The organism is Massilia sp. Root335 (assembly GCF_001425685.1).
Taxonomy (GTDB): Bacteria; Pseudomonadota; Gammaproteobacteria; order Burkholderiales; family Burkholderiaceae_D; genus Telluria; species Telluria luteola.
The window spans coordinates 35,927-93,597 of sequence record NZ_LMCY01000062.1 but is presented as its reverse complement, the minus strand read 5'-3'; the positions used below and the strand labels follow the sequence as shown (position 1 = coordinate 93,597).

Annotated in this window: 30 protein-coding genes (1 of these 30 cut by a window edge); 16 read left to right on the top strand and 14 right to left on the bottom strand. The window is 69.0% G+C overall.

From position 1 onward, the window contains the following. Both ASC93_RS27635 and ASC93_RS27630 read left to right on the top strand, forming a co-directional pair. Positions 1-89, top strand: partial view of an ABC transporter ATP-binding protein gene (locus ASC93_RS27635; protein WP_056450312.1) — the end only. The gene continues 553 nt to the left of window position 1, outside the view; the window shows 89 of its 642 coding nt (coding positions 554-642); its start codon lies beyond the left edge, outside the window; the stop codon is at positions 87-89. A gap of 222 nt (positions 90-311) precedes the next feature. Then, positions 312-623, top strand: a complete 312-nt coding sequence (locus ASC93_RS27630; RefSeq protein WP_056450309.1) for a hypothetical protein — start codon at positions 312-314, stop codon at positions 621-623. Between the two features lie 29 nt (positions 624-652). Here the strand turns inward: ASC93_RS27630 and ASC93_RS27625 are convergent, their stop codons facing one another. From ASC93_RS27625 to ASC93_RS27595, 7 genes are all read right to left on the bottom strand, one after another. Next, positions 653-1,201 carry a hypothetical protein gene (locus tag ASC93_RS27625; protein WP_056450308.1) on the bottom strand — a complete coding sequence of 183 codons (549 nt, stop codon included), beginning with the start codon at positions 1,199-1,201 and terminating at the stop codon, positions 653-655. 72 nt (positions 1,202-1,273) lie between these two features. After that, positions 1,274-2,407: a two-component system response regulator gene (locus ASC93_RS27620; protein ID WP_056450307.1), complete on the bottom strand. Its 1,134-nt coding sequence runs from the start codon at positions 2,405-2,407 to the stop codon at positions 1,274-1,276. Next, positions 2,407-5,916, bottom strand: coding sequence for a response regulator (locus ASC93_RS27615; RefSeq protein ID WP_056450306.1), 3,510 nt, complete (start codon positions 5,914-5,916; stop codon positions 2,407-2,409). Before ASC93_RS27615 ends, ASC93_RS27620 begins: the two co-directional genes overlap by 1 nt. 40 nt (positions 5,917-5,956) lie before the next feature. Further along, positions 5,957-6,763, bottom strand: a complete 807-nt coding sequence (locus ASC93_RS27610) for an ABC transporter substrate-binding protein (protein WP_056450305.1) — start codon at positions 6,761-6,763, stop codon at positions 5,957-5,959. Between the two features lie 80 nt (positions 6,764-6,843). Further along, positions 6,844-7,776, bottom strand: coding sequence for a hypothetical protein (locus tag ASC93_RS27605; RefSeq protein ID WP_056450304.1), 933 nt, complete (start codon positions 7,774-7,776; stop codon positions 6,844-6,846). Positions 7,777-7,927: 151 nt separating this feature from the next. Then, complete coding sequence (locus tag ASC93_RS27600; RefSeq protein ID WP_056450394.1) at positions 7,928-9,097, bottom strand: GGDEF domain-containing protein; 1,170 nt, start codon at positions 9,095-9,097, stop codon at positions 7,928-7,930. Between the two features lie 7 nt (positions 9,098-9,104). After that, positions 9,105-9,380, bottom strand: a complete 276-nt coding sequence (locus ASC93_RS27595; protein WP_056450302.1) for a hypothetical protein — start codon at positions 9,378-9,380, stop codon at positions 9,105-9,107. 109 nt (positions 9,381-9,489) lie between these two features. On the opposite strand from ASC93_RS27595, the gene ASC93_RS27590 reads away from it, so the two are divergent. From ASC93_RS27590 to ASC93_RS27580, 3 genes are all read left to right on the top strand, one after another. After that, entirely contained in the window at positions 9,490-10,290 is an 801-nt protein-coding gene (locus ASC93_RS27590) for a fused MFS/spermidine synthase (protein WP_056450300.1), read from the top strand. A gap of 96 nt (positions 10,291-10,386) precedes the next feature. Continuing rightward, the gene (locus ASC93_RS27585) at positions 10,387-13,227 is read left to right on the top strand and encodes an EAL domain-containing protein (protein ID WP_056450295.1); all 2,841 of its coding nucleotides are present in this window, start codon (positions 10,387-10,389) and stop codon (positions 13,225-13,227) included. A gap of 132 nt (positions 13,228-13,359) precedes the next feature. Further along, complete coding sequence (locus ASC93_RS27580; protein WP_229412892.1) at positions 13,360-13,563, top strand: hypothetical protein; 204 nt, start codon at positions 13,360-13,362, stop codon at positions 13,561-13,563. A 164-nt stretch (positions 13,564-13,727) separates the two neighbouring features. On the opposite strand, the gene ASC93_RS27575 is transcribed toward ASC93_RS27580, so the two are convergent. Beyond that, complete coding sequence (locus ASC93_RS27575) at positions 13,728-14,090, bottom strand: hypothetical protein (protein WP_056450293.1); 363 nt, start codon at positions 14,088-14,090, stop codon at positions 13,728-13,730. A gap of 69 nt (positions 14,091-14,159) precedes the next feature. Then, a complete protein-coding gene (locus ASC93_RS31815) occupies positions 14,160-14,297 on the bottom strand; it encodes a hypothetical protein (protein WP_200958414.1) in 138 nt (45 codons plus the stop codon). A gap of 197 nt (positions 14,298-14,494) precedes the next feature. Here ASC93_RS31815 and ASC93_RS27570 point away from each other — a divergent pair, with 197 nt between their 5' ends. After that, positions 14,495-14,701 (top strand): hypothetical protein, encoded by a 207-nt coding sequence (locus tag ASC93_RS27570; RefSeq protein ID WP_056450292.1) that lies wholly within the window; start codon positions 14,495-14,497, stop codon positions 14,699-14,701. A 127-nt stretch (positions 14,702-14,828) separates the two neighbouring features. Here ASC93_RS27570 and ASC93_RS27565 read toward each other — a convergent pair whose 3' ends face one another. Continuing rightward, the gene (locus tag ASC93_RS27565) at positions 14,829-15,011 is read right to left on the bottom strand and encodes a hypothetical protein (protein ID WP_056450290.1); all 183 of its coding nucleotides are present in this window, start codon (positions 15,009-15,011) and stop codon (positions 14,829-14,831) included. A gap of 20 nt (positions 15,012-15,031) precedes the next feature. Continuing rightward, complete coding sequence (locus ASC93_RS27560) at positions 15,032-15,211, bottom strand: hypothetical protein (RefSeq protein ID WP_056450288.1); 180 nt, start codon at positions 15,209-15,211, stop codon at positions 15,032-15,034. A gap of 128 nt (positions 15,212-15,339) precedes the next feature. Between ASC93_RS27560 and ASC93_RS27555 the strand changes: the two genes are divergently transcribed. Next, positions 15,340-16,233 carry an alpha/beta hydrolase gene (locus tag ASC93_RS27555; protein WP_056450286.1) on the top strand — a complete coding sequence of 298 codons (894 nt, stop codon included), beginning with the start codon at positions 15,340-15,342 and terminating at the stop codon, positions 16,231-16,233. Positions 16,234-16,248: 15 nt separating this feature from the next. Here ASC93_RS27555 and ASC93_RS27550 read toward each other — a convergent pair whose 3' ends face one another. Continuing rightward, a complete protein-coding gene (locus tag ASC93_RS27550; RefSeq protein ID WP_200958413.1) occupies positions 16,249-16,548 on the bottom strand; it encodes a 2Fe-2S iron-sulfur cluster-binding protein in 300 nt (99 codons plus the stop codon). 120 nt (positions 16,549-16,668) lie between these two features. Here ASC93_RS27550 and ASC93_RS27545 point away from each other — a divergent pair, with 120 nt between their 5' ends. From ASC93_RS27545 to ASC93_RS27535, 3 genes are all read left to right on the top strand, one after another. Further along, positions 16,669-17,646 (top strand): L,D-transpeptidase, encoded by a 978-nt coding sequence (locus tag ASC93_RS27545; protein ID WP_229412891.1) that lies wholly within the window; start codon positions 16,669-16,671, stop codon positions 17,644-17,646. A 35-nt stretch (positions 17,647-17,681) separates the two neighbouring features. Beyond that, a complete protein-coding gene (locus ASC93_RS27540; RefSeq protein ID WP_229412890.1) occupies positions 17,682-18,371 on the top strand; it encodes a M23 family metallopeptidase in 690 nt (229 codons plus the stop codon). 567 nt (positions 18,372-18,938) lie between these two features. Further along, positions 18,939-19,733, top strand: a complete 795-nt coding sequence (locus ASC93_RS27535; protein ID WP_157202150.1) for a hypothetical protein — start codon at positions 18,939-18,941, stop codon at positions 19,731-19,733. Positions 19,734-20,492: 759 nt separating this feature from the next. Here the strand turns inward: ASC93_RS27535 and ASC93_RS27530 are convergent. After that, the gene (locus tag ASC93_RS27530; RefSeq protein ID WP_056450276.1) at positions 20,493-23,723 is read right to left on the bottom strand and encodes a lantibiotic dehydratase; all 3,231 of its coding nucleotides are present in this window, start codon (positions 23,721-23,723) and stop codon (positions 20,493-20,495) included. Between the two features lie 43 nt (positions 23,724-23,766). Beyond that, positions 23,767-25,905, bottom strand: a complete 2,139-nt coding sequence (locus tag ASC93_RS27525) for a TonB-dependent siderophore receptor (RefSeq protein WP_082548389.1) — start codon at positions 25,903-25,905, stop codon at positions 23,767-23,769. Positions 25,906-27,005: 1,100 nt separating this feature from the next. Here ASC93_RS27525 and ASC93_RS27515 point away from each other — a divergent pair. The 6 genes from ASC93_RS27515 to ASC93_RS31555 all read left to right on the top strand — a co-directional run. Further along, on the top strand, positions 27,006-29,339 hold the full coding sequence (locus tag ASC93_RS27515; RefSeq protein WP_229412889.1) for a penicillin acylase family protein: 2,334 nt from the start codon (positions 27,006-27,008) through the stop codon (positions 29,337-29,339). A 105-nt stretch (positions 29,340-29,444) separates the two neighbouring features. After that, a complete protein-coding gene (locus ASC93_RS27510; protein ID WP_082548387.1) occupies positions 29,445-35,810 on the top strand; it encodes a non-ribosomal peptide synthetase in 6,366 nt (2,121 codons plus the stop codon). Positions 35,811-35,819: 9 nt separating this feature from the next. Further along, on the top strand, positions 35,820-36,782 hold the full coding sequence (locus tag ASC93_RS27505; RefSeq protein WP_056450266.1) for a TauD/TfdA family dioxygenase: 963 nt from the start codon (positions 35,820-35,822) through the stop codon (positions 36,780-36,782). Positions 36,783-36,819: 37 nt separating this feature from the next. Continuing rightward, positions 36,820-49,578: a non-ribosomal peptide synthetase gene (locus tag ASC93_RS27500; RefSeq protein ID WP_056450264.1), complete on the top strand. Its 12,759-nt coding sequence runs from the start codon at positions 36,820-36,822 to the stop codon at positions 49,576-49,578. Continuing rightward, entirely contained in the window at positions 49,575-57,449 is a 7,875-nt protein-coding gene (locus ASC93_RS27495; RefSeq protein WP_056450262.1) for a type I polyketide synthase, read from the top strand. Before ASC93_RS27500 ends, ASC93_RS27495 begins: the two co-directional genes overlap by 4 nt. Positions 57,450-57,469: 20 nt before the next feature. Further along, the coding region (locus tag ASC93_RS31555) for a hypothetical protein (protein WP_162251957.1) at positions 57,470-57,671 on the top strand (202 nt) is incomplete at its 3' end.

Here is a 57,671-nt window from a genome sequence, read left to right as displayed (position 1 = left end):
GCGCGGGCGCGATCATGGTCACCCATTCACACGCGGCGGCCGCCATGGCCGACCGCACCTTCGTTCTGACGCGTTCCGGCTTGAAATAACGTAAGTTCCCGCAAGAAAGATGCGTGTTATAGCGTTTTAGTCATGAACAGTGCGTCGGATTTGTCAACTCCGTAGTAGCATTCCAACAAACCCACCAGGCATAAGTCAGCAAAACGAAACGGTCGGGCTGGATTCCATTCGGACGGGGCAAGAGCCGAGCGGAACCGCAACTCTCCAAAACAGTCGATCTGTCTTGAACAATTTCCCATGCGGAGGAGTTCATGAGCGTACGGCAGAAAAAACAAGAGTTGCTCGAGGCGATGCATCGCGCCCGGGCCATGGAGCCGTCGAGTTTTGTTCCGAACAAATTACTCGACACCTTGATCCAACGAATGCAGCTGAAGAACGACGCGGAACTGTGCCGCGTCCTGGAGGTCCAGCCGCCCATCATCAGCAAGATCCGGCACCGCAAGCTGAACGTCGGGGCGACGATCCTGCTGCGGATGCACGAGAAGTCGAATATCCCGATCCGCGAGCTGAAGGAATTGACGGCCGAAGCCCGCACCGAGACGCCGCCGCCGACCCATCACTGAGCGCCGCGCGGCGCCCCGCCACGGGCGGGTCACTCGCCCGGCGGGCGTCCGGTCTTGAGCTGCGGCAGGCTGGCGAGCACGGCGCGCACGGCCGCCATGTCGAGCCGGCCGAGCAGCGCCACGCCGATGCGCAGCAGTTCGCTCTTCTTGACGTCGAGGCCGGCCTTGAGGCAGGCCTGCTTGACGGCGCCGAGCACGGCGTATTCCTGCTCGGGCATCGTGAAGCTGTCGCGCACGAGGCGCGGGCGCGCGGCCGGCGTCGCCGCTGCCGCCGCGGGTGCACGCTTCGTGCGCGCGCCGTTCGCGGGCGCGGGCACGGCGATGGCGCGTGCGGCCTGCCGGGCCACCGTGGCCGGATCGGCTGCCTTCGCGCGCGTCGTCTTCGCCGGCGCCGCCTTCGTTTTCGTTTTCGCCGCGGCCGTTTTCACGGGCGTCTTTGCCGGCCCCGTCTTCGCGGCGGCCGTTTTCGCGACTGCGGCCTTCTTCGCGGCCGGCTTCACGGCGGTTTTTACTGCAGCCTTCACGGCGGACTTCACCGCGGTCTTCGCGGCCGTCCTGGCCGTCGTCGTCCTCGCCATCGGGACCTCCTTCCTCAAACAAGCCAAACAATATATATCATTCGGCCCGTGCGCGGAAGGGCGCGGCCCGGATTACGCGTCGGCATCACGGAATTCGGCGGCGATGGCGGCGAACCGGTCCTCGATCTCGAAGAACGCGTCGAGCACGTCCGGATCGAAATGCGTGCCGCGGCCCTTGCGCATCACGTCCAGCGCCTGCCGGTGCGTGAACGCGGGCTTGTACGCGCGGCGCGAGATCAGCGCGTCGTACACGTCGGCCACGGCCATCAGGCGCGCCGACAGCGGGATCTGCTCGCCGGCCAGGCGGTCGGGGTAGCCGGAGCCGTCCCACTTTTCCTGGTGCGAATGGGCGATCTCGCGCGCGAACATCAAAAAGCCGTTGGTGCCGCCGACGTGCTTCTCGACGAGCATGATGGTGTCGCGGCCGTACACGGCGTGCAGCTTCATGACCTCGAATTCCTCGCGGTCGAGCAGGCCGGGCTTGAGCAGGATGCGGTCCGGGATGCCGACCTTGCCGATGTCGTGCAGCGGCGCCGAGCGGTACAGCAGTTCGATGTTCTCGTCGCTGAGTTCGGCCGCGAAGCGCGGATGGCGCTGCAGGTGCTGCGCCAGCGCGCGCACATAGTTCTGCGTGCGGCGGATGTGATTGTCGCCCTTCGCCACCGCCGTGTTGTCGCGCGTCTCCGCCAGCGTCCCCATCGCCATGATGATCGCCTCCTGCATCAGCGCGAGCTGCGCGGTGCGGTCCTGCACGAGCTTTTCCAGGTTCTCGTTGTGCGCCTGCAGCTGGCGGCGCGCATCGAGCAGCGTCAACTGGGTGGCCACGCGGGCAAACAGGATCGGCGGACTGACCGGCTTGGCGATGTAGTCGACGGCGCCCAGCGACAGGCCCATCGCCTCGTCCTCGACCTGGTTCTTCGCCGTCAGGAAGATGACCGGGATGCCGGCCGTGACGGGATTGGCTTTCAGCTGGCGGCACGTTTCGTAGCCGTCCAGGCCGGGCATCATGACGTCGAGCAGGATCAGGTCCAGGCCCGGCGTGGACTGGGCGATCTGCAGCGCCAGGGTGCCGTTGTTGGCGACCTTCGTGTTGTACCTGTCCTTGAGGAGGCGCGACAGCAGCATGATGTTGTCGGGCGTGTCGTCGACGATCAGGATGGTCGGCTTGTCGTTGTTGCCGGGGTGTCCGGTGGCTGCAATATTCATCAGGTTTCCGCGGTATCGGGGCGGGTTGCGGCGGCCGCCTGCGGCAGCAGCCGGCGCGCCTCTTCGAATTCGTAACGGGACAGGTGCTGCGCCAGGCGTGCCATCCGCTCGCCGTCGAGGACGCCCGCGAGCAGGGCGCGCACCGTCTCGAAGTAATCGATGGCGTCGCCCGAGTATTCGGCCAGCAGCTGGTCGAGCTGGGCGGCGGCGTCGAGCGCGTCGGCGCCGGCAGCGCCGTCCGCCGCGGACGCCTCAGGCGCCGCGGGCTCGGGCGGCACGGCCGCGTGGGCGAAGTAGCGGTCGAGCGATTCCATCGTCGCTTCCACGGCGGCTTCCAGCGCGCGCACGCCGGACGCCGCGCGGGCGCGGTCGGGCGACGACAACGCCAGGCCCTCTTCCACCGCCTGCGCGAGCGTCTGCAGCTCGCGCGCGCCGATGTTGCCGGCCACGCCGCGCAACAGGTGCGCACGCGCGGCCGCCTGGCGCAACCGACCCGCCTCGTAGTCGGCGCGGATCTCCGCGCCGGCGTCGCGCTGGGCGGCGCGGAAGCGGTCCAGCAGCTGCACGTACAGCGCGACGTTGCCGGCCACGTGGCGCAGGCCGTACGCGGAGTCGATGCCGGACGCGTTCGACAGCCCCGGCAGCGTTGGGCCGTCCGGCGCGACGGCGTCCCCGGCCGGCAGCGGCGGCGGCACGGCCTGGCCGATCCAGCGCGCCAGGGTGGCGTACAGCTTCTCCGGCTCGACCGGCTTGGTGATGTAGTCCTGCATCCCTTCGCGCAGGCAGCGTTCGCGGATCTCGGCCAGCGCATGCGCCGTCATGGCCACGATCGGCAACGCATCGAAGCGCGCATCCTTGCGCAGTTCGACGGTGGCCGCGTGGCCGTCCAGCTGCGGCATCTCCAGGTCCATCAGCACGAGGTCGTAGGCCTGCGGGCCACCTTCGCGCAGCATGGTGAGCGCCTCGATGCCGTTGGCGGCGACGTCCACGACGAAGCCCTGCCCCTGCAGCAGTTCGAGCGCGATCTGCTGGTTGACCTGGTTGTCCTCGACGAGCAGCACGCGCGCCGCGCGATCGGCGGGCGGGCCGAATTTGCCGCTCCTGCGGCTGTGGGCATGCGGCGCGCGCGGCGGCGCGAACAGGGCGACGAGCGTGTCGACGAGCGCCGACTGTCCGATCGGCTTGCACAGGAAGCCGCGGATGCCCGCCGCCTCGGCCTCTTTCTGCACTTCCTCGCGGCCGAACGCCGTCACGAGCACGGTCGACGGCGGCTGGCGCAGCGCCGGATTGCCGGCGATGCGGCGCGCCAGCTCGATGCCGTTCATGCCCGGCATCTGCCAGTCGGTCAGCACGACGCTGTACGGGTCGCCGGCCGCGTCGGCCGCGAGCAAGGCGCTTTCCGCCTCGGCGCCGCTGGCGGCCAGGTCGACGCGCAGCGGCAGCGCCTGCAGGGCTTCGCTCATGATCTCGCGCGCGACCTCGCTGTCGTCGACGAGCAGCAGGCGCGCGCCGTCCAGTTCCGGCGGCGCGACGGCCACGCGTTCCGGTTCGCCGGACAGCGGGAACTCGAGGTCGAAGTGGAACGTCGAGCCTTTTCCGGGGCTGCTGTCGACGACGATGCGACCGCCCATCAGGCCCACCAGCTGCTGCGAGATCGACAGGCCCAGGCCCGTGCCGCCGTATTCGCGCGTCGTGCTGCCGTTGGCCTGGCTGAACGCGCGGAACAGCTTGCCCTGCTGCTGCTCGTTCATGCCGATGCCCGTGTCGCGCACGGCGAAGCGCAGGGTCGCGTAATCGCTGCGGAACCGGTCGGCCGGATCGTCGAGCCGCATGCACGACAATTCCAGCTCGCCCGCCGGCGTGAACTTGACGGCATTGTTGACGAGGTTGATGAGGACCTGCCCCAGGCGCAGCGGGTCGCCCACGAGCATGCGCGGGATCGCGTGCGGGACGTGGAACAGGTATTCGAGGTGCTTGTCGGCCGCCTTCTGGCTCGTCACGCTGGCCACGTTCGCGAGCACGTCGTCCAGGCAGAACGGGATGTGCTCGACGTCCAGCTTGCCCGCCTCGATCTTGGAAAAGTCGAGGATGTCGTTGATGATCCCCAGCAGCGACAGCGCGGCGCGGTGGATCTTGCCGACGTAATCCTGCTGCTTGGGCGAGAGTTCCGTGCGCAGCGCCAGATAGGCCATGCCGATGATCGCGCTCATCGGCGTGCGGATCTCGTGGCTCATATTGGCCAGGAACTCGGACTTGGCGACGTTCGCCGCTTCCGCCCGCACGTTGGCGGCGACGAGCGACTGCTCGCGCTCGCGCCGCTCCGAGATGTCGCGGATGAACGAGCAGAACTCATGGTCGTCGCTGGTGGCCAGCTGCACGCGCGTGATGGCCAGCTCGATCGGGAATTCGCCGCCGTCGCGGCGCAGCGCATACGTCTCGATGCGGCTGTCCAGCACCCCGCCCACGCCGCTGCGTTCATAGCGCGCGAGGCCGTTGCGGTGGGCGGCGCGGTGGCGTTCGGGGACGATGCATTCGTCGAGGTCGCGGCCGAGCACTTCCTCGCCTTTCCAGCCGAAGATCTTTTCGGCCTGCGCGTTCCAGCCGACGATGCGGCCCTGGCGGTCCATGCGCACGACGGCGTCCAGCGCCGTGTCGACGATGGCCTGCAGCTTGGCCTGGCTGCCCTGGGCCACGCGCATGGAGTCGACGAGCTCGCGCGTGCGCACGGCGATCTTCTGCTCGAGGTCTTCGTTCAGGTCGCGCAGCTGCTGCTCGATGATGCTCTTTTCGCGCAGCAGGCCATTGGTCACCTGCTCGGCGCGCCGCAGCCGGGTCAACGTGTCGCGGAAGCTGCGCACGGCGGACGACAGGCGGCCGATCTGGTCGCGCCGGCCGATGCCGGACAGGTGGATGTCGGTCTCGCCGCGCGCCAGCTTTTCCAGCGCTTCCTGGATGTCGGCGAACGGCTGCGTCATGCGCCGCCCGATCAGCAGCACGCAGCCGACGATGGCCAGCGTGAGCACGAAATTGGCCATCACCGTGTGCATGATCTGCTGGCGCAGGTCGTCGTCGACCTGGCGCCGCGAGAACGCCAGCTCGATGCTGCCGACCTGGTAGTCGCGGTTGCCGTCGTGGTAGGCGATCTTGCGGCCGACGTGGATGGCCCCGATCTCGTCGTCGCCGGCGCCCAGCGCGGCCAGCACCGTGCCGTTCGGCGCCAGCACGCGCAGCATCGTCACTTCCGGCGTGGCGCCCAGCGAATCGACGACGGACGCCACGGCCGCGCTGTTGATGTCGAACAGCGGCCGCGCCAGCGCATGCGACAGCACCGATGCCTGGCGGTCCACGCGCTCGTGCAGGTGCTGGTCGGCCTCGATCTGCAGTGTATGCATCACGTAGGTCGTATAGACGCCGGTGGACAGCACGACCGCCAGCACGATGCCGGCGCCGAGCCGGAACACGATGTTCTGGCGCCAGCTGTCGGCCAGGCCGCGCACGAGGTCGCGCAAGCGCGCGCGCGGACGCCCGGTGCCGGCGGTCGGCGCGGGATTAATGGGCGGCTCCCTGCTGGCCGGCCAGCTCGCGCTCGCGGCGGCGGTAGGCGGGGCTCGTGCGCACCTGTTCGATCGTGTTCCAGATGCGCGCGGCCAGGCCGGGATGCTGCGCGACGAACGCGTGCGACAGGATCAGGTAGTACGGCTTTTCGACCAGCGGCACGGGCAGCACTTCGATGTCTTGCGCGTACGGCGTGTGCATCAGGCGCACGGCGTCGCCGCCGCCGAGGGCCGCCGCCACGAGGCGGCCGGCGAGCAGCTTCTGCAACAGTTCGTCGGCCTGCTGGCTGCCCTCGTCCACCGGCACGTTCTGGGCGCGCAGGAAGTCGCCGACGGAGTAGCCGAGCTGGAATCCGATGCGGCCGTCGACGTTGGCGAAGCGCCTGCCGTCCCAGTCGACGCGGCCGCCCTTGCGCCGCACGAGCACGTAGCGGTCGACGTGCATGCGCTTGTCCGGATCGGCCTGGCCGGCGGCGCCGCCCGCCTGCCCGTGCGGGCCGGGATACACGCCCAGCGCCTCGCGCTCGCGGCTGAAGCTGACGGCGAACGCGCCGCTGACCTGGTTCGCCTTGACCTGCGCGAGGCAGCGCTTCCACGGCATGCTCTGGTAATCGAACGCGATGCCGAGGCGCCGCGCCACCTCGCCCAGCAGTTCGAAGTTGAGGCCGCCGCCGTCCAGGGTGCGCCACGGCAGCACCTCCTGGCGTTCGAAGCACAGCGGTACGGTCGGCCCCGCCGCGAACAACGGCGCGCCGGCGGCGACACAGCAGGCGATCAATCCGTAGCGAACAAAACGCGGCATGGGAAGCAAGGGCGGCGGCAACAATGATTAAAAACAGACAACAGTATGCCAGACCTTGCCGGACACCGGCATGCCGTCCGTCACGCCGCCAGCGCCGCGCGGCCGTGGCGCAATTCGGCCAGCACGCCGGCCCGCAGCCCCGTCTTGGGCACGTCCAGTTCCTCGATCTCCAGCTCTTCCATGAGGCCCAGCAGGATCGCCAGCGCCGCCGTCACGTCGCGCAGGCGCAGGTGGCCGAGACCCGCCAGCGGCGCCCCGCCGCCGCCCTGGTCGAGCGCGCGCGCGGCGAGCGTTTCCAGCCGGCCGCGCGTGATGGGGCCGGCCAGTCCGTTGTCGACGAGCAGCCGGGCCAGCGTGTGGATCGTGCCGGACGCGCCGCACGCGCGGTCGCGCCGCCCCGGTCCGAACGCGGGCGCCTCGTCGCCCAGCTTGGCGCGGGTGGATGCGATCGCGGCCGCGAACGACACCGCGTCGATGCGCCCGCCGCCGAAGAACGTCAGCGCCAGGCGCGACGTGCCCAGGCCCAGCGACGCGACCTTCTGCACGCGGCGCCCGCTGCCGAGCGCCAGCTGGGTCGAGCCGCCGCCGATGCCCAGCACCAGCGTGCGCGCGGCATCGCCGTCGGCAGCCGCGCCGTCGGCCACGCCGAGATAGGTCAGGACCGCCTCTTCCTCGCCGGACAGCACCTGGACGGGATGCCCGAGCAGTTGCTGCGCGGCCGGCAGGAACAGGTGGCTGTTGCGGGCCATGCGCAGGGTCGACGTGGCGACGACGCGCACGGCGGCCAGCGCATGGTCGTTCAGCCGCGCGCGGATCGCGCGCAGGCAATCGAACGCGGCGTGCATCGCCTCGGGACTCAGGCAGCCCTGCGCGTCCAGCGCGGCGGCCAGGCGCAGCGGTGCATGAAAACTGTCGAGGGGACGCAGGGTGCCGTCCTCGACGGCGCCGACGAGCAGGCGGAAGCTGTCGGAGCCAAGGACGAGTGCGGCGTGGATGGGAGATGTGGTGCTCATGCAGACTCCGAAGTCGAAAACGGCGCCACGATAGCGGGGCTGGATGACGGATCGATGACAGGAGCATCGTTGATCGTATCATCATAAGGCATGCGGGACGACGGCGCCATGGCGGACACGTCCGTGTGTGCGCGCACTGGCCCGGCGGTGTTCATTCCTCGACCGGCGCCAACGCGGACGCCGCCACTTCGACCCGGTCGCGCCCCGCCTTCTTGGCCACACGCAACGCCTCGTCGGCGCGGGCCAGCAGGGTGACGGTACTGTCGTCCGGGCGGATCGTCGTGACGCCGAAGCTGGCCGTCAGGGAAATCATCGCGCGTTCGGTCTTGACGCGCTCGCCTGCGATCGCGGCGCGCATGCGCTCGGCGACCATGGTGGCGTCGTCGAGGCTGGTGCGCGGCAGCAGGATCGCGAATTCGACGCCCACCAGGCGGCCCAGCTGGTCGCTGTCGCGCAGGTGGCGCTTGCAGATCGCGGCCAGGTGGGCCAGGACGACGTCGCCGGCCGGGTGGCCGTAGCTGTCGTTGATGCGCTTGAACTGGTCGAGGTCGAACACGACGAGGGCCGTCGGCTGGCCCGGACGGCGCGCCAGCGCCATCCACGGCGACAGCAGGCGGAAGAAGCCGCGCCGGTTGGGCACGTCCGTGAGCGGATCGACCACTTCCAGCCGCGCCAGCTCGGCCTGTTCGCGCTCGCGGCCCAGCAGCAGCCAGCCGAAACCGCCCAGCAGCGCCAGCAGGTACAGCGCGCCCGAGTGGAACTGGCGCAACATATCGTTCGTCATCCAGCCCCAGCCCGCCGGCGCCAGCAGTACGAGGGCGCCGCGCGCGCCGACGACGATGGCCAGCAGGCCTGTGGCCAGCGCGAGGAAGCGTTGCAGCATCGACGCTTGCACCCAGCCGCGCGCCAGCGCCGCGGCCACGGACAGGTAGCCGGCCGCCAGGATCAGCGACGCGGCCACGGCGCGCAGGCCGATCGGGTCGATCAGCCAGCACAGCAGGAAGGCGAGGACGGCCAGCGCCAGCACGGGCGCGGTGGCGCGGCGCCAGCGCAACCGGCCGGCGCGCTCCCACGCCGCGCCCGATTCCCAGGCGACGCCGGCGAACACGAGCGCGTAGCCGATGGGCAGCGCGAGCCCTTCCGGCATGACGCCGGTGGCGCCGATCGCCAGCAGCAGCCAGCCGCCGGCCTGGTACAGGCGCGACCAGCCCCAGGTCGGCAGCGTGGGCCGCTTGTGGCTGGATTGCTCGAAGAAAAACAGGGTCGCGCACAGCGTGAGATTGCCGAGTGCCAGCGCCAGTACCATCGTGGTGGAATCCATCGGCACCTCAGAATTCGTGCACGACCGCGGTCGTGCCGTCGCCGACGCGGCTGGCCCAGGCGCGCGCCCAGTAGTCGCGTTCGGCCTCGGTGGGCGGCTCGTGCCAGAACACGATCAGGGTGCCCTTGTGGTCGTGGATCTGGGTCAGTTTTTCGACGAAAGCCGGGTTGCCGTCCACGTCCGCCAACGCCATCGCGTAGCCGTAGACACGGTCCAGGCGCTCGATGCGGTCCGGCTCGGTCTGGCTGTTGGTGGCGGTAATGGTCGGGTGGTCCAGGAACATGAGGTCTCCGCTTGGGCTGCAACGGCCAGCTTATCAGAAACCCATCGTACGCAACAAGTTACGCCGTGGAGAGGCGGGGCCGATATCGATTTCACGTATACTCGGCACGATGCCGCACCGCGACGACCCGTCCCATCCGTTCCCGCCCGCCCCGCCGCTCGTACGTACGCGCCGCGGCCGGCGCACGCTGGAATTCGCCCCCGGCGACATCCAGAGCGAGATGCTGCTGGCGCGCCCCGACGCCCTCGCGCTGGCCTACCAGCGCGCGATGATGGGCTTCGTGCTGTTCCGGCCGCGGCCGCGCCATATCGTGATGGTCGGTCTGGGCGGCGGATCGCTGGCCAAGTTCTGCCACCGCCACTTCCCCGGCGCGCGCATCACCGTCATCGAATTGCGCGCCGACGTGATCGCCCTGCGCGACGCCTTCCACGTGCCGCCCGACAGCGACCGCTTCACGGTCGTCCACGCCGACGCTTGCGACTGGCTGGCCGCGCATCCCGCCACGGCCGACGTGCTGCTCGCGGACGGCTTCGACGCGCGCGGACTGCCGCCGTGCCTGGCCAACGCGCCCTTCTACACCGACTGCCGGCGTGCGTTGCGGCCCGGCGGCGTGCTGGTGGCCAATGTGTTCACGTACGACCCGCGCTACCCCGACGTGATGGATGCGCTGGACACCGTATTCGACGGCCACACCTGCTGGTTCGACAAGGTCGCGGGCAATAACCGCATCGTGTACGCCGTGCACGCCCCGGACGCCGCGGTCGCGCGGCGCGTTGCCCGGTATGCGCGCCGGCGCGGCCTGGGCCCCGGATTATTGAACCGGCTAGCCATAAGATTCATCCTTGCCCGGATCGCATCGCGATCTGTTTTGGCCCCGCCACATCTTCGGCCGGTACGCATCCGTCTGTGACAATTTGTTTGCGGAAACTAGAGTTTCTGTGACAAACTAGCCCCTCAATTCATGCCTTCAGGCAAGCACCCATCTTACATGCATAGGGATCACTGGATGTCGCGTCGCCGACTGCCGTTTTCGCTCACGCTCGCAGCAGGCCTCACCCTGGGGGGCGGCCTGATCGCAACCGCAGTGCTGACGGTCGCCGTCAGCCGCCTCGAATACGACAACAAGGCGCTGGCTTTCGAACAGGGCACGGGCGTGCGCGTCGCCGCGCTGCGCCAGGGCATGGACGAAGCCGTCGAAGTCCTGAACGTCACCAACCAGCTGTTCACGACGGTCCAGCCGGTCACGCGCGCGCAATTCCACGATTTCACGACGCCGCTGCTCCAGCGTAACCCGTACATCCGCGCCTTCAACTTCCACCGCGTCGTGCAGGCCGGCGAGCGGGCCGCGTTCGAAGCGGACCTGCGCCAGTTCCAGCCGGACCTCGTGCTGCGCGAGATGCACGGCGCGGCGCGGACGCGGGCGCCGGAGCGTTCGCGCTACCACGTCGTCGACTACCTCGAACCGATGCAGGGCAACGAAGCGGCCCTCGGCCTCGACGTCAGCCAGAACCGGCAAGTGATGGACACCCTCGCGCGCGCGCAGGCGAGCGGCCGCGCCGCCCTCACCGGCCTGCTGCAGATCGCGCAGGCGCCCGGCGCGCCCAGCTTCGAAGTGCTGATGCCCGTGTATGCCCAGGGCGGCCGCCTGCTGGGCGACACGGCCGCCGTGATCTCGATCCCGACGCTCGTCAACGCCGCGCTGGCACGGGCCGGCCTGCTGGACGACCACGGCATCCAGCTCAGGTTCTACGGCGGCGGCCGCGCCGATCCGGCCCACCTCGTCTACGCCACCCGCGACGCGGCGCCGTCGACGCCGCCTGTCGCGCTGCTGTCGGCCGGCTACACGGGGCGCGCCGTGAACACCTTCACGGTCGGCGGCCAGTCGTGGACGGTGGAAGCCATCGCCGCGCCCTCCGCGTGGCTGGCCGACCATCTCGGCTCGACCCTGCTGCTGGCCGGCGGCGCGCTGTCGACGCTGCTCCTGACCGCCTTCGTGCAGGCCGCCGGCCAGCGCACGCGCAAGGTCCAGGAACTGGTGCGCGAACGCACGGCCGACCTGAAGCTCACCAACCAGCGCCTGATCGACGACGTCCTCGCGCGCAAGCGCACGGAAAAAGCCCTGCAGGAGAGCGAGCAGCGCTTCCGCCAGCTGGTCGCCATGTCGTCCGACTGGTACTGGGAACAGGACGAGCAGTTCCGCTTCACGCACGTCACCGGCGACTTCACGGAAAAATCCGGCATCGGCACCGAGCGCGTGCTCGGCCGCCGGCGCTGGGACTACGTGCCCGCGCTGGCGGACACGGAACTGGGCCGCGACCACGTCGCCACGCTGGAAGCGCACGAGCCGTTCCGCAACCTCGAATACCGCGTCGTCGACGACAACGGCGAGGAACGCTGGTTCTGCATCAACGGCCAGCCGGTCTTCGACGAGACGGGCGGCTTCACCGGCTACCGCGGCACGGGCAGCGACATCACCGCGCGCAAGGTCACCGAGCAGCGCGTGCACCACGTGGCCCAGCACGACGTGCTGACGGGCCTGCCCAACCGTTCGCTGCTGCAGGACCGCCTGAGCCAGGCCGTCGCCTACGCGACCCGCAGCGGCCATCCGGTGTGGGTGATGCTGATCGACCTGGATCGCTTCAAGTTCGTCAACGACAGCATGGGCCACAAGGCCGGCGACGTCCTCCTGATGACGGTCGCGGCGCGCCTGCGCTCGTCGCTGCGCGACACCGACACGGTGGCGCGCCTGTCCGGCGATGAATTCGTCGTGATCCTGTCCGAGCACTCGGACCAGCCGCTCACGCCCGACATCGTGCAGCGCGTGATGGATTCCGTGGCGCAGCCCGTCATGCTGGGCCCCAAGGAATTCTTCGTCACCTGCAGCATCGGCGTGGCCGCCTTCCCGAGCGACGGCACGCCGGCCGAGAACCTGATCGAGCACGCGGACATCGCCATGTACCGCGCCAAGAAGCTGGGCCGCAACAATTTCCAGTTCTATACGCCGGCCATGAACGAGGAATCGCTGGAGCGCGTGCGCATCGAAAGCGCGCTGCGCAACGCCCTCGAACGCAACGAGTTCGTGCTGCACTACCAGCCGCAGGTCGACCTGCAGACGGGCCGCATCGTCGGCATGGAAGCGCTGATCCGCTGGAAGCACCCGGAGCTGGGCATGGTGCCGCCGTCGCGCTTCGTCGGCGTGGCCGAGGACACCGGCCTGATCGTGCCGATCGGCGCCTGGGTCATGCGCACCGCGTGCGCCCAGAACAAGGCCTGGCAGGATGCGGGGCTCGGCAAGCTGCGCGTGGCCGTGAACCTGTCGGCGCGCCAGTTCAGCGCCGCCGACCTCGTGCCGGGCATCGAAGCCGTCCTCAACGACACGGGCCTGGAGCCGTCCTGCCTGGAACTGGAACTGACCGAGAGCCTGTTCATGAGCGACGTCACCCCGGCCGTGGAATTGTTGCACCGCATGAAGTCGCTGGGCGTCAACCTGTCGATCGACGACTTCGGCACGGGCTATTCCAGCTTCTCCTACCTGTCGCGCTTCCCCATCGACGTGCTCAAGATCGACCGCTCGTTCGTCAACGACATCACGCACGACGCCAACGACGCGGCCATCGTCGCCTCGATCATCGCGCTGGCGCACAACCTGCGCCTGTCCGTGATCGCCGAGGGCGTGGAGACGGCGGAACAGCTCGATTACCTGCGCCACCAGGGCTGCGACGAAATGCAGGGCTATTATTTCTCGAAGCCGCTGCCAGCCCACGAATTCGAGCAATTGCTGCGCCAGCGGCGCGGCCTGGCGGCCCCGGAAGACGAGCCGCAGACGGCCGCCGCATGCGGAATCTAGAATCTGCTTTAACTATTTGCCCCAACTGCAATAATTGGTGCAATTACTTATAGCCTAACGTACATCGTTCTTCTACAATACCCGGTGACTCTTTAGCAATACTACTTACCGAGTATGACGATGATGACTGAAATGAATATCGACTCCGCCGCCGCAACGCTGGCGGAACGCAGGCCGCGCACCGACATGCGCACGCGCGACCTCGTCAACCAGGCCGTGGCATCGGTCCCCACGCTGGGCCTGCAGCGGGCCGCCGAATTCCTGGCGGCCATGGGCGTGCCGGCCGAGATCGCCGTGCGCGCCCTGGTGTATCCGAACCGACGCCGGACGAACTGAACGCGGAACGCCCGAATGATGGGTGCGGGGTGGACAACCCTTGCCCACCATGCGTTACCTTGATGCGCGCATTCGGTGGGCACGGGGTGCCCACCCTACGGCTTTCATGCGTTACCGTGATGCGCGCATTCGGTGGGCACGGAGTGCCCACCCTTCGGCTTTCATTACTCTTGCGCGGCGATGTCCGCCAACGATTCACGGCCCCGTGCCGTCAATTCGAAACCGCCTTCCGCCCGCGCGGCGATATGCGATTTGCGGCTCAGGAACTGCACGACGTCCTCGTCGACAGGCGCCGCCGGGTCCGCCTCGAGCGCGCGCAGGGCCTGCACGCAGCGGCGCAGGAACAGCAGTTCGGTCCCCTGCGCCGTCAGCGCCAGGTTGCCGCTCTTCGCATACTGGACCAGTTTCAGGCCCGACAGGCGCTTGGCGTTGCGCCCGACACAGGCATTGACGCGGTCGCTCCTGGCGCCGCGCCGGATGAATTCGAGGGCGTCGTATTCGTCGCCCGTCAGTTTCAGATTCTTCATTACCACTTTCCAAGGAAACAAGCCCGCCATGGTAACGGCGGCGGGCCGTCCCGGCAACCCGCGCCGCGATCAGCGCAGGGCCCGCACGGCGGCCCACACGAGGCCGGCCCCCGCCAGCACGCCCAGCGCCACCGCCGCGTGCATCCGATGCGAGCCCAGCAACGGGCTGCGGCCCAGCGGAATCTTGTTGTACAAGGTGGTGCTCATACTTCTCTCCTCCGAATGTCATTGGCCACAGGGTTCATTATAAAAAATTCCCTGACGAAATATGTGCGCCAGCGTACGCAACCGTCATTTGTGTCCACTTAGCAACAAACAGGCGTCCCGCGACGATCCTATTGCGCGCCGGGCGCCGACATGGACTGTTAGTATCGCGCCAACACGACAACGCAACGGAGCACGCCATGAGAACCAACGTACCGAAGCCGGACCCCGGCGCCAACGCCCCCGCCAACCTGCACGAAGCGGACATCGGCAGCGGCGAACGCTCGCCGGCCCAGCACGAAACGGACGCCATGATCCGCGAAATCCCGCCGCGCGGCCACAAGCAGGGCGACCAGCAGGACGCCGGCCAGCAGGCCACGCGCGACGGCGAGCCGGGCAAGCGCTGACCCGCACCACGTGACAACGGATGGGGCGACCCGACGGCCCACCCCATCCGCACTTCGTCCATCCGCAGTTCACACCTCATTCACCGCATCCGGACCTGCCCGCACCGCGACCGTGGCGCGGCATCGGTCATTGCGCCTTGACGGGCGCCACCGGCGCGTCGGGTTCCTTCACCGGCGCGCGCGCCGGGGCCGGCACGTCGTCCGGATCGGGGCTCGGCTGCGGCGGCGGCAGTTCCGGGTCCGGCGTCGTGGGATCGGGCGTCGAGTGGGCGCGCTTGCGCAGGCCCTCGTCCTGTTCCGGCAAACTCATCGGTCTTCTCCGGCGCAGGCTCAGCGGCCTTCCTTCTGCTTCGCGCCGCCGCCCGCGCCCTTGCCCGTCCCCGCCTTCACGGTCGACTTGTTGTCGTGGCTGCTCTTGTCCTTGACGCCGGCCTGGCGCTTCTGCACGTCCGCCTCGGACAGGTTGCCCGACTGCTTGTTCTGGCTGCCGCTGGATTTCGATTGGCTCATGATGATCCTCCGATTGATAGGCGTTGATGTTGTGTGCAGCCTAGCATGGAAGACCGGGCCGGGTTTTCAATCGTGCGGCCGGGCGGCGCGGGCTGGTATAGTCGGGTTTTGACATCCCGTCGCCGACCATGCCGCGCCGCCTTCCCGCCCTCGCGCTCGCCCTCGCCATGTCCGCCAACCTCCACGCCGCCCCGATGACGCTGACCGACTACATGGCCCTGTCCGGCCCCGCCCCGGACGCCACGCTGCGCTACGGCGCCGCGCCGTCGCAGTACGCCGAACTGTTCGTCCCGCCCGGCAAGGGCCCGTTTCCCGTGGCCGTGCTCGTGCATGGCGGTTGCTGGACGAAGGAATACGGCGGCATCACGCAGTTCCGCAATATGGCCGGGGCGCTGGCGGCACGCGGCATCGCGGTCTGGAACGTGGAATACCGCCGCGTGGACGAAGCCGGCGGCGGCTATCCCGGCACCTACCAGGACATGAACGCCGCCCTCGACCTGCTGGCGCGCACGGCACGCGACCATCCGCTCGACCTCGACCGCCTCGTGGCCGTCGGACACTCGGCCGGCGGCCAGCTCGTGCAATGGCTGGCGGCGCGGCCCCGCATTCCCGCGTCCAGCCCGCTGTTCCGGGCCGACGCCGTGCCCGTGCGCCGGGTCGTCAGCCTGGGCGGCCTCGCCGACCTGCGGCGCGAATCGGCCCTGTTGAAAACGAGTTGCGACCGTGACGTCGCCGAGCTGGCCGGCACCCCAAGCGCCGCGCGCCCGGACGTGTTTGCCGACACGAACGCGGGCGACCTGATGCCGAACGGCAGCCGGACGATCCTCGTCACCGGGGAACTGGACACCATCTCGCCGCCGCGCGTGGCGCACGACTTCGCGGCGCGCGCCCGTGCCGCCGGCGACGCGGCCGAGGTCGTCATTCTGCCGGGTGCCAGCCATTACGATGAAGTCGCCGCGACGTCGGCGTCGTGGCCGCTCGTGCTGCGCGCGATCGAATCGATGCTGCCGGCCCCGCGCTGACGCGGCCCGGTCGGCTCAGTCCGGAAACACGATCCGTTTCGCGAGCCGCTGGTCGACGACCAGGTCGTCGAGCGCCACCGCCACGCACGGCAGGATATAGCCCTCGCGCTTTTCGTCGAAGGACAGGCCCGGCCATTCCACGAGATACCGTACGGTCCCGCCCGCGAGGCGGCAGATGCACGTGCGGCAGGTGCCGTTGCGGCAGGAACTGGGCAGGTCGATGCCGGCCCGTTCGGCGGCGTGCAGCACCGTCGTGTCCGGGTCGGTCGGGAACGACCAGCCGGACGGCTGCAGGGTGATGGTCAACGCGGTCATGCCGGCGATTGTACCGCCTGCACGCATCGGGCAGCCCAACCATGGTGGGTTCGTTCCCGCACAGAGCGGCGCCCGGCACGGCACTAACCTGAAGCCAACGCATCTTCAGGCAGGAATCAATTGAAAACCCTTCGCATCCCGTTTCTGATCGCCATGCTGGGCAGCCTCGCCGGCAGCCCGGCGGGCGCCGCGCAACCCGGTCCCGCCGGCACGGCCGCGTCGACGGCAACGGCAACGGCGGCCACGCCCGCGCCGGAATCGGACAAGCTGCTGCGCGCGCAGGTACTGCTCGACCGCGCCCATTTTTCGCCCGGCGAAATCGACGGCGCCTTCGGCTCCAACATGCAACACGCCCTCGCCGGCTACCAGAAGGCGCACGGCCTGAACGCCACGGGCAAGCTCGACGACGCGACATGGAACGCCCTCGACGCCGACGCGACGCCCACGCTGCTCACCTACACACTGCTCGATGCCGACGTCGCGGGTCCGTTCCGTGCCGTGCCGGACGACATGATGGAAAAGGCGAAACTGCCCACGCTCGGCTACAGCTCGCCGGCGGAAGGCCTGGGCGAAAAATTCCACGCCAGCCCGGCGCTGCTGCAAAAACTCAATCCCGGCAAGGACCTGGGCCGCGCGGGCGAGCAGATCCTCGTGCCCAACGTCGTCGGCACGCCGCCGCTGGCGCCGGCCGCGCGCGTCGTCGTGTCGAAGGACACCCGCACCCTCGAGCTGCAGGACACGGCCGGGACCGTCCTCGCGCAATACCCCGTGTCGAGCGGCAGCGAACACGATCCGCTGCCGATCGGCACCTGGAAGATCGATGGCGTGCACCGCAATCCGACCTACCACTACAACCCCAAGCTGTTCTGGGACGCCAAGCCGGGCGACAAGAATACGACGGTCGCTGCCGGCCCCAACAATCCGGTCGGCGTGGTGTGGATCGACCTGTCCAAGCCGCACTACGGCATCCACGGCACGCCCGTGCCGGCGTCGGTCGGCAAGAGCGAATCGCACGGCTGCATCCGATTGACGAACTGGAGCGCATCCGAGGTGGCGGGCCTCGTGCAGGCGGGGACGGAAGTGCTGCTGACAGAGTAAAACCAAGCAATGAGGAGACGGCGATGAGATGGTTGATGACTTTCCTGCTCGGCGTGCTGGTGGGCGCCGGCGGCCTGTTCGTCTGGCTGCGCCAGATGCCGCCAGAGCACGCGGCGCCCGCGGTGGCCGTGAACACGGGTTCCCTGCCCGCGCCGCCGCCGCCCGCCGGCACCCTCGACGGCAAGCTGCCGCCGGCGCCGCAGGTGATGCCCGACCTGACCGAACTGGATCTGCCGCTGCGTCCCGCAGGCACGGACACCCCGGCGGCCGCGCCGGCCGCGCCGCCAGCCACACCGGCAGGCAAGCTGCTGGTGCCGGTCGACGGCATCCCGCCCGCGAAGCTCACCGACACGTACGACCAGCCGCGCGGCAGCGAACGCCATCACGAAGCACTGGACATCATGGCGCCCAAGGGCGCGAAGGTGGTGGCGGCGGCGGACGGCAAGATCGTGAAACTCTTCACGAGCAAACCGGGCGGGCTGACCATCTACCAGTTCGATCCGACCGAAAAATACGCCTATTACTATGCGCACCTGGACCGCTACGCGGACGGCTTGCAGGAAGGGGCGCAGGTCAAGCGCGGCGACCTGATCGGCTATGTCGGGTCGACGGGCAACGCCGATCCGAACGCGCCGCACCTGCACTTCGCCGTGTTCGAACTGACCCCGGAGAAGCAGTGGTGGAAGGGAACGCCGGTGGATCCGTATCCGTTGCTGCAGCCGTAGTGCCGCGCGTCAGACCGTGGCGTGCGCGGCCCCTCCCCGCCCAGGCGGGGAAAACCATCAAGGGGCCGCCGGCGCCCTGGAACGTCCGGCCGGATTAACGCCGGGCCGCCGGCAAAGCCCCATCCTCCCGTATCAATAACGCAGTCGCCGCATTCCCCGACTGCGCTCCACCGCTCCGCGCTTCGAACACGGCGCCGGCTCCCGTTACGGGCGGCCGGCAATCGCCTCCCCCGTTCGGACGACCTCCCGCGATAAAAACCCCCGAATTGACCGATCGCGAATACATATGCAATTCGCATATATTTCATTTACAAATATTTTGCGTTTAAGAATAAAATTGTGGCATCATTCTCAACGTCATTGCGCCGTTTAATATATTCGAACGAATGGCATCCGCGGTAAGGGGATTACCCTGCATGATTGGATTTGCGCGCAATCCGGACAATTCGAACTGTCGTATCAATCAATAAGCGCGGACGGGTGGTGGCTTACGGAGCCGCTGCGTTTCGGCGCGGCTACTTCGCGCTTTTGTAGCAAGTGCGCAGGATTTCTTACAAAGGGACGAGAGTGAAATACAGAAAATTTGTAGGCGCCGAGTGCATCGGCGATGCGATATCGATGATCAGCTCCGATGAGCTGGACGTCGCATTGGTCAAGAACGTCGTGCCGCCTGCCGACTGTATCGCCATTCAAAAAAACTTCTTCGGGTCCGAACACCGCCGGCGCCGCCCCGATAACGTTCCGGGTTATATACTTGGCGCGACCCACTACAGCAAGACGCCGGCCGAATATTTCATGCAATGCTCGGAAGCCCGTGCCTCCGTCAGCAGCATTTTCGAGAATACGGTCGATCCGATGAGGCTCGTGCATCGGGCGATCAACGAGAAAACACGGCGCTCCATTCGCCCTTCCCGGCTCGGCGATCGGGAAGCCCTGCATGCCCGCGCGGTGGAATGGCTTCCCGATTTATCGGTCACGAGCGAATTCCTGCTGCGCCCGCACGAGGACTTTTCGCAAATCGACTGCAGTCGCAACGAAGGCTGGGAAGTGCGCGACGCCAAGAATGTCATGGCGATTAATTTCTATGCGAGCGCGGACGCTGTCTCGGGCCGCTTGCGAATCTACGACTACATTCCGGATACCTCCACGCGCGACCGGCTGGAACTGCAGGGCAATGGTTATCCCTATCCGCTGGATTTGCTGGAGAATAAGACTTATATCGAGCTTGCCGTCGAAACGAGCGACATGGCGATCATTAACGGCAAATATATCCATGCCGTCACCAGCACGCGCAGCAAAAGGGTGGTCATCAACTGTTTTGTCGCGCAAATGTCCTCTTCCGAATACGTTTACTGGACCTGAACGGCCGCCCGGACCCGCTCTGCCGCCTGCGTCGGCGGGCCCGGCGGCCCGCGCGCCCGGGCCCGTCGGCGCGCGGGCGACCCGGCGTCGACGATTTCCTGCACCGGCCGTTTCAGACCGAAAGCCCCCAAACACATGTCATCGGCCAGCGCCGCCGAATCCGCGTCCTGTATCGATATTCGCCCGCGGCGAATACGCGTCGGCGCTTATGCCGATATGGAACCATTCCAAACGACGAAAACGCCCGCTCCGGATCGCATTAAATAATATATGACGACCACCGAAGCACGATATTTTCCGGGAATCTCGTGATATTATTAACAAGCGGACATCAGATATTCGGATGAATCCGCATACGCGAAGTTTTAGTCCTATTCACACTCATGTTTTTGGAGGCTTTAAAGATGGACGTTGCAAAACCAAAATTGTCGCTGAACCTGGAAACACTGAAGCAACTGAGCAACGGCGATACGGCCGAGAAAAGTAATGTAATCAATACTTATGACTGCTCCGCCGTATGCAGTTCTGAAACGCGCGAGAACTTCCCGCAGGATTAAGCAGGCTGATCGGCATTAAACCGGTCAACCGGCGCACGTAATCAATGGACACCATCCGGTGTCCATTTTTTTATGTTCCATTCAGTCGGCCAATGCGTCCGCCGATCGCAGCCGATATCTCGAATAATCGCGCGTCGCAATATCCGGATCGACGCTCCAGCCACCCGGGATACCGGACGGGCGCATGCAATTCCGCGTGCGGTTAATTTTCCGCGCGATCGCGCCCGGCCAGCGATTCGTAATGGCGGCGCAGCAGGTCATATATCACCATCTCGTGCCGGCGCTGCTCCGATCTGAAAAAGCGGTTGACGGACATGTGAATCACGCTGGCACAAATCTGCTGCTGCCGGGTGCGCCCGAGTTTTTGCAGCAAGTGCCGTCCTTCCGCACGGACGATTTCCGAGCGCGCCATATAAATGTCGCGGGCTTCCGATTGCCCCGCCGGCGCGCCATTCAGCAAGACCTGGAGATTGTCTCGCATCCCCCTGAACTTTTTCCCCAAGAGAATGGCCTGATCTTTTGAAATGTTAAATTCCTTGCCAAAGCCGGCGGCGAGACGACGCAGAAAAGTCAGCCTGTCGGATGCATCGATATCGAAATCTTTCAACAGCGTATCCACGCCCAATATCGCGTGATCGCCGTGTTTCTCCGCACCGCATTGCCGGCCGATCGGAATGAACCGGGCAGCCGCCTCGCTGTCCGCATGGAAGATCTTTTCGCACGATAATATGCCGTCGCCCCCGCCGTACCGCTCGAGTTCGCGTTCATAGGTATCGATCTGGATTTTCCAGATCGTGCGGTCCGCAAGAAACGGACGCAACGCCGCGTTCAGGTCCATGACCACGCCGCCCCACAGCGCCGCCGGCGGCCCGAACAGGCGCAGGCGTACATGGGCTTCCGGATCCGCATACCGGATGAAGAACCATTTCTCGACCTGCCCTTTGGCCGTCCAGCCCGTCAAGAGGTCGTGCAATGTGCCACCGATCAGCCGGTCGGCAGTCGCGTTGCCGCAATAGATCTTGACGTACAGGCACTCTCCCCCGGGCGCGAGCGTCCGAGCGACGGCGTGCCCATCGATGACGGCGCCGACCGCGCGGGACGGCGGCGTCCCGTGACCGTTCGCCTGTCGACGGCCCGCCTCGTCCTTGCTCAGCAGGAGCGGAATGAATATTTCGCTCGCGTAGCTGTGCTTGCCGTCGCTGACCGCCGCGTCCTGCGCCGGCACGTAAGCCTCCTCCAGCCTGAGCGACCGGGCGCCACGGGCCATGTCGAAAAAAACCTGCGCCGACAAGGGGTTGTCGAAATCGATGGCCAGCGCGTTGTCATGCTCGACCAGCGACACGAATCGGGGGAGCTTGTATTCGCCAGCCACCTCGGCGAATTTTCCCGGCAGGCCGCTTGCGTACGCGTCGCCCAGCTTGTCGATATCGGCCGCCGACAGGTTCCACTGCCGGTGGGTGAGCTGCAGCCTGCCGACGCTGATGCGCGGCAGGTAGGGCATGGCCTGCAACCAGGCCGGCCACACCGGTCCGAAGCGCCCCGCGCCGGCAAACTGGAGACTCGCCAGAAACCGATAAACCCCGAGATTTCCTTTCCCGAGGAAGTGATGTGCCGACGACAGGCGCGGGACGATCTCGCGCTCCAGCCGGTTCGACCATAATCTCAGGCGGCCGTCCTCGACCGACAACATCAGGTCGTCCAGCCTGACCTGCTTGTCCAGCGGGCGGCCGGATCGCCCCAGGTAGACGATCTCATGGTCGGTAAAGCAGGGTCTTGCGACGACGTTCCCGATCCGCCCCTGGGGCAAGTGAACGATTTCCGCGACGACCGCGTGAGGGCATCGCCGTCCTTCCTCGGCGATCAGATCGGCCGTGAGGGCCCGCAGCGTTTCATCGCCATGACAGAACCGACCGAACAAGGAACTCGCGGAACCCGACAGGAAACGCACGTGCGCCTTCGCGATACCTGCCGCATCGCGTTTGACGGGCACGATTTTCGCGCAGATGGATGCGGGCGGCGGCGGCAGGCCGTCGCGCTGGAACCGGGCCAGGTCGTCGCGCGTGATCGCGATCTCGTCGCTGCCGTTCTTGACGGCCTCCAGGAATTTCCGCACCAGATACCGGCCGAACGGCGTCCCGGCCTCGGACTCGGGAGCGTCGTCCTGGGCGAACTTCAGGTCCTGCAGCAAGTGGGACTCGTCGGCCCCCATGTCGCCGAACCCGATGCCTTTTTCCGCGTCGAGGACGTCGCCGAGAGGCACCCGCTGGCCGTCGTAACGCGCCACGAAACGCCGGATGAAACCGTCGACCGCGCGCGACTGCGATGCCGTCGCCGCGTAGACCAGGCCGGCGCATTGCGCGATGTCCGCCACCAGTCCTTCGTCGAGACACAAGTCGCCCGCCGGCTTGAACAGGTCGACCTGCAGCGCGTCGGCGACATGCCGCGGCGCATCCAGGCCATCCAGTTCCGCAACGATCCCGTCGTAGCCATGCGCCGGCCCGCCGACGCGTCCGGCGTTCAGGGCCCCGATCTTCCGGTCGAGCGCAATCAGCCGCATGACGTCGTCGGTCTTGTCGTCCAGGGCGGCGACGGTGGCCAGCATCGAACGCAAGGGTTCATCGCCGGTAACCGTCGGCTCGAGTTCGGAGACCAGGAACCGGCAGTCGACCATGGCATCGATGAAGGCATGTGCTTCGTCCTCGTCCACGTCTTCGCCGCGCGCGACGTGGTGCGCCAGTGCACGAAGCGTCGCGCCCGACTGCGCCATCCGGAGCGCAGCGACGACGGCCCGGCTGTTCTCGACGCCCGCGAGCCGATAGGTACGAGCGCTGGCGCCCACGTCGTACGCGACGTAGCGGAGCCGGTCTCCGCTCTCGCATATCGTATCGTTGGGAAAAAATTGCAGCTGCCGCCTGATTCTGTCGTCCCCGAGCAGGCGCTCGGCCAGCCGGCACACATAGCCATTGTCCAGCCGTGCGTGCTTTTCATAGCTGGACGGGTCGTTCAACACCAACTGCGTGCGCGCCCCGACGCGACCCGTCGACATGCCGGCGAACAGTCCGAACGGCGTGGACCGGCTGCACATGCGCGAAAAATACTTGACCAGTGCGGCTTCGATCTTCCGGCTTTTCGCGCTCAGCGGGTCGTTCAACCAGTAGTGCAGGCGCTGGTGCAGCGAGGGCGACGCCAGCGACAGCGCTTCCTGCACGCGTGCATCGTTCACATGGTCGCGCAACCGCCGGCGCACGCGGTCTTCATGGGCGCGGCGCGATGCGGCGCCGCCGGTCCCGTCGTCCGCCCAACGCTCGAACAGATCGAGAGGGAGCAACGGCGTGCGCAACACGAAGAAACCGGCAGGAACGTAGCGTGCTACGTGCTGCGGCCGATGCGTGACGGTTCGCGTGACATCGTTCATATCGGACGGCTCGATCATGCTCCATGCCCGCGCCGGCGTCGCCACCGGCGCGGCGCTGCGTTCAGAACGGCGCCTCATACTGCAGGCGCACGACGGCTTGCCGCGGCATATATGTCCTGCGCTCGTTGACGGTCCCGCCGTCGTCGTAGATCTGGACGTCGCGCCGGGTCTGGTGCAACAGGTCGCTGGCCGAAAAACGCCATTGACCGCCCCAGGCCGGCCATGCCACGTACGTGTCGAGTTCGCGCAGGATCGCGGTGCGGGTCGTCAATGCCGACGTCAACCGGGCGACATTGCCGCCGACCACGTGCAGATTCACGCCCGCCGTGATGCCGGCCTTGAAGTTCAGGTCGGCGCCGACGTTGGCGGTGACCGGCGCCTGTGCGGCCAGGCGGTTGTCCGGCCCCTGCAGATTGTCGACGCGTGACCAGTTGCGGCCGAAATTGACGTGCACGTCCGTGCCCGGCCATCCGGGACGCGGCGCCGCGACCGGCACCCTGGCGTCGAATTCGATGCCGCGCACTTCCGCCTGCCCATCGTTGATGGGGGCGCTGATCCATTTACCGTTCTCGACCCACAGCTCGCGCAACACGACGTCGTGGATACGGCGCGCGTAACCGGAAATGCTGACCACGCCGTCGCGGGAGAAATAGGATTCGTACGCGACGTCGAGTCCCCACGCCAGTTCCGGCCGCAAGCCGGGATTGCCCTGCATGTCCGGATTGGTGGCACCGTTGTCGTTATTGGTCGGATAGCGGCGCGGCACGAGGTCGATCGGTTGCGGCGCCTTGTAGGTGCGGGACAATGCGGCGCGCAGCTGGTCGCGTTCGCGCCCCGGCAGTTTCCAGACGACCTGTGCGATCGGGCTCAGCACGCGCGATTGCGTCGACGTGCCGGCGAACTCGGTTCCCGTCGTATGGGTATTCAGCCCTTCCCAGCGCAGGCCCAGATAGGCCTGCAGCCGCTCGCCCAGCGTCCATTCGTCCTGTGCGTACAGCGCCAGGCGCCCGACCGTCGCCGTATAGCCCTGGTCGAGCGTGTAATACGGCGGCGTCTGCGGTTCGCTGTCCTGCTGCAGGCGCGACTCGCTGCGCCGCGTGACCGCCGCATCCCAGCCGAACGCCATATCGTGGTTGGCGACCAGCGGCGCAAGATACTTGCCGGTGGTCGTGGCGCGCCGCTCCCTGAAGCCCTCGACGACGACCCGGTCCAGCCACGGTATGCCGTCGCTGTCGATCCCGTGATACTGGAAGCCCCCGTCCCGATCGCTGACGTCGACGCCGGCCGTCAGGGTCAGGCGTCCCGCGTTCGCGAACCGGTGGTCCCAGCTCAGGTCGGACTTCGCCAGCCAGGCCTTGAACACGTTGCGCCAGTGCGCCTCGGGCGAGGCGGTCGGGTCGCCCACGAACGTGGTTTCGCGCGACTCGCCCGCCGCGTACGTGCGGGTGTTGTTGAATATGCCTTGCCAGGACAGCTTGTCGCCGTTCGCGAGCGTCGTATCGACGCGTGGCGTCAGGCTGGCGCGCCGCTGGTCGATATCGACCGGCTGGTAAAAGCGGCGCAGGGCCAGGCCGTCGGCATCGACCGAGCGCTCGTCCGCATACGGCTCGTTGTGCACCTGGGAGCGCGACACGGTGGCCACCACCGAATACGAGGTCTTGTCGCGCCGCCCCGACCATTGCACCGTGCCGGCCGGGTTGCTGCGTTCCTGCAGGTGCTCGACGCTGACCTTGGCGGTACGCCGTGGCGGACCGGAGACCTTTTTACGCAGGACGATGTTGACGGAGCCCGCGATCGATTGCGACATGGTGTCGGCCGCGGCGCTGCGCAAGATCTCGATCCGTTCGATCAGGTCGGGCGGAATGCTGTCGATCGAAAAATTGCCGGGCGCAGGCTGGCCGTTGATCAGGATTTGCGTGTAGCCGGCGCCGAGTCCCCGCATGCGGACCTCGTTGCCGCTCACGCTCAGCCCCGGCTGGCGTTTGAGCACGCCGGAGAGCGTCGTGTCGCCGAAGCGGTCCAGGTCGTCGCGCCCGACGACGATGCGGCCGACCGCATCGTTGCGGCGCTGCTCGACGGCACCGGGCCCCTTGATTTCAACGCGCTGGATCTCGACCGGGCGATCGCCTTGCTGGGCATGAACGGAGCAGTGTATTGCGACTACAGGAAGGCAGAATACTGCCTTATATAGACGTTCCATAAATATTCTTATAATGTTGCGACCAACGGCAAAATTCCGGCAAAAATTCAATAGAACCACCCTGGACCCGCCGACTCGTTCGAACCGAACCCTGCACCACTCCCCTGCCCGCCATATTTGTCCGGCTCACCAATCAACGCCACTTCCCGACCAAGGCATACCGAAAATGCCGCAATACCGGATTATCCGCGCCATTGACAAAACCGGGACGCAGGCAATCGGCAGTCGTATGCAAATGCGCGTGATTACACCAGAAACTCCAGGCCTCATATCCGCACCACCAAACCGTCATCGGATCATGATCCCTGCGCACATCGCGGCGACATATGCACTCTAGCATGTCTTTTTTATACAAAGCCAACCAACGATATTCCCATTCAACAATTAAGAATATTCCCGCCATGTGATTAAGAATAGTCCTACCCCGACATTAAGAATATACCCACGAGAAAGTTTAAGAGTATTCTCATTCATACAATTAGGAATAATCCGAGTAAAAGATATACGTGAATTATCACGATTTGGCGCCGGGTGCGGCCTCGCCGGCGCCGGCGCAACGCCCGGCTGCCGTTCGGCACCGTTTCCCTATGAGAGCGACGGCCTGCGGGCGCCGCGGCGCAACGCCAGCCCGTGATAAAACGTGGGGAACCCGCCCGCCGCCATTCGGCGCGAGGCGGGCGAATATGACATTTGCGTGTCAAAACTGCCGCACGACTAATCTATATAGCGGCCTTATCGGACATCACAGTAAGCGTCAGCGGAATCCGACCTTCGCGACAGCCTAAAGCGCGCCACGGCAGCGCCGGGTCAATCTCATTCCCCTGTCGCCGATCCAATTTCGCGGACCATGCGATCCCTTCCCATATATAACCGGCCCGGCATTCGCAAATCGAAACGCCGGACCGGGTTCATGCGCCGTGAATAATCTCGATAATATTGAAATTTTTTTCTTCCACGCTCACAATCTTTATGCGAGAATAAATTTTTAACAACCATTACATTCCCTCACAAGAAAGCACTGAGGCGAGTTATCTGGTAGCGAAACGAGTGGAGAAGATATGCGCCGGGTTTCAAAATACGCGTTGATTGGGGCAAGTGGTGTGCTGGGCATAACGGCATTGGCTGCCGGCGCGTTTTATCTGAATATGTATGCCAGCCGTCCGCAACTCGACGGCGATATTGCACTCGCAGGTCTGCACCAGAGCGCGCTGATCAAGCGCGACGAAAACGGGACGCCGTTGATCGAAGCGGCCGACCTGAACGACGCGGTATTCTCGATGGGTTTCCTGCATGCGCAGGAGCGTTACTTCCAGATGGACCTCTTGAGGCGGAAGGCGGCCGGCGAACTGGCCGAACTGTTCGGCGCCCGTGCGGTCGAAGCGGACAAGCTGGCGCGGGTGCACCGCTTCCGCGCACGCGCACGTGAATTCGTCGAACAGTTGCCGGCGGACCAGCGCACGGTGCTGCGCCACTATGTCGCCGGCGTGAACGCCGGCCTGCGCCAGCTGCATGCCCGGCCGTTCGAATACTCGCTGCTGCTCACGGCGCCGGCGCCCTGGAAGGAAGAGGACGTCCTGCTGGTGAACATGGCCATGTACCTCATGCTGCAGGTTCGCAACGAGCCTCATCCGGAACTGATTCGCCAAAAACTGATCACCCAGTACGACCGGGAGTTCGCCGACTTCATGCAGCCGTCCGAATCGGAATGGGATGCGCCGATGGCCGGGCACGCCGGCGCGCCGGCCACCGCCGCCTTGCCCGCACTGCTGGGCAAGCAGCTTGCCATCGCCAGCGCCCCGCACGTCGACGACCTGGTCGCCGACGCGGGGTTCGGCATGAGCCAGCCGAAGGAGTCGATCATCGGCAGCAACAGCTGGGCCGTATCGGGGCGCAAAGGCATCGACGGTCACGCCATCCTGGCGAACGACATGCACCTGCCCCTGCAACAGCCGAATACGTTCTACCGGGTCAGCTTCAAGACCAAGGGGTCGTCCCGGATCGTCGCGGGCGTCAGCATCCCGGGCTTGCCGCTCCTGGTCGCCGGCAGCAACGGCAATATCGCCTGGGGCCTGACCAACAGCAACGGAGACTGGAGCGACCTGGTCCGCATTCCCAAGGAACACCTGGCGGCCGAGAGCAGGACGGTACGCGAGATGATCGCCGTCAAGGGCGGCAGCGCCATCCCGCTCGACGTGCAGGAAACCCAGTGGGGACCGGTGGTCGCGAGCGACGCCCAGGCCGCCTACGCGATGAATTGGGTGGCTCATCATGTCGAGGGCAACAACCTGAAGCTGTACGGCATGATGACCGAACCGTCCATCGACGGCGCGCTCAAGATCGCCTCCCACGCTGGCATGGCGCAGATGAACATGCTGATCGCCGACGCCCATGGCAACGCGGCCTGGACCATCGCCGGAAGGATTCCGCAGCGCACCGGTTTCGACGGGACCGAACCGGTCGAATGGGGCAATGGCGTCGGCTGGTCGGGCTGGCTCGACACGCCGGACTACCCGCTGCTCACGACCGCGGACCACGATTACCTGTGGACGGCGAACAATCGCGTCCTCGACGGCGACGCCCTGAAAAAAATCGGCGCGGGATCCTCCTTCGCCCTGGGCGTGCGCGCGATGCGCATTCAGCAGGTCCTGGCGGCGAGCAAGACGATGAACGAAGCCGACATGCTCGCCATGCAGCTCGACGACGTGTCCCTGCTCATGAAGCGCTGGGATGGCCTGATCACCCAGGTCATCGCCGGCATGCCCGAGTCCGAGGACAAGAAAGTACTCAAGGACACGTTTGCGCAGTGGGATGGCCGCGCCGCGGCCGATTCGGCGGCCTACCGCGTCATTCGCCGCTTCCGCGATGAAGTCGCCGGCGACCTGATGACCGAGGCTCTCTCCAAAGTCCTCAAGAGCGATCCCAAGCTGCGTTGGGACATGTTTGCGCACAACTGGGAACTGCCGCTGTGGCAAATCGTGTCCAGGCGTCCGGCCAACATGCTGCCCGCCGGATTCGCGTCATGGGATGCGTACTTCCAGGATGCCCTGGTGCGCCGCGTCTATGGCCCGTACAAGAAGCGCTTCAACGGTGCGCTGTCGAAAGCGGTATGGGGCGAAGCGAACATGTCCGATATCCGCCATCCGCTGAGCAAGGGCATTCCCCTGCTCGGCTCGATACTCGACATGCCCAGCAGCCCGATGAATGGCGACAGCAACGTGGTGCTGGCCCAGTTCATGTCCTTCGGCCCGGCCATGCGCCTCGTCGTATCCCCCGGTCACGAACAGGACGCCATCCTGACGATGCCGGCGGGCGAGGCAGGCAATCCGCTGACGCCGTATTTCCGCAAGGGCCACGAGGAATGGCGGACGGGCAAACCCCTGCCCCTGCTCGCCGGCACGCCGCGTTACGTCCTGCGCCTGACGCCCCTGAACTAACGCCCCGAGAGTCCTTGCCTGACGGACGCCAGCGTCCTGCCCACGGGCAGGCGCGTGGCCCGTCACGTCCTGTCGCGTCCATAACCAGTCCGAAAAGTCGATTCCATGACCGCACAACACACTGGCTTTCCCTTGTCGGCGTCGCAAACGGCGATCTTTCTCGACCAGGCCATCCACAAGACCGTCCCGCTGTACAACATCGGCGGCTATGTTCAACTGACCGAAGACGTCGATATCGAGGCATTCACCGCGGCGTTCGAACGCGAGAGCGCCCTGCACGACGCGCTGCAGCTGCGCTTCGGACAGATCGACGGGCAGCTGCGCCAGTGGGTGGAGCCGGGTAAGCCGGTCCTGCAACTGCTCGATGTCAGCGCCGAGACGGCTCCCGCCGACGCGGCGCTGGCCTGGCTGGATCGCACGTTCCAGCACGTGTTCCGGCTGGACCGGGAAGCGCTGCAGGTGTCCGCGCTGATCAAGGTGGGCCCGCGCGAGTCCTGGTATTGCTCGGTGGCCCACCATCTCGTCATCGACGGCTGGGGCTTCGGCCTGTGGGTCAAGCGGCTGATGGCAAGCTACCTGGCCGGGACGCGGCGCGGCAACGCGACCCCGCCCCCGGCCATGACGTTCATGCACAGCGTTGCCGAACGCCTTGCCAAGGACGGCGCCGCGCCGCAGCGGCGCGAACAGGCGCTCGATGCCTTGCCCGACGCGGTGTTCGAACCGCTGTTCGAGGCGCGCACCGCCGACACCGGGACGCAGCGCAGCGTGCGCGTGGTGCGCGACATTGCCCCGGCGCGCCTGGACGCGCTGACCGGCTTCGCGTGCGCGCACGGCTTCGAATTCCACCACCTGCTGCTCGCGCTGCTGTTTGCCTATGTTTCCTCCCTCAAGCTGCGTACCAGCCTGGTGGTGGGCCTGCCCTCGCACAACCGCCGCCGCGCCGAAAAAGACATCGTCGGCAGCTACGTGCGCGTGATTCCCTGCCTGCTGTCGGCGCCCGCCGACAGCACCATCGTCGACCTCATGGGCATGGCCAGGCAGGCCATGCTGCGCAGCAGCAGGCAGGCCGCGGGCGCCCAGGTGGCGCCCGGCACCGGCGCGGGCGGCCAGCGCGCCGGGCGGATGTTCGACATCCATTTCAATTACATGCGGCTCGATTATGAAACCGACAGCCCGCACCTGCAGACGGTCACCCGATACCTGACCAACTGCTGGACCCAGACGCCGGTGTCCCTCAACGTGTGCGATTTCGGCGCACACCAGCCGACCCAGCTCCAGCTCGACGTCAACGAGGCGTTCCACGACGCCACCGATGCGGCCCGCATCCTCGACCGCCTCGACGATCTCGCGCGCCAATTCATGGCGTCGCCCGAGCTCACGCTGGCCGCCGCGGCGCTCGTGCCGGCCGACGAAAAGCGCGTCCTGCTCGCCGAACTGGGCACGGCAACGCCCGGCCGGCAGCGCGAGGACATCGCGCGCCGCTTCGACGCCATGTGCGCCGCCGCGCCCGACGCGATCGCGCTGCGCGGCCCCGACGCGACGCTCAGCTATGGCCAGTTGCGGGACCGCGCGCGCCAGCTGGCGGCCTGGCTGCAGCACGACGCCGGCGCCAGCGGCGACGCCGGCGCGCCGCTGGCCATCGCCATGCGCGCCTCGGCCGACGCCATCGTGGCCATGCTCGCCGCCGTGATGCTGCGCCGGCCGTATGTGCCGCTCGATCTCGCCTGTCCGCCGGAACGCCTGGCCGCCATCGTCGCCGACGCCGATCCGGCGGCGATCCTGGCCGACGCCGACGGCAGCGCCGCGCTGGCATCGCTGCAGTGCGCGCTGATCGATCTCGACGACCCGCGCACGCGCGCGGCCGTCGCGCAGGCCGACGGCGCGTCGTTCCGTCCGGCGCCGCCGGTGCCGCCCGCGGCCCTCAATACGATGCCGGCGTGGATCATCTACACGTCCGGTTCGACCGGGACGCCGAAGGGCGTGGTCTTGCCGCAGGCCGCCATCCTGCGCCTGGTGCTCGAGCCGAATTTCATGGTGCTCGACGCCGCCACGGTCATGCTGCAGGCGGCCAACCTGGCGTTCGACGCCGCCACGCTGGAAATCTGGGGCGCATTGCTCAACGGCGGCACGCTGGTCCTGCACGGCCAGCGCCCGCTCGACCTGGACACGCTCACGCGCCTCATCGACGCGCATGGCGTGACGCACCTCTGGCTCACCGCCGGCCTGGCGCACAAATGGGTGGCGCGCCTGACGCACGTGCCTTCGAGCCTGAAGTATCTGCTGTCGGGCGGCGACGTGGTGCCGCCGGCGGCGCACTTCAAGATGCGGCAACTCGCGCCCGACGTCGTCTTCATCAACGGTTACGGCCCCACGGAGAACGGCGTGTTCACCGCCTGCGCGGCATTGACCGGCCCGGGCGACCCGGTGCGCGCGCTGCCGATCGGCCGGCCGGTCAACGGCACCACCGTCCACGTCGTCGACGCCCACGGCCGCCTGCTGCCCATCGGCGAAGCGGGCGAGTTGTGGACCGGCGGCGACGGCCTCGCCATCGGCTACCTGAACCAGCCGGCGCTGACGGCCGAGAAGTTCGCCGACGTCCCCGGCCCCGACATCGGCGAGCGCGTCTACAAGACCGGCGACCGCGTGCGCTGGCGCCCGGACGGCCAGCTGGAATACCTCGGACGCATCGACCAGCAGGTCAAGATCCGCGGCTTCCGTGTCGAACCCGGGGACATCGAGAGCTGCCTGTGCAGCCATCCGGAGGTCGCCCAGGCGGCGGTGGTGGCGGCCGGCGACGGCGCCGCCGACAAATACCTGCGCGCCTTCGTGCGCTGCCATGGCGCCGCCGCCGACACGCTGCCGGCGCGGCTGGCCGCCCACCTGCGCTGCGTCCTGCCGGACTACATGGTGCCGGCGCACATCACCGTGCTCGACCAGATTCCGATCAATGCCAACGGCAAGATCGACCGCGCACGGCTGCGCGCCCTGCCTCCGCCGCCCGCGCCGGCCGCACCCGTGCAGGCGGACGCCAGCGCGACCGAGCGCGCCGTGTGGACGCTGTGGCAGGCGGCGCTGCAGGTGCCGGTCGCCTCGGTCGATGCCGATTTCTATGCGCTTGGCGGCCATTCGCTCGCGGCCATGCAGCTGCAGGCCGAGCTGAACGACCATTTCGGCACCGACGTCGCCCTGGCGGACATCCTGCGCCTGCCGACCATCCGCCAGCAGGCCGACCTGGTCGACCGCTGCCTGGCGCAGACAGAGACGCCGGCACCGCGCCGCGCCGGCGCGGCGCGCGGCACCGGCGCCGAGGTGGCGATGTCGTTCGTCCAGCAGCAGATGTGGCTGAGCCACAAGCTGAACGGCGGCAGCCACGAATACAATGTGCCGGGCGCCTACCTGGTGCGGGGCGCGCTCGATTGCGCGGCGCTGCAGGAAGCGCTGCGCCGCATCGTCGGGCGTCACCTGCCGCTGGCCTGCGTCGTGGTCGACCAGGGCGAGCGCGCCGTGCTGCGCCCCGTCTCCCCGACCGCCTTCGTGCTCGCCGTGCGCGCGGTGCCGGCACTCGACGACGCCGCGCGCACGGCCCTCGCGCGCGACGAGCGCCTGCGCTCCTTCGACCTCGAACGCGACTTGCCGCTCCGCGCCAGCCTGTTCACGTGCGACGGCCAGCCGGACCTGTTGCTCGTCACGTTCCACCACATCGCCGTCGATGGCCTGTCGCTGGCGAACTTCCAGGCCGAGCTGGCGGCGCTGTACCGCGAAGTGCGCGGCGGCGCGCGGGCCGACCTGCCGGAACTGGCCGTGAGCTACGAGGATTTCGCGCTCGACCAGTGCGACCACGCCGGCGCCGGCGCCGTCGCGGCCGCGGTCTCGCACTGGCAGGCGCACCTGCACGGCGCGCCCGCGGTGCACGAACTCCCGCTCGACAAGCCGCGGCCGGAAAAAATGAGTTTCCGCGGCCGCGTCGCGCGCGGCCGCCTCGACCCCGCCGCCAGCGCGCGCCTGGCGCAACTGGCGGCCCGGGAACGCGTGTCGCTGTTCACCGTGATGCAGACCGCGTTCGCCGTCCTCGTCGGCGAGTACAGCCAGTGCCGCGACGTCCTCGTCGGCACGCCGGTCAGCGGCAGGCCGCACAAGCGCCTGTATCCGCACATCGGCTGCTTCATCAACACGGTCGTCACGCGCACCGCGTACGCGCCGCCGGAAACGCTGCATGCCATCCTGGCGCGCAATGCGGGCCAGTGGCAGGACCACCTCGCCCACCATCAGGTGCCGTTCGCGCAGGTGCTCGGCGCGCTGGCCCCGGTCCAGTCGCGCAGCGTCAATCCCCTGTTCCAGCTGTGGTTCGTGCTGCACGGCGCGGAACCGGGCGAACTGCACCTGGACGACGCCGTGCTGGAACTGCAGCACGGCGGCGAAGCGAACACCAAGTTCGACCTGATGCTCGCGGCCATGCCCGGCGCGCAGGGCATGCTGCTCGAGTGGCAGTATGCCGACGACCTGTTCGAGGCCGCGTCGATGGAGCGCATGCTGGCCGCCTACGTGGACCTGCTGCGCGGCCTGCCCGACCTGCTGCACGTGCCGGTGCGCGAACTGGCCGGCCGGCTGGCGCTCGCGGGCACGGTGCCGGCCGCCGCGCTGCGCACGCCCGTCGCATCGGGCGCATCGGTCGCGCACCGCGTACTTGCCCACGCAGCCGTCCATCCAAGCGCGCCCGCCGTCAGCGACGGCCGCACGACGCTCGACTACCACCAGCTTGCCGGCAAGGTGCGGCGCCTGGCGGCCGTCCTGGGCGAGTCCGGCGTCGAAGCCGGCCAGTGCGTGGCCCTGTGCGCCGACCGCACCATCGGCGGCGTCGTCGCGATGCTGGCGATCCAGGCGCTCGGCGCCGCCTACGTGCCGATCGATCCGAAGCTGCCGGCCGCCCGCCTCGAGTTCGTCCTCGACGACGCCGGCGCGCGCGTCCTGGTCTGCCATGCGCAGGTGTCTTCCCGGTTCGCGGGCGCCGGCACCGACATCGTCCTGCTCGACGGCGTCACCGACGACGACTGGCTGGCCGACTACGCCGATGCCGCGCCGCCCGCGGCGCCGGCCGGCGACCACGTCGCTTACCTGATCTATACGTCCGGCTCGAGCGGCTATCCGAAAGGCGTGCGCGTCACGCATGCCAACCTGGCGCACTACGTGACCGCCATGACGGAGCGCCACGGGTTCGGCGACTGCCGCCGCTACGCCGTCAGTTCGGCCTTCCACACCGACCTGGGCAACACGACGCTCTACCTCGGCCTGTGGCACGGCGCGTGCCTGTACCTGATGGACAACGCGACCATGCTCGACGGCGCCGCCGTCAGCCGCTATGTGCACGAGCACGCGATCGAGGTCATGAAGATCACGCCAGGCCACTTCACGGCACTGTGCGACGAAGGCGAATACGCGGCGCCGGTGCCGTCCCGCTTCCTCGTGTTCGGCGGCGAAGTCCTGCGCCGCGAGACGCTCGACGCCATCAAGGCGGCGTGCCTGCGGCGCGGCTGTGCCGTGATCAACCATTACGGTCCGACGGAAACGACGATCGGCTGCCTGACCCATGCCATCGACCTGCACGCGATCGACCATGCCGCGCCCCTGGGGCTGCCGCTGCCGGGCGTCTCGGCCCAGGTGCTGAAGGACGGCCTGGCCGTGCCGCGCGGCGCGTGGGGCGAGCTGGTGATCGGCGGCCCGACGGTCAGCCTCGGCTACCAGAACCGCGAGGACCTCAACAGCGCGGCGTTCTTCCGCGCGCCCGGCGCCGCCGGCGCGCCGGTCCGGCATTACCGCACGGGGGACCGGGTGCGCCTGAATGCGCGCGGCCTGTTCGAGTTCGGCGGCCGCTTCGACGACCAGGTCAAGATCCGCGGCTTCCGGATCGAACTCGCCGAAATCGACAGCAGCCTGCTGCGCCTGTCCGGCGTGAGCCACGCCATCACGCTGGTCCATCGCGACGACGCCGGCCAGGACTGCCTCGCGAGCTTCGTGGTCGCGCGCGGCCTCGCGCCGGCCGACGCGATGGCGGCGCTGCGCGGCGCGCTGCCGGATTACATGCTGCCCAAGGCGATCGTCGTGCTGGCCTCGATGCCGCTGCTGGGCAACGGCAAGCCGGATCGGCGCGCGCTGCTCGCGCAACTGGCCGGCCAGCAGGCGTCGCCCTGCGTGCCGCCGGCCACGCCGACCGAGATCGTCGTGCACCGCATCATGTGCGCGCTGCTCAAGACCGAACAGTTGTCGGTCGACCAGCGCTTCTTCGACGCCGGCGGCAACTCCCTGCTGGTGACCCGCCTGGCCAACGAACTGGACCAGCAACTGCAGCGACGCATCCCGGTGCACTTTTTGATGGAAAACCACTCTCCGCGCACGCTTGCCGACCTGATCGACGCGCTGGCCATGGCCACGAGTTCCCAGCAGGCCGGTGAAGACGCTATCGAAATCGAAATCTAAGGATCGCACATGAAACTGAGCAAGTACGCTTCCCCCGAACAACTGGCAGCCATCAGCTATCCGATGACGCTGGACGGCATGAAGCTGGGCGCCTGGATGGCCGAGCACCGCACGCGGCTGATGGCCCGGATCGAAGCCGACGGCGTCGTCCTGCTGCGCGGACTGAACATCATCAGCAGCGGCCAGTTCGCCACCATCGCCGCCACGCTGTTCAGCGACGGCCTGCTGTCCTATACCAACCGCTCCACGCCGCGCACTGAACTGAAGGGCAACGTCTATACCTCGACCGAGTACCCGAAGGAAGAAAGCATCCCCCTGCACAACGAGAACGCCTATTCGCATGAATGGCCGATGAAGGTGGCGTTCATGTGCCTGGTGGCGGCCGAACAGGGCGGCGCGACGCCGGTGGCCGACAGCCGCCGCGTGTACGAGCGCATCCCCGCGCCGATCCGCGCCAAGTTCGAGCGCAAGGGCGTGCGTTACGTGCGCCATTACAGCAGCGTCGGCTTGCCATGGCAGGAAACGTTCCAGACCGAGTCGCGCGAGGAAGTCAACGCGTATTGCGAACGGCACGGCATCGCCTGCGAATGGATCGGCGACGACTTGCTGCGCACGCAGCAGGACTGCCCGGCCACCGCCGTGCATCCGCACACCGGCGCGACCGTCTGGTTTAACCAGGCCCATCTGTTCCACGTGTCGAGCCATACCGCCGAGAACCGCCAGGCCCTGCTGCAGACCTTCGGCGAAGACCGCCTGCCGCGCCATGCCTACTACGGCGACGGCGAAGCCATCGAGGAAGAAGCGCTCGATGCCATCCGGGCCGTCTACGAAGAAGAAAAGATCGCCTTCGCATGGGGTAACGGCGACCTGATGTTACTGGACAACATGCTGTATTCCCATGGACGCGACCCGTACGACGGTGCGCGCAAAGTGCTCGTTGCGATGGCCGAAGCCCGCACCTGGTCCGCCTGACATCCGATACGCCCGCAATCGATAGGAAGAAAACCAAATGCACATTCTTGAAGCGCTGTCATATTGCCGCGCCAGGTCGGTCGAACTCAAGCTCGACGGCGACCGCTTGAAGCTGGTCGGCGACAAGGCCGCCATCGACGACAAGTTGCTGGCGCTCGTCAAGGAGCACAAGGCCGGGCTGATCGAGCTGCTCCGGGCGAGCCGCGACGACGGCGCGGGCGCGCAGGTACACGCGGTCGCGGCAGGCCAGCGCGAACAATTGCACCTTCCTTCCTTCAACCAGCAGCGCCTGTGGTTCATGCAGCAACTGGCCGCCCGCGAAGGCGGCAACGACGGCGCCTACAACGGCGGCATCGCGCTGGTCCTGCGCGGCCGCCTCGACCGCGCCGCACTCGGCAGCGCACTCGACGCGCTGGTGCAGCGTCACGAAAGCCTGCGCACCGCCTTCGTCGACGTCGACGGCCAGCCCTGGCAGCAAGTGCGCAGCGGCGTGCGCCTGGAATGCGCCGACGTCGATTGCGGCGCGGGCGCCGACGTCGAGGCGCTGATGCGCGCGGCGGTGGCCGTCCCGTTCGACCTGGCGCACGACACGCTGATCCGCGCCACGCTGTATGCCGTCGCGCCCGCGCACCACGTGCTGCTGCTGGTGACCCATCACATCACCTCCGACGCCCGATCGCAGGAAATCCTGTTCGCCGACTTCTGCCGCATCTACGACGCGTGCGCCACCGGCCGCACGCCGACCCTGGACGCGCCACCCTACCAGTACCTCGACTACGCCAGCTGGGAGCGTACGCGCATGCAGGGCCCGTTCCTCGCCACCAAGCTGGCGCAGTGGCGCGAGTTCCTGCAAGGCGCGCCGCGCCTGCACGCGCTGCCCTGCGACGGCGACCGCCTGGCCGCGCCGCGCGCCGGCGTCGAACGCCTCGACTACGCGCTCGACGGCACGCTGGCCGCCGCGCTGGCGGCGCTGGCGAAGGCCGAGCACACCACGCTGTTCGGCGTGATGGCGGCGTTCTATTCGATCCTGCTGCACAAGCTGGGCAACGAGCCCGACGTGGTGTTCGGCATGCCGGCCGCCAACCGCCAACGCAGCGAATTCGAGGCGGTGACGGGCTATTTTTCGAATACCGTCGTGCTGCGCAACCGCCTGCCGCAGGATTACACCCTGCGCGAGGCGATCGCCGCCACCAGGACCAGCCTGGGCTTCGTGCTGACCCACCAGGACGTGCCGTTCGACATGCTGGTCGACGAGCTCAAGGTCGAGCGCAACCTCGCGTTCTCGCCGCTGTACCAGCTGTGGTTCTCGATGCACGAAGGCCGCGCCGACACGCTCGCGCTGCACGACCTCGCGGCCGACGTGCGCGCCATCGAACGCACGCAGGGCCGCTACGACCTGAAGCTCGAGGTGGAGCACCAGAACGGGCAGCTGCGCCTGACCTGGGAATATGACCGCGGCCTGTTCGAGGCGGCCACCATCGCGCGCTTCGCCGGGCATTTCGACCGGCTGCTGCACACGGCATGCGGCGCGCCGGACCTGCCGCTGTCGCACGTCGCGTTCGATGCGGCGCCGGTCCTGGCCGCCGAGGCCCGCGCGGCCACCCTGCTGCCCGTCGCCTGGCGCCAGTCGGTCGCGCGCCGTCCGGACGCCGCGGCCATCGGCGCCATGACCTGTGCCGGCGCCGACGAGCGCGCCGACCGCCTCGCCGCGCTGCTGGGCGAACTGGGCGTACTGCCGGGCAGCCGCGTCGGCATCTGCGCCGGCTGCGGCGCCGAAGCGCTCGTCGCCACGCTGGCGACGTGGAAGCTCGCCGCCGTATGCGTGCCGGTCGCCGCCGGTGCGGCTCCCGGACAGCAGGCCGGCCTGCACCTGCTGCTGGCCAGCGCCGGCTGCGCCGACGGGCTCGAACTGCACGACCTGGAACTGGTGCTGTTGCAAGGCATCGAGGACGACGACTGGCTGGACGACTACGCCGGCATCGCCACGGACGCGCCGCCGACGCCGGACGCCCCCGCGGCCCTGCTCCCCGGCGCCGACGGCCTGCCCGTGACGTTCACGCACGGCCAGCTGGCCCATTACGCGGACGCCCTTGGACAACGCTGCGCGCTGGCGCCCGGCCTCGTGTACGGCTATGCGCCGGTGGCCGGCCTCGGCTTCTTCAACACCATGCTGCTGCTCGCCCTCGCGGGCGCGGGCACGCTGCAACCGCTGCCGCACGGCGCGGTCGACGTCATGCAAGCCACGCCGGCCCAGTGCGACGCCTTGCGCGCCGGACTCGCAGCCGCGCCGCGCGCCGTCCTGTTCCTGGCCGGCCACGATCCGGCCGCCCCGTTGCCGGTCGTCGGCGCCTGCCGCGTCGTCGCCCTCCACGGCCCGCTCGAGAGCGGCATTGCGTGCCTGGCGCACGACGGTCCCGCACCAGGCCTCGGCCATGCCATCGGCGGCGCGCGCCTGCTGGTCCTGCAAGGCGACGCGCCGGCACCCGCCGGCGCGTGGGGCGAGCTGGTCGTTGCCGGCCCCGGCATCGCCGACGGCTACGCCGGCATGCCGCCGGCGCACGGCCGGTTCGTCGCGCTGGACGGGTCCGCCGCGGCGGCGCGTGCGGTGCGCACCGGCCTGCGCGTGCGGATCGACCATCACGGCGCCCTGCTCTTCGGCGGCCGCACCGACCAGCGCCTCATGTGGCGCGGCTTCGAAGTCGATCCGCGCCGGACCGAAAGCGCGTTGCGCGCGCTGCCGGACGTCGCGGCCGCGGCGGTCGTGTTCGACCCGGCCGCCGGCGCCGACGGCGCCCTCGTCGCGTACGTGGTGTCCGGCGCGGCGTCCGACGCGCTGATGCGGCAACTGCGCCTGCGCCTGCCGCACTTCCTGCTGCCCAGGACGGTGGTCAATGTCGCCGCGCTGCCGCTGCTGGCCGACGGCACGCCCGACGCGGCCGCGCTGCCGGCGCCGGCGACCGGCCAGGACGACGCCGCGCCGGCGCCCAGCGCTTCGGAAGCGGCGCTGCAGGCGATCTGGTCCGAACTGCTGGCGCGTCCGCACGTCGCGCGCACCGACAATTTCTTCGACATCGGCGGGCACTCGCTGCTCGCCACCCGCATGCTCAACCGCGTGCGCAGCCGCGTGTGGTCCGGGCTCGCGCTCGACACCATCTTCGCGCACCCGGTGCTGGCCGACCTGGCGCGCTGCATCGACGAGGCGCGCGCCGATGCCGCCGCCACGCTGCCCGCGATCGAAGCGCGCACGGACGCCGCGGGCGCGCGCCTGTCGTGCGGCCAGCAGCAGATGTGGCTGATCGACCGCATCGAGCAGGGCAGCGCCCACTACAACATGGTGGCCACCTACCGCCTGCGCGGCAGTCTCGACCAGGATGCACTGCTCGGTTGCCTGGAGCAGCTCGGCCACCGCCATGCGGCGCTGCGCACGCGCTTCACCGACGCCGGCGGCGACGTGCGCCAGCACGCCGACCCGGCCTGGACGCTCGACGCCCGGGTCGACGACCTGTGCGCGCTGGACGGCGCGGCGCGCGCGGCCCGGGTCCGGCAACACATGCGCGACGAAGCCGTCCACCGCTTCGACCTGGCCGCCGGCCGCCTGCTGCGCGCCACCCTGCTCCTGCTGGACGAGGACGAGGCGCTGCTGGTGCTGAATATCCACCATATCGCCTGTGACGGCTGGTCGATCGGCGTCCTGATGCGCGAACTGCGCCAGCTGTACGCCGCCCGCAAGGCCGGCGCCGCCGCCGCCCTCCCGCCGCTGGCGATCGCCTACAGCGACTACGCCGAATGGCAGCGCGCCCTCGTCGACAACGGCCAGATGGCGCACGCCGCCGCGTTCTGGCGCGACCAGCTGCGCGACGCGCCGCCGGTGCACGGGCTGATGACCGACAAGACGCGCCCGGCCATCGCCGACCACGCCGGCGCCGAGATCGTCGCCCACCTGGATGCCGGCCAGCGCGACGGCCTGCGGCGCCTGGCGCGCGAAGCCGGCACCACGCTGTTCATCGCGCTGGAAAGCCTGTTCGCGTCGTTCATCGCGCGCCTGTCGGCCAGCGCCGACGTCGTGATCGGCACGCCGGTGTCCGGGCGCATCCACGGCGACACCGAACCCGTCGTCGGGCTGTTCGCCAACCTGATCGCGCTGCGCCACACCATCGATTTCTCGCAACCGGCACCAGGCTACCTGGCGCAGTCGCATGCGCTGGTGAGCCGCGCGTTCGGCCAGCAGCATTATCCGTTCGAGCTGCTGGTCGACATGCTCAACCCGGAACGCAGCCTGGCGCACCATCCGTTGTTCCAGATCGTGTTCAGTCTCAAGGAAGCCGAATCGAAGCGCATGGAGCTGGCCGACGTCGAGGTCACGCGCGTCGAACGCGACCATGTCGATGCCAAGTTCGACCTGATGCTGTCGGCGGTCGAGTCGGACGCAGGCATCCGCCTCGAGTGGCAATACGCCAGCGCGCTGTTCGAAGAGGCCACCATCGCGGCGATGGCCGACCAGTTCACCGCCATGCTCGACGCCCTGCTGGCCGAGCCCACCCGGCCGATCGGCGAGCTGAACCTGCTGACCGGCGCCGACCACGCCTTCTTCGCGGCCTACGCGCACGGCCCGGATGCGGGCGCCTGCGACGAATCGCTGTATGCGTGCTTCGCGCGCGAAGCGGCGCGCAACCCGGACGGCATCGCCCTCGCCGCGGGCAAGCGGCGCGTCACCTATGCCGAGCTCGACCGGGATGCGGGCGCGATCGCGGCGCGCCTCGCGGGCCAGGGGGTGACGGCGGCGGACCGGGTCGCGCTGTACCTGCCGCGCGGCACCGACCTGATCGCCTGCCTGCTGGGCATCGTGCGCCTGGGCGCCGCCTATGTGCCGCTCGACGCCAACTATCCCGTGCAGCGCATCGTCCAGATTCTCGGCGCCAGCGGCGCGCGCCTGCTGGTGGCGGACGGCAAGCTGCTGGAGCGCCTGGACGGCAGCCCGAGCGCCGCCATCACGCTCGACGCCCTGCGCGCGGGTGCGCCGGCCGCGTTCGCGCCGCCGCCCGCCGATGCCGAACGGCTGGCCTACCTGATGTACACGTCCGGCTCCACCGGCGCGCCCAAGGGCGTGGCGATCCCGACGCGCGCGATCCTGCGCCTGGTGCGCAATGCCAACTTCATGCCGCTCGACGCGGGCACCGTCATGCTGCAGCTGGCCACCGTCGGCTTCGATGCGTCGACGCTGGAAATCTGGGGCCCGCTGCTGAACGGCGGCACGCTGGCGATCTATCCCGACGGCGTGCTCGACCTGGCGGAGCTGACCGCCTTCATCGAACGCGAACGGGTCAATGCCATGTGGCTGACGACCGCCCTGTTCGAGCAATGGGTCGAGCAGCTCGACCGTCCGCTGCCGAGGTTGCGCCACGTGCTCACCGGCGGCGAGGTCGTGTCGCCGGCGATCGTGCGCCGCCTGTACGAGAAGCTGGACCAGGTCGCCATCGTCAACGGCTACGGCCCGACCGAAAACACCACGTTCACGGCGTGCCATCCGATCGGCCGCGACTGGCCGGCCGGGCGCCCGGTCCCGATCGGCCGCCCGGTGGCCGGCACCGACGTGCTCGTGCTCGACGCGCGCGGCCAGGCCTTGCCGGTCGGCGCCATCGGCGAACTGTGCGCGGCCGGCGCGGGCGTGGCACTGGGCTACTGGAACGACCCCGCGCTGACGGCGGAAAAATTCGTCCGCGACGCCGGCAGCGGCCGCCTGCTCTATCACACCGGCGACCTGGTGCGCTGGCAGCGCGACGGCGTCCTGCAATTCCTGGGCCGTGCCGACCAGCAGGTCAAGATCCGCGGCTACCGGATCGAGCTCGGCGAAATCGAACGCTGCCTGCTGGCGTTCGAGGGCGTCCGCGAAGCGTGCGTCGTGATCCGCGACGCGCACCAGCTCGTCGCCTACTTCAGCCCCGGCGGCGGCGGCGCGCAACTGGGCGCCGCCTTGCGCACCCACGCGCAGGAGCAACTGCCGCGCTTCATGGTGCCGGCGGCCTTCGTCGCGCTGGACGCGATGCCCGTGACGGCCAACGGCAAGGTCGACAAGCGCGCCCTGCCGGCGCCGGCCGCATCCGACTATATCGCCCAGGCCTACGTGGCGCCCGAAGGCGCGCTGGAACAAACCCTGGCCGCGGTCTGGTGCAAGATCCTGCAGCGCGAGCAGATCGGCGCCGAAGACAATTTCTTCGACCTGGGCGGCAATTCGCTGCTGGCGATCCGGATGGCGAGCGCGCTGCAGGCGGCCACCGGCCACGCGCTGCCGATCCGCCAGTTGTTCCAGCTCGGGACCGTGCGCGCACTGGCGCAATGGCTGGCGACGCAGCAGGCCGGCGGCGGCCCGGCCCCGCTGGCGCGCGCCGACCGCAACGGCGTCCTCGCCGCCTCGTACGCCCAGCAGCGGCTGTGGTTCATCGACCGCGTCGAGGGCCGCAGCAACCAGTACAACATGCCGGCCTGCTTCGACCTCGACGGCGAACTCGACGTGCCGGCCCTGCAGTCGGCCGTCGACGCGCTGGTGCAGCGCCATGAAGTGCTGCGCACCACGTATCGCGAAGTCGACGGCGCCGCCGTCCAGGTCATCGCGCCCGTCGTCGACAGCACCATCGATTACCACGACCTGCGCGCGCTGCCGGCCACGCAACGAGCCGTCACCGCCGCCGAACGCCTGCTGGCGCAGGCCCACGCCGATTTCGACCTGGCCGCGGGCCCGGTATTCCGGATCACGCTGGTGCGCATGGACGCGTGCGCCTACCGGATGCTGTTCAACATGCACCACATCGCCTCCGACGGCTGGTCCGTCGGGGTCCTGATCCGCGACCTGGGTGCGCTCTACCGCGCGGCCTGCGGCAGCGGCGCCGCGGCGCTGGCGCCGCTGCCGGTCCAGTATGCCGACTACGCGCAATGGCAGCGCGCGCAACTGGCGCCCGATCGCTACGCCGCGCTGGCCGGCTACTGGCGCGGCCAGCTGGACCAGCTGCCGCAGCTGCATGGGCTCCCGCTCGACCGCCCGCGCCCGGCGCGCATCACCACCCGCGGCGCCGTCATCCGCACCCGCGCGGAACCCGCGCTGACGCGCACGCTGAACGCGCTGGCGCGGCGCCACGAGATGTCGCTGTTCATGCTGCTGCAGGCCTGCTACGCGCTGCTGCTGGCGCGCGTGAGCGGCGAAGCCGAGGTCGTCGTCGGCACGCCGGTCGCCGGGCGCGACCGGCCGGAACTCGACGCCCTCGTCGGCTGCTTCGTCAACACGGTCGTGCTGAGGAACCGCATCGAGCCCGACGCCACGGTCGAGCAGTATCTCGGCGCCAGCCGCGCCATGGTGCTCGACGCGTTCGAACACCAGGCGCTGCCGTTCGACCTGCTGGTCGAGGAATTGAATCCGCCGCGCAGCGCCAGCCATCTGCCGCTGTTCCAGCTCTGGTTCGTGCTGCAGAACATGGAAGTGGGCAAGCTCGACCTGCCGGGCCTGGCCATCACCGAAGTCGCGCGCGACGAGGTCGCGGCCAAGTTCGACCTGATGCTCAGCGCGACCGAGCGCGACGGCGCGATCGACTTCAACTGGGTCTACAACCGCGACCTGTTCGACGACGCCACCATCGGTGCCTGGTCCGACAGCTTCGGGGTGCTGCTCGATGCGCTGGCCGGCGGTGCCGGCGCTGCCGTCGGCGCGCTGAACCTGGTCGGAGAACAACAGCGCGCGCGCCTGGCCGGCTACGCCTGCCCGGTCACGCTGCCGGCGCCGCGCGACACCATGCTGCGCCAGTTCCGCGACGCCGCGCTGCGCCACCCCGAACGCGTGGCGGTGCGCAGCGGCGACGCCGTGCTCAGCTACGGCCAACTGGCCGCCCGTGCCGGGCGCCTGGCGAGCTGCCTGGCCGAGCAAGGGATCGCGCCGGGCGACCGGGTCGGCATCTGCTGCCCGCGCTCGGCCGAGCAACTCATCGCCGTGCTCGGCATCTGGCAGGCCGGCGCGGCCTATGTGCCGATCGACCCGCAGGCCCCGGCGGCGCGCCAGTCCTTCATCGTGGCCGACACCGGCGCCACCATGGTGCTCGGCACCCGCCAGACGCTCGAACGCTTCGACCTGCCGGCCATCGACCTGATGTTCCTCGACGGCGCCGCCGCCGACGACGACTGGCTGGCCGGCTACGGCGATGCGCCCGACCTGGCGCAGCCCGCCGCGCTGGCCTATGTGCTGTACACGTCGGGCAGCAGCGGACGCCCGAAAGGCGTCATGGTGCAGCACGACAGCCTGAGCCACCTGGGCCAGGCACTGGCGCTGATGCTGCGCGCAAACGGCGTGCCGGAAGCGCTGCGCTGGGCCTGGAACGCGCCGCTCGTGTTCGATGCCTCCCTGCAGGCGGTGGCCCAGCTGGGCGCGGGCGGCGAACTGCACATCCTGTCCGAACACCTGCGCACGTCGCCGGCGCTGCTGCTCGACTACATGCGGCTGCACGGCATCGACATGCTCGACGGCACCCCGAGCCTGCTCGAACTCGTGCTGCAGGAAGACGCGCGCCGTCCGCGCGCCCTGCCGCACCTGCTCGTCGGCGGCGAACCGATCAACGGCGCGCTGTGGGACGGCATCGCCGCCGCGATGGCGCGCGCCGGCCGGGTCGCCATCAACGTCTACGGCCCCACCGAAACGACGGTCGACGCCACCTGGGCGCGCATCGAGGCCGGCACGGTGCCGCATATCGGCCGGCCGCTGGCGGGCGTGAAGGTCAGGGTCCTCGACGCCCGCCTGCAGGAAGTGCCGCCCGGCGCCATCGGCGAATGCTGCATCGGCGGTCCCGGCGTGGCGCGCGGCTACCTGAACCGGCCGGAACTCGACGCCGACAAATTCATCGCCCTGCCGGGTGCGGACGGGAGCGAACGCTTCTACCGCTCCGGCGACATGGTGCGCTGGCGTCCCGACGGCACCCTGGCCTACCTGTACCGGAGCGATGCCCAGGTCAAGCTGCGCGGCTACCGCATCGAGCCCGGCGAAATCGAAGAAGTGCTCGCCGCGCACCCGGGCGTCGCCGAGGCGGCCGTCGTGCCGGCGCCGGACGGCGAGTCGCTGCTGGCCTACGTCGTCGCCCATGGCGCGGCGGTGGGCGCGGACGAGCTGGCGGCGCACTGCCGCATCAGCCTGCCGGAATACATGCTGCCCGCGGCGTTCGTCGAGATGCCGGCGCTGCCGCTGACGGCCAGCGGCAAGCTCGACGTCCGCGCCCTGCCGGCGCCGCCACAGGATGGGCAGGAAGAACGCAGCCGGGGCGCGCAAACGGCCACGGAACATGCGCTCGAGGCCATCTGGAGCACGATCCTCGGCAAGAGCGGCCTGTCGGTCCACGCCAACTTCTTCGCGCTGGGCGGCCATTCGCTGCTGGCGATCCGCGTCATCAGCGCGATCCGCGAACGGCTCGGGGCCGAACTGGCGCTGGCCACCTTCTTCGCCGGCCCGACCATCGCCCAGCTCGCCCAGGTCCTCGACGCCATGCCGCGCGGGCGCGCGCTGCCGCCGATCGTGCCGCTGGCCGCCGGCGCCGACCTGCCGTTGTCGTTCGCGCAGCATCGCCTGTGGCTGATCGACCGTCTCGAAGGCGCCAGCGTCCAGTACAACATGCCGGCCGCTTTCGAGCTGGCCGGCCGCTTCGACCTCGACGCCTGCCGCCGCAGCCTGACGGCGATCGTCGCGCGGCATGCGGTGCTGCGCACCACGTACGCCGAACGCGACGGCCATGCGGTCCAGTGCGTGCAGCCCGCCGCCGACGTGGCGGTCGGGCTGACCGACCTGTCGCACCTGGCGCCGCCCGCCCGCGCCGCCGAAGTCGAGCGCCTGCTGCGCGCCGACGCCACCGCGCCGTTCGACCTCGGCGCCGACCTGATGCTGCGCGCGCAGGTGCTGCGCCTGGCGCCCGAGCGCCACGTGCTGATGTTCAACATGCACCACATTGCTTCCGACGGCTGGTCGATCAACCTGCTGACGACCGAATTCGTCCAGGCGTACCGCGCCTTCGCCGAGGGCGGCACGCCGGCGTTCGCACCCTTGCCCATCCAGTACGCCGATTTCGCGCACTGGCAACGCCATACCCTCGCCGACGACGTGCTGGCGGCGGACACCGCGTACTGGCAGCGCCGGCTGCAAGGCGTGCCCCAGGTGCACAGCCTGCCGCTCGACAAGCCCCGCCCGGTCCGCCAGACCTACAACGGCGCGCTGCTCACCCGCCAGGTGCCGTCCGGCCTGCTCGCCTCGCTCAAGGAGTATTCCCGCAAGCGCGACGCGACGCTGTTCATGACCCTGCAGACGGTGCTGGCGGCCCTGCTGGCGCGCTGGAGCAACGAGCACGACATCGTGATCGGCACCCCGGCGGCCGGGCGCTCGCAACAAAGCCTGGAAGGACTGATCGGCTGCTTCCTCAACACCCTGGTGCTGCGCAGCGACCTGGCGGGCAACCCGAGCTTCGACGACATGCTGGCCCGCACCCGCGGCACCGTGCTGGAGGCTTTCGAGCACCAGGCCGTGCCGTTCGAGATGCTCGTCGACGCGCTCAAGCCCGAACGCAGCCTGAGCCATCCGGCGCTGTTCCAGATCATGTTCGTGCTGCAGAGCCAGGAACAGACGGCGTTCGCGCTGCCGTCGCTGGCGATGCGCCCGGTCGAGCGCAACGTGGTGATGGCCAAGTTCGACCTGCTGCTCAATGCGAACGAACGCGCCGGCGGCCTGGAGCTGACCTGGACCTACAACACCGACCTGTTCGACGCGGCGACGATCGCGCGCATGGCGGACGCCTACGAACAGATCCTGCACACGGTCGTCGCGTCCGGCGCGACCCGCCTGCAGGCGCTGAACCTGCTGCCGCCGGCCGAGGCCGACAAGATGCTGCGCCAGTGGAACGACACCGCCATGGCGCTGCCGTACGAACAGTGTCTGCACGACCTGTTCGTGGCGCAGGCGCGGGCCACGCCGGACGCGATCGCGGTCGTCGACGAGCATGGCAGCCAGACGTACGGCGAGCTGTTCGCGCATGCCGCGGCGCTGGCGGCGCGCCTGCGTCCGCACGCGGCCGAACCGGAAACGCTGATGGCGATCCTGCTGCCCAAGGGCCGCCTGCAGCTGGCGGCCGCCCTGGCCATCATGATGGCGGGCGCCGCCTACCTGCCGCTCGACACGGGCTGGCCGGCGGCGCGCATCGACCAGGTGCTGGAACATGGCAACGCACGCGTGCTGCTGGCCGGCGCGGCGCTGGCCGAAGGCATCACGCACGGCGCCGTCCGGATCGACCCGGCGGCGCAGGCGCCGCTGGCGCCGGACGCCGCGGCGGCCGCGCTCGCGGGCTTCGCCAGCGTGCAGGCACCGTCCAGCCTGGCCTACGTGATCTTCACGTCCGGCTCCACGGGCAAGCCCAAGGGCGTGGCGATCGAGCACCGGTCGGCGGTGAATACCTGCCTCGACATCAACCAGCGCTACCGCGTGGGACCGGACGACGCCGTGCTGGCCGTGTCGGCGCTGTCGTTCGACCTGTCGGTCTACGACATGTTCGGCCTGCTCGCGGCCGGCGGACGCGTGGTGTTCCCGGACGAAGCGCGCCAGAAGGACCCGGCGCACTGGGCCGGGCTGGTCGAGCGCGAGCGCATCAGCCTGTGGGACTCCGTGCCGGCCTCGGCCGAGCTGCTGACCGCCCAGTACGAATGGCGCGCGCGCCGCGGCGGCGGCGCATTGCGGGTGCTGATGATGAGCGGGGACTGGATCGCGCCGACCCTGCCGGCCCGCATCGCCGCCGTCTTCCCGGGCGTGGCCATGCACAGCCTGGGCGGCGCGACCGAAGGCTCGGTGTGGTCGATCAGCTATCCGATCGTGTCGGACATGGGCGAACGCAAGAGCGTCCCTTACGGCAAGCCGCTCGCGAACCAGGCGTTCTATGTGCTCACCGACGACCTCGTGCCCTGTCCGGTGGGCGTGGTGGGCGAACTGCACATCGGCGGCATCGGCGTGGCGCGCTGCTATTACGGCGACGCCGAGCGTACCGCCGCCAGCTTCGTCGTGCACGACGCGCTGCACGACCGCGTCTACAAGACGGGCGACCTCGGGCGCTACCTCCCCGACGGGAATATTGAATTTATCGGCCGCAAGGACTTGCAAGTCAAGCTGCGCGGCTTCCGGATCGAGCTGGGCGACATCGAGGCGGCACTCACCCGTGCCGCCGGAGTGGCCGACGCAGTGGTGATGGTGCTGAAGGACGCGACCGGCATACAACAGCTGGTGGCGTACGTCCAACTCGATGCCGACGGGCAGGAAGACGCCGCCGCGCTCGGCGCGCGCCTGCGCCTGCACCTCGCGTCGCTGCTGCCCAACTACATGGTGCCCGCCTATTACGTGGTGCTCGATGCGTTCCCGCTGTCGCCCAACAACAAGGTCGACCGCAAGCAGTTGCCGCCGCCCGTCTGGAACCGCGACGACGACATCGTCATCGCGCCCGAGGGCCCCGTCGAAACGGCGCTGGCCGACATCTGGCGGCAAGTGCTGGGGCGCGACCGGATCAGCGTCGAGCGCAATTTCTTCGACCTGGGCGGCAGTTCGGTGCACCTGATCGAAATCGCCAGCAAGGCCAACCTGGTGCTCGAGCAGGACCTGAGCGTGGTGAGCTATTTCGAGCATCCGACCGTGCGCGCCATGGCGGCCCACATCAACGAACGCAGCCGCCACGCGGCGGCCGAGACCGATCTTCCGAAACGCAGCAAGAGCCGCCTGGCGGCGCGCTTGGCACAACGAGGTGCACGATGAAACAGACCCATACGACCGGACTCGAAATCGCCGTGGTCGGCATGGCGCTCCGGCTGCCGCGCGCGGCCGACACCGAGGAATTCTTCGGCCACCTGTGCCGCGGCGAGGAACTGATCCGGTTCTTCGACGACGACACCCTGCGCGAGTACGGCGTGCCGGAGGCCGATATCGCCAACCCGGCCTACGTCAAGGCCGCCGGCTGCCTCGACGAACGGTTTGGGTTCGACGCCGACTTCTTCGACTACAAGGCGCGCGAAGCCGAATTCATGGACCCGCAGCTGCGCCTGCTGCACGAGTGCTGCTGGGAGGCGCTCGAGGCGGGCGGCTGCGACCCGCAACTGGCCGCCGGCGCCATCGGCCTGTATGCCGGCTCGAGCCAGAACATGAACTGGCTGCGCGCGGTGGCGCAGCACGTGGGCGACAAGATCGGCGAGATCTACGACCTCAAGATGCTGTACCAGCGCGAGTTCTTTCCCACCCGCGTGTCGTATCGGCTGAACCTCAAGGGGCCGGCGATCGGCATCGACAGCACCTGCTCGACGTCGCTGGTCGCGCTGCACATGGCGGCCCAGGGACTGCTCAGCGGCGACTGCGACGTGGCGCTGGCCGGCGGCGTGTGCGTGTCGCCCGTGGTCAAGGGCTATGCCTACCACGAAGGCATGATCCAGTCGCCGGACGGCCACTGCCGCGCGTTCGACGCGCAGGCCAACGGCACCGTGCCGGGCCAGGGCGTGGGCATCGTGGCGCTCAAGCGCCTGGACGATGCGATCGCCGACGGCAATCCGATCCACGCGGTGCTCAAGGCGTCGGCCATCAACAACGACGGCAACGACAAGGTCGGCTACACCGCGCCGTCGGTGGCGGGCCAGAGCCGGGTCATCCGCAGCGCGCTGGACCTGGCGCAAGTCGCGTCCGGCGACATCGATTTCGTCGAATGCCACGGCACCGCGACGCGCATCGGCGACCCGATCGAAGTCGAGGCGCTGGGCCAGGCCTACGGCGCGCGCGACGGCGCGGCGCCATGCCTGATCGGCTCGGTCAAGTCGAATATCGGCCACCTCGACGCCGCCGCCGGGATCATGGGCTTCATCAAGGCCGTGCTGGCGGTCCGCCACGGGGTGCTGCCGCCGTCCCTGCACTACGCGCGGCCGAATCCGCTGATCGCATTCGAACGCGGCGGCTTCGCCGTCAACACTGCGCTCACCCCGCTCGAGCAACCCGCGCGCCCGCTGCGTGCCGGCGTGAGCGCCTTCGGCGTGGGCGGCACCAACGCCCACGCCATCGTCGAACAATACGTGGAGCGGCGCGCGGCCTCGGCCGACGCCGGCCGCCATCGCCTGGTGCCGCTGTCCGCACGCGACCCGCAGGCGTTGCGCCGCTACGCCGCGAAGCTGCGCCGCGCGCTCGGCGCCGGGGCGCCGTCGCTCGACGCGGTGGCGCGCACGCTGCAGCAGGCGCGCCGCCACTTCGCCGTGCGCCGGCCGCTGGTGGCCGCCACGCGCGAACAATTGCTGGCGCAGCTCGACGACGTCGCGAACGGCGCCGCCGCGCCGGCGCCGCGGCAGCGCCCCGTCGTCTTCATGTTCAGCGGCCAGGGTGCGCAATACCCGGGCATGACGCGCCAGCTGTATGCGCGCGAGCCGCAGTACCGCGCGCACGTGGACGCCTGCCTGGCGCTGCTCGAGCCGGCCCTGTCCGCCCGCGTGCGCGACCTGCTGCTGGCCGATCCGGCCGGCGACCGGCATGCCGAAGCCGCCGATACCGCGCTGGCGCAGCCCCTGCTGTTCATCGTCGAATACGCGCTGGCCCGCACCCTCATGGGCTGGGGCGTGGAACCGGCGATGATGATCGGGCACAGCCTGGGCGAGTTCGTCGCGGCCTGCCTGGCGGACGTGTTCACGCTGCCCGACGCCCTCGCGCTGGTGTGCCGGCGCGGGCGCCTGATGGCGGGCGCCGAGCCGGGCGCGATGCTCAGCGTGCGGCTGCCGGAATCGGCCATCGGCGCCTGGCTCGGCGACAGCCTCGACCTGGCGGCCGTCAACAGTTCGGCCCTGACGGTGGTCAGCGGACCGCTGCCGGCCATCGCCGCGCTCGAGGCCCGCCTGGCGGCCGACGGCGTCGCCTGCACCCGCCTGAAGACGTCGCATGCCTATCACTCGCGCATGATGGACGGGGTCCTGGCCGAGTTCCGCGCCGCGGTCGACGCCACGCCGCGCCGGGCGCCGCGGCGCCCCTTCATGTCGAACCTGTCCGGCGCGCCCGTCACCGAAGCCGACGCGCTCGATCCGGCCTACTGGTGCCGCCACCTGCGCGGCGCGGTACGCTTCGCCGACGCCATCGGCGCCCTGCAGCGGCAAGGCCCGCACACCTTCGTCGAAATCGGTCCGGGCAACGCGCTCGCCACGTTCGTGCGCAGTCACGAGGATTGCGACGACAGCCACCTGTGCCTGCAGGCCGTGCGCCACCCGCGCCAGGACGACGCCGACGACGCCTTCCTGCTGCGCGCGCTCGGCCACCTGTACGCCGACGGCGCCAGCCTGCGCTGGGACGCCGTGTCGGCCGACATCGAGGGCCCGTTCATCGCGCTGCCGACCTATGCCTTCGCACCCACCGTGTACGACCAGGTCGCCGGCACGCGGCAGGCGCCGGCCGCGGCGCACGATGTACCTGCTCCGGCGCCGCGCACGATCTGCCATCCCCGCCCCGACCTGTCCACGCCGTTCGTGGCGCCCCGCGGCGACACCGAGCAACGTCTCGCCGCGCTGTGGTGCGCCATTTTCAAGCTCGATCGCATCGGCGCGGACGACAATTTCTTCGACCTGGGCGGGCATTCGCTGCTGGCCACCCGCGTGCTGGCCGACGTGCGCGAGGCGTTCGGCGCCGACATCGCGATGCACGCACTGTTCGAAGACCCCACCGTCGCCGCGCTGGCGCGCCTGGTCGAACAGGCCGACACGGGCAGCGCGCGCTATCCGGCGCTGGTGGCGGCCGACCGCGGCGCGCCGATCCCGATGTCGTTCCAGCAGCGCCGGCTGTGGATGATCGACCGCCTCGGCGGCGGCAGCGCCCAGTACAACATGCCGGCGCCCTTCATCCTCAACGGCGCGCTGAACCTCGACGCCCTGCAGGGCGCGCTCGACCGCCTGGTGGCGCGCCACGAGTCGCTGCGCACCGTGTTCTGCGAAACCGACGGCGAAGCCCTGCAGGTCATCCGTCCGCCTCAGCCGGTCCCGATCGCCCGCCTCGACCTGGCGGCGCTGCCGGCCGGCGAGCGCGCCGGACGCCAGCGCGCGCTGGTGGACGCCGACGCCCGGCGCGCGTTCGACCTGACGGCCGAACTGCCGCTGCGCGTGACGCTGGTCCGTCTCGCCGAGCGCCAGCACCTGTTGCTGTTCAACGCCCACCATATCGTCTCGGACGGCTGGTCCGAAGTCATCCTGGTCAAGGAGTTCGCCGAACTCTATCGCGCGCTGGCATCCGGCACCGAGCCGGCGCTCGCGCCCCTGTCGCTGCAGTACGCCGACTTCGCCGCGTGGCAACGCAACTGGCTGGTCGGGCCGCTGCTCGAGCAGGAGCTCGACTTCTGGCGCGCGCGCCTGGCCGGCATCCCGGCGGTCCACAGCCTGCCGCTCGACAAGCCGCGCGCGGCCGTGTCCAGGCATGCCGGCGCGCTGCTCAAGCGCACCCTGGCGCCGCAACTGCTGGCGCGCCTGCAGGCCTTCAGCCAGGCGCACCGCGCCACGCTGTTCATGACCTTGCAGGCCGCGTTCGCGCTGCTGCTGGGACGCCTGGGCAACAGCGACGATATCGTGATGGGCACGCCGATCGCGGGACGCATGCACAAGCCGCTCGAACCGCTGATCGGCTTCTTCGTCAACACCCTGCTGCTGCGCACCGACCTGTCGGCCAATCCGAGCTTTGCCCAGCTGCTGGACCAGACGCGCCGGATGGCCTTGTCCGCGTTCGAACACCAGCACGTGCCGTTCGAGATGCTGGTCGAGGAGCTGGCGCCGGCGCGCTCGCGCAGCCATGCGCCGTTGTTCCAGGTCCTGTTCGCGCTGCAGAACTACGAGCGCGGCACGCTGTCGATCGACGGACTCGAACTCGAACGCGTCGAGGAAACCGTCGCCGCCAAGGTCGACCTGACCCTGATCATGGCCGAATCGCCCGACGGCCTGTTCGCCAACTGGTACTACGACACCGACCTGTTCGAGCCGGCGACCATCGAACGCATGGCCGACCAGCTGGAAGCGCTGCTGGCCGCCCTGCCGGACGGCGCCGACCGTCCCGTGCTCGGCTTCGACATCGTCGCCGGCGCGGAGCGCGTCCTGCTCGACCGGTGGCAGGACGCGGATGGCGCCGGGCGCCAGGTGCTCGACCGGGCCGGCATGCCGGCGCCGATCGGCGTGCACGGCGAACTGCATGTGAGCGGGCCCGATGGGCGCACGGCGGGCACGGGCCAGTGCGCGCGCTGGCGCGCGGACGGCCGGCTCGAGATGCTCGGCGCGCTCGACGACCTCGCCCTGCTGCACGGCTACCCGATCGCGCTGGCGCCGATCGAGGCCGCGCTGGCGCAGCATCCGGCCATTGCGGAAGCGGTGGTACGGATCGTCGACCAGCGCCTCGTCGCCTATGCCGTCCCGGTGCCCGGCGCGGCGGCGCCCGATGCGGATGCGGCGCGCCGGTTCCTCGCGGACGTGCTCCCCGCGGCCGTGCCGCCGCACGCCGTGCTGGCGCTGGCGCAGATCCCGCGCCTGCCGGACGGCCGTCCCGACCTGGCGGCGCTGGCGCAGGCAGCGGCCGGCCACGCGGCGCCGCGCAAGTTGCCGGGCAACGCGATGGAGCAGCGGGTCCTCGACGCCTGGTGCACGGTGCTCCAGATTGCCCCGCCGTCGATCGACCAGGATTTCTTTTCGCTCGGCGCCGATTCGATCCTGCTGCTCAAGCTCAGCGCCCACCTGGGCCGCGAAGGGCTGAAGTTCTCGGTCAAGGATTTCTATGCCGAACCGACCGTCGAGGCGATGGCGCGCCTGATGGAAGTCGTCGAGCACCCGGAAGCGGATGCCCGCCCGGCGCATGGCGCGCAACTGCTGCATCCGATGCAGCGCGAACTGCTCGCCGACGGCAGCCCGGACCCGCATCACTTCAACCAGTCGGTACTGCTCGACGTCGGCCCCGGATTCGATCCCGCGCTGATCGAACCGGTACTGGCCGCGCTGCACGCGCGCCACGACGCGCTGCGCCTGTGCTTCGTGCGCGACGGCGACGGCTGGAGCGCGCACTACCGCGCGCCGGCGGACGTGGCGCCGGCCGCCGGCGTGTGCCGGGTCGTCATCGACGCCGCCGACCCCGCGCCGGCCGACGCCTTCCTGCGCGAGGCGAACCGCGTCCAGCGTTCGCTGTCGCTGGAAGGCCCGTTGCTGAAGTTCGCGCACTTCGCGCTGCCCGACGGCGGCGCGCGCCTCCTGATCGTGGCCCATCACCTCGTGGTCGACGGCGTCTCATGGCGCGCCTTGTTGCAGGACGTGGAAACGGGCTACCGCCAGGCCGCGGCCGGCCAGCCGGTCACGCTGCCGGCCCGGCCCGCCACCTTCCAGCGCGCCGTCGACGCGTTGCGCGACCTGGCCGGCACGCCGGCCATGCTGGCCGAGCTGCCGTACTGGCAGGCGGTGCTGGCGGCCGCCCCGGCGGCCCCGGACCGCGGCCCGGACGAGGACGACCTCGTGGCCGACGAAGGCTCGACCACCGTGGTGCTGCCGCAGGCGCTGACCGAGCAGCTGCTGGCCGGCTGCGGACGGGCTTACCGCATGAACGTGGACGAGGTGTTGCTGGCCGCGCTGCGCCTGGCCTTCGACGACTGGCGCGGCCAGGCGCCGCTGGCCGTGCTGATGGAGGGCCACGGGCGCGCCGCGCTCGGCGACGTGCTCGACATCGGCGACACCGTCGGGTGGTTCACGGCCATGTACCCGGTCCTGTTCGGCGGCGTCGAGGGCGACCCGGCCGCGCTGCTGCGCGACACCAAGGAGGTGCTGCGCCGGGTGCCGGCCAAGGGCGAACACTTCGGTGCGCTCAAGCACCTGGCCCGGCCCGCGACCGGGCTCGACGACAGCGCGTTCCGCGCCGGCGCGGTGATGTTCAACTATCTCGGCCAGTTCGACCAGGTGGTCGGCGCCGGCGCCCTGTTCGCGCCGGCGCCGGAAGCGTCGGGCGACAACGTCTCGCCGCGCCGCCGCCGCGCCGCGCCGCTGGCCTTCGACGGTTTGGTCTCCGGCGGGCGGCTGCGCTTTTCCATCAAGTACAACCGGCGCCACGTGGATGGCGCCCGCATCGCCGCGCTGGCCGGCGCCTTCGAGCGCGCCCTCGCCGAACTGGTCGGCTGCTGGCAGGAACGGCCGCTCACCGGGCTGACCCCGAGCGACGTCGCGCCGCTGGCGACCGACCAGGCCGAGCTCGATCAATGGCAGTTGCGGTGGCCGGCCATGCGCGACGCGTATCCGGCCACCGGATCGCAGCAGGGCATGCTGTTCCGCTCGATGCGCGACAGCGCCGGGCACAACGCGGCCTTCGTCAACCAGCTCATCTTCGACATCGAAGGCGAACTCGATCTTCCGCGCCTGCAGCATGCATGGGAAACCCTGCCGCACCGGCACGACGTGTTCCGCACCGCCTTCGTCGTGCCGCGCCAGGGCGGCATCGCCCAGCTGCAGATGGCGCCGGAGAGCGTGACGCTGCCGTTCTTCTACGAAGACCTGGCGGCGCTGCCGCCGACCGAGCAGGAAGCCGTCATCGCACAGTTCACCGGGGCCGACCGCGGGCGCGGCTTCGACATGGCGCAGGCGCCCCTGAGCCGGGTCGCCGTGTGGCGCCTCACGCCGGGCTGCCACCGGGTGCTGTGGACGACCCACCACGCCATCATCGACGGCTGGAGCGTGCCGCTGGTATTCCGCTCCTTGCTGGACAGCTACGCGGGCGGCGAGCTGCGCGGCGAACCCGCGGCGCGGACGTTCAAGAATTACGTGCAATGGCTCGGCAAGCAGGACGAGGCCGGCGCCAAGGCGTACTGGCGCGCCCGCCTGGCGCCGCAGGAAGCCCCCTGCATCATCGCGCCCGACGTGCGCCATGCCCCGTCCTCGCAGCCGGCCCAGGTCCAGCTCAAGCTCGAGGCCGATCAAACGGCGCGGCTCGAGGCGCTGGCCCGCACCGTCGGGGTGACGCCCTACAGTCTGGTGCAATGCGCCTGGGCCTACGTGCTGCACACGTACACGGGGCTGGGACGCGTGTGCTTCGGTTCCGTCAACTCGGGCCGCCCGGCCCAGCTGGCCGGGGCCGACGCCACCGTCGGACCGTTCATCAATACCTTGCCCGTCACGCTGGAGGTCGACGCCGGCCAGCCGCTGCGCCAATGGCTGCGCGACGCCCACCACCAGCAGCTCGAGTGGCAGAACCATGGGTTCCTGCAGCTGCCCGACATCCTGGCGCAGTCGCCCTTCGGCACGCGCGCCGAGCTGTTCAACACCACGCTCGTGTACGAAAACTATCCGGTCGACAGCATCCGCGATGCCCAGGCGACGCTGCGCATGACCGGCTTGCACAGCCAGGAAAGCACCGGCACCGGCCTGACCCTGGTGTTCATGCCGGGCGACGGCATGACGGTCAAGCTGATGTACCAGAGCGGCGAATTCTCGGCCGCCCAAAGCGAACGCATCGTCCGCCACGTGGTGCGCCTGCTGGCCGCCATGCCCGGCCTGGCCGACGGCCTGGTCGCCAGCCTCGACGACGCGCTCGACGAGGCTGCCGGCCCCGCGGACGGCGGCGCGGATCTCGACGACGAACACCTGCTCGCCCTCCTGGACGAACTGGACAACATTTGAACCCTCAAGAGGTGAATCCGATGAAAGAACAGAACAGCACCCCGAACCCGCTCGACGCACTCAGCCCGCAGCAGCGCGAGCGCCTCATGGAGCTGGCGCGCGCACGACGCCATGCGGCGAACGGCAACCTGCACGACAAGTTCGAGCAATGGGTGATCCGGCGTCCGCAGGCGGTGGCGGTCAGCCACGGCAAGCGCCATGTGTGCTACGGGGAACTGGGCG

Coding starts and splice junctions, on each gene's coding strand:
- ASC93_RS27630 (WP_056450309.1), top strand. CDS start 312: ATGAGCGTACGGCAGAAAAAACAAGAGTTGCTCGAGGCGATGCATCGC.
- ASC93_RS27625 (WP_056450308.1), bottom strand. CDS start 1,201: ATGGCGAGGACGACGACGGCCAGGACGGCCGCGAAGACCGCGGTGAAG.
- ASC93_RS27620 (WP_056450307.1), bottom strand. CDS start 2,407: ATGAATATTGCAGCCACCGGACACCCCGGCAACAACGACAAGCCGACC.
- ASC93_RS27610 (WP_056450305.1), bottom strand. CDS start 6,763: ATGCCGCGTTTTGTTCGCTACGGATTGATCGCCTGCTGTGTCGCCGCC.
- ASC93_RS27605 (WP_056450304.1), bottom strand. CDS start 7,776: ATGAGCACCACATCTCCCATCCACGCCGCACTCGTCCTTGGCTCCGAC.
- ASC93_RS27600 (WP_056450394.1), bottom strand. CDS start 9,097: ATGGATTCCACCACGATGGTACTGGCGCTGGCACTCGGCAATCTCACG.
- ASC93_RS27595 (WP_056450302.1), bottom strand. CDS start 9,380: ATGTTCCTGGACCACCCGACCATTACCGCCACCAACAGCCAGACCGAG.
- ASC93_RS27590 (WP_056450300.1), top strand. CDS start 9,490: ATGCCGCACCGCGACGACCCGTCCCATCCGTTCCCGCCCGCCCCGCCG.
- ASC93_RS27585 (WP_056450295.1), top strand. CDS start 10,387: ATGTCGCGTCGCCGACTGCCGTTTTCGCTCACGCTCGCAGCAGGCCTC.
- ASC93_RS27580 (WP_229412892.1), top strand. CDS start 13,360: ATGAATATCGACTCCGCCGCCGCAACGCTGGCGGAACGCAGGCCGCGC.
- ASC93_RS27575 (WP_056450293.1), bottom strand. CDS start 14,090: ATGAAGAATCTGAAACTGACGGGCGACGAATACGACGCCCTCGAATTC.
- ASC93_RS31815 (WP_200958414.1), bottom strand. CDS start 14,297: ATGAGCACCACCTTGTACAACAAGATTCCGCTGGGCCGCAGCCCGTTG.
- ASC93_RS27570 (WP_056450292.1), top strand. CDS start 14,495: ATGAGAACCAACGTACCGAAGCCGGACCCCGGCGCCAACGCCCCCGCC.
- ASC93_RS27565 (WP_056450290.1), bottom strand. CDS start 15,011: ATGAGTTTGCCGGAACAGGACGAGGGCCTGCGCAAGCGCGCCCACTCG.
- ASC93_RS27560 (WP_056450288.1), bottom strand. CDS start 15,211: ATGAGCCAATCGAAATCCAGCGGCAGCCAGAACAAGCAGTCGGGCAAC.
- ASC93_RS27555 (WP_056450286.1), top strand. CDS start 15,340: ATGCCGCGCCGCCTTCCCGCCCTCGCGCTCGCCCTCGCCATGTCCGCC.
- ASC93_RS27550 (WP_200958413.1), bottom strand. CDS start 16,548: ATGACCGCGTTGACCATCACCCTGCAGCCGTCCGGCTGGTCGTTCCCG.
- ASC93_RS27540 (WP_229412890.1), top strand. CDS start 17,682: ATGACTTTCCTGCTCGGCGTGCTGGTGGGCGCCGGCGGCCTGTTCGTC.
- ASC93_RS27530 (WP_056450276.1), bottom strand. CDS start 23,723: ATGATCGAGCCGTCCGATATGAACGATGTCACGCGAACCGTCACGCAT.
- ASC93_RS27525 (WP_082548389.1), bottom strand. CDS start 25,905: ATGGAACGTCTATATAAGGCAGTATTCTGCCTTCCTGTAGTCGCAATA.
- ASC93_RS27510 (WP_082548387.1), top strand. CDS start 29,445: ATGACCGCACAACACACTGGCTTTCCCTTGTCGGCGTCGCAAACGGCG.
- ASC93_RS27505 (WP_056450266.1), top strand. CDS start 35,820: ATGAAACTGAGCAAGTACGCTTCCCCCGAACAACTGGCAGCCATCAGC.
- ASC93_RS27500 (WP_056450264.1), top strand. CDS start 36,820: ATGCACATTCTTGAAGCGCTGTCATATTGCCGCGCCAGGTCGGTCGAA.
- ASC93_RS27495 (WP_056450262.1), top strand. CDS start 49,575: ATGAAACAGACCCATACGACCGGACTCGAAATCGCCGTGGTCGGCATG.